The sequence below is a fragment of the Buttiauxella sp. S19-1 genome (assembly GCF_022134725.1).
Classification (GTDB): Bacteria; Pseudomonadota; Gammaproteobacteria; order Enterobacterales; family Enterobacteriaceae; genus Buttiauxella; species Buttiauxella ferragutiae.
In genome coordinates, this window is sequence record NZ_JAHWLU010000015.1 from 1 (window position 1) to 57671 (window position 57671).

Here is a 57671-nt window from a genome sequence, read left to right on the forward strand (position 1 = left end):
CTATTCAAGCGTATTCCTACGAGCCTGTACGCAAAAAACCGCCTTCTAAGACTTATCCATACAGTACTTCATATTTCCTCCATTTTTCCGCCACCCTCACTCACTACACTAGTATCATTAGGCCTATAGGCTCCAGGAAGAGAACACTTACAACTATGAAAGGCACTCGCACCGCACGTGGGTTATGGATTGCAGCCGCAGTCATTGTCGTTATCGCCGCCGTTTTTTACTGGCGCAGCACGAATTCCAGTAACGACACCTCGGGTTCGCAATCAGCACAACAACGCTCCGCTGGCAGTCGTCATGGGATGCGCGGTGCGGCGCTTGCTCCGGTTCAGGCAGCAATAGCGACCAGTGAATCGGTGCCGCGTTATCTCACTGGCCTCGGTACCATTACTGCGGCAAATACCGTGACGGTACGCAGCCGTGTCGACGGGCAATTACAGGCGATTCACTTCCAGGAAGGGCAACAAGTTAAAGCCGGTGATTTGCTGGCAGAAATCGACCCAAGCCAGTTCAAAATCGCTCTTGCCCAGGCTCAAGGCCAACTGGCAAAAGATCAGGCGACTCTCGCCAATGCTCGCCGGGATTTGGCGCGTTTTCAGCAACTGGTCAAAACCAACCTGGTATCCCGCCAGGAACTGGACGCCCAACAAGCGTTAGTCAATGAATCTGTCGGTACCATTAAGGCCGATGAAGCCGCCGTTGCCAGCGCGCAATTACAGCTCGACTGGAGCCGCATCACCGCACCGATTGATGGCCGCGTCGGCTTAAAACTAGTCGATGTCGGCAACCAGATTTCCAGCAGTGATACCACTGGCATTGTGGTGCTCACCCAAACGCACCCTATCGACCTGATTTTCACCTTGCCTGAAAATGATATTGCCACGGTGGTAAAAGCACAGAAAGCGGGTATGACACTGAGCGTCGAAGCGTGGGATCGTACCAACAAGCTGAAACTAAGCAGCGGTGCTTTACTGAGTCTCGACAACCAAATCGACGCCACCACCGGTACCATCAAACTCAAGGCGCGTTTCAATAACGAAGACGACGCGCTGTTCCCAAACCAGTTCGTTAACGCGCGCATGTTGGTGGACACCCAGCAAAATGCGGTCGTTATCCCGACTGCGGCGGTACAAATGGGTAACGAAGGCAACTTCGTTTGGGTGCTTAATAGCGAAGATAAAGTCAGCAAACATCTGGTAACCATCGGCATTCAGGATAGCCAGAAAGTCGTGATCACCGCCGGGGTTTCTGCCGGTGACCGCGTGATAACCGACGGTATTGACCGCCTGACCGAAGGCGCCAAAGTGGAAGTGGTTGAAGCACAATCCGCGACCTCAACCACGCCGGCAAAAAGCACTGACGCGCCAGCAAAACATCATCGTAACGGAGCGGCTTCCTGATGCAGGTATTACCCCCTGGCGCCACAGGAGGCCCATCGCGCCTGTTTATCCTGCGGCCTGTTGCCACCACCCTGCTAATGGTGGCTATCTTAATTGCCGGGATTATCGGTTACCGCTTCCTGCCAGTTTCAGCGCTACCAGAAGTCGATTACCCGACAATTCAGGTCGTCACACTCTATCCAGGTGCCAGCCCGGATGTGGTGACGTCGGCGATCACCGCCCCACTTGAACGCCAGTTTGGGCAGATGTCTGGCCTGAAACAAATGTCTTCGCAAAGTGCCGGTGGAGCTTCGGTGGTGACGCTGCAATTCCAGCTAACGCTGCCGCTTGATGTCGCCGAACAAGAAGTGCAAGCGGCGATTAACGCCGCCACTAACCTGTTGCCGACTGACCTGCCGAACCCGCCGGTTTACAGCAAAGTGAACCCGGCCGATCCGCCGATTATGACGCTCGCCGTCACCTCAACCGCCATGCCGATGACGCAAGTCGAAGATATGGTGGAAACGCGTGTGGCGCAGAAAATATCGCAGGTTTCCGGTGTCGGCCTGGTAACGCTTTCCGGCGGCCAGCGCCCTGCGGTGCGCGTGAAACTGAACGCGCCAGCGATTGCCGCACTAGGTTTAACCAGCGAAACCGTGCGCACCGCAATTACCAGCGCCAACGTCAATTCGGCAAAAGGCAGCCTTGATGGCCCGGACCGCTCCGTGACGCTATCTGCAAACGACCAAATGCAGTCTGCCGCTGAGTATCGCAATCTGATTATTGCTTACCAGAACGGTGCACCGATTCGCCTTGGCGATGTCGCCACCGTTGAGCAAGGGGCGGAAAACGCCTGGCTCGGTGCATGGGCCAACAAGCAGCCGGCGATTGTGATGAACGTGCAACGCCAGCCTGGCGCGAATATCATCGACACCGCCGACAGTATTCGTGCGATGTTGCCCGCATTAACCAAAAGTTTGCCTAAATCGGTCGAGGTGAAATTACTCAGCGACCGCACCACCAATATTCGTGCCTCGGTCAGCGACACCCAGCATGAGTTGATGCTCGCCATCGCCCTGGTGGTGATGATTATTTACCTGTTCCTGCGCAATGTCCCGGCGACCATTATCCCGGCGGTGGCGGTTCCGCTGTCGTTGATTGGTACCTTTGGCGTGATGGTGTTTCTTGATTTTTCGATCAACAACCTGACGCTAATGGCGCTCACTATCGCCACCGGTTTTGTGGTTGATGACGCGATAGTGGTGATTGAAAACATCTCGCGTTATATCGAAAAAGGCGAAAAGCCGCTGGCTGCCTCATTGAAAGGGGCCGGAGAAATTGGCTTCACGATTATCTCGCTGACCTTTTCGCTGATTGCGGTACTGATCCCCCTGCTGTTTATGGGCGATATTGTTGGCCGCCTGTTCCGCGAGTTTGCCGTCACGCTGGCGATCGCCATTTTAATCTCAGCGGTAGTGTCATTAACGCTAACGCCGATGATGTGCGCACGCATGTTAAGCCACGAATCGCTGCGCAAACAGAACCGTTTTTCACGCGCCAGTGAGCGTTTCTTCGACCGTGTGATTGCCGGATATGGCCGCCTGTTGACCCGCGTGTTGCACCACCCGTGGCTGACACTGGGCGTGGCGTTTGGCACCCTGGCGCTGACGGTGGTGCTGTGGATTTTCATTCCTAAAGGCTTCTTCCCGATTCAGGATAACGGGATTATTCAGGGCACCTTGCAGGCACCCCAATCGGTTTCGTTTTCCAGCATGGCGCAGCGCCAGCAGCAGGTTGCCGATGTCATCATGAAAGATCCGGCGGTCGAAAGCCTGACGTCGTTTATTGGCGTGGATGGCACCAACCCGTCGCTCAACAGTGCGCGTTTGCAAATCAACCTCAAGCCGCTGAACGACCGTGACGACCGTATTCCGGTGGTGATTCAGAGGCTGCAAAATAATGTGGCTAAAGTGCCGGGCGTCGAGCTTTACCTGCAACCGGTGCAGGATCTGACCATCGACACCACCGTCAGCCGCACGCAGTATCAGTTCACCTTACAGGCTACCTCGCTTGACGAACTCAGCACCTGGGTACCGCAACTAACCGAAAAACTGCGCGCGCTGCCGGAACTCGCGGATGTCAGCAGCGACTGGCAGGATCAGGGGCTGGTGGCATATATCAATGTTGACCGCGCCAGCGCCAGCCGCCTGGGTATTTCGATGTCAGATGTCGATAACGCACTGTATAACGCCTTTGGTCAGCGCCTGATTTCCACCATTTACACCCAGGCAAACCAGTATCGCGTGGTGCTCGAACACGACACCAGTACCACGCCAGGGCTAAGCGGGCTGGATAACATTCGCCTTGCCAGCACCGATGGCGGCAGCGTGCCGCTCAGCGCCATTGCCAAAATCGAGCAGCGTTTTGCACCGCTGACGGTCAACCATCTCGACCAGTTCCCGTCGTCCACGTTCTCCTTCAACGTCACCAGTGACCATTCGCTCGGCGAAGCGGTGCAGGCGATTACGGCGGCGGAAAAAGATCTGGCGATGCCAGCGGACATCAGCACCCAATTCCAGGGTAGCACCCTCGCCTTCCAGGCGGCGTTAGGCAACACCATCTGGTTGATTGTTGCCTCGGTAGTGGCGATGTACATCGTGCTCGGCGTGTTGTACGAAAGCTTTATTCACCCGATTACTATTTTGTCGACGTTGCCAACGGCAGGTGTCGGGGCGCTACTGGCGCTGATGCTGGCGGGAGCCGAACTGGATGTTATTGCCATCATTGGCATCATTTTGCTGATCGGTATCGTCAAGAAAAACGCCATCATGATGATCGACTTCGCGCTGGCAGCTGAACGTGAACAAGGGATGAAACCCTACGACGCGATTTATCAGGCCTGCTTACTGCGCTTCCGCCCGATACTGATGACCACCCTTGCCGCATTGCTGGGTGCATTACCGTTGATGCTGTCGATGGGCGTGGGTGCGGAACTGCGCCGCCCGCTGGGTATCGGCATGGTCGGCGGGTTGCTGGTCAGCCAGGTGCTAACGCTGTTTACTACGCCGGTTATCTATTTGCTGTTCGATAACCTGTCGCACGCGGTGCGTCGCCGTTTTGCTCGTCGTGATGAGGAAGTGCTGTGAAATTCTTCGCACTGTTCATCTATCGGCCAGTCGCCACCATTTTACTGACTGTCGCCATCACCTTGTGCGGCGTGCTGGGCTTCCGTCTGCTGCCGGTAGCCCCGCTGCCGCAGGTGGATTTCCCGGTGATTATGGTTAGTGCATCACTGCCGGGCGCTTCGCCAGAAACTATGGCTTCGTCGGTTGCCACACCGCTTGAGCGCGCACTCGGGCGCATTGCGGGCGTGAATGAGATGACCTCATCAAGTTCACTGGGCAGTACGCGCATCATTCTGGAATTTGCCTTCGACAGGGATATCAACGGCGCTGCACGCGATGTGCAGGCGGCAATCAACGCGGCGCAAAGTTTGTTACCGAGCGGAATGCCAAGCCGCCCGACCTACCGCAAAGCCAACCCGTCAGATGCGCCGATTATGATTCTGACGCTGACTTCCGACACCTTTTCCCAGGGGCAGTTATATGATTTTGCCTCCACGCAACTGGCGCAAACCGTGGCGCAAATTGATGGCGTGGGCGATGTGGATGTCGGCGGCAGCTCGCTCCCGGCGGTACGCGTAGCGCTCAACCCGCAAGCGCTGTTTAACCAGGGTGTTTCACTGGATGCCGTACGTACCACTATTGATAACGCCAACGTCCGTCGCCCGCAAGGTGCGGTGGAAGACAGCTCACGCCGCTGGCAATTGCAGACTAATGATGAACTGAAAACCGCAGCCGAATATCAGCCGTTGATCATCCATTACAACAACGGTGGGGCGGTGCATTTGAGCGATGTCGCCACCGTGAGCGACTCGGTGCAGGATGTGCGTAACGCCGGGATGGCAAACGCGAAACCGGCAATTTTGCTGATGATCCGTAAGTCACAGGAAGCCAACATCATCGAAACGGTGGACCGCATTCGGGCAAAAATCCCCGATCTGCGTGAAACCATTCCGGCTTCAATAGATTTGCAAATCGCTCAGGATCGCTCGCCAACCATTCGTGCCTCACTTGCGGAAGTCGAGCAATCGCTGGTGATTTCAGTCGCGCTGGTGATTCTGGTGGTGTTCCTGTTCCTGCGCTCTGGCCGCGCCACGCTTATTCCAGCGGTAGCGGTTCCGGTGTCGTTAATCGGCACGTTTATCGCCATGTATCTGTGCGGCTTTAGCCTGAACAACTTGTCGCTAATGGCGCTAACGATTGCCACCGGTTTTGTGGTGGATGACGCCATTGTGGTGCTGGAAAATATTTCACGTCATCTCGAAGCGGGAGTTAAACCGTTGCAGGCCGCACTTCAGGGGGTGCGCGAAGTCGGGTTTACCGTGCTGTCGATGAGCTTATCGCTGGTGGCGGTATTCCTGCCGCTGTTATTAATGGGCGGGTTGCCTGGCCGCTTGTTTAAAGAGTTTGCCGTCACGCTGTCGGTCGCCATCGGGATTTCGCTGGTGGTGTCGATTACCCTGACGCCGATGATGTGTGGCTGGTTATTAAAGAATAACCCGAAGCATTCTCCGACTCGTCAGCGTGGATTTGGTCGCCTGTTAGTGGCGATGCAGCAAGGCTATGGCCGCTCGCTGAAGTGGGTGTTGAATCATACCAAACTGGTTGGCGTAGTGCTGTTGGCGACCATGGCGCTCAACATTTGGTTGTATATCGCCATCCCGAAAACCTTTTTCCCGGAGCAAGATACCAGGCGTTTGATGGGCAATATTCAGGCCGACCAAAGCATTTCCTTCCAGGCGATGCGCGGTAAATTGCAGGATTTCATGAAGATTGTGCGTGATGATCCGGCCGTGGAGAACGTCACCGGCTTTACCGGTGGTTCGCGCGTTAACAGCGGCATGATGTTTATCTCGCTCAAGCCACTTTCCGAGCGCAAAGAAACCGCGCAACAAGTGATCGACCGCCTGCGCAAATCACTGGCAAAAGAGCCGGGTGCCAGCCTGTTCTTGATGGCGGTGCAGGATATTCGTGTCGGTGGTCGTCAGGCCAACGCCAGTTACCAGTACACGCTGCTTTCCGATAATTTGGCCGATCTGCGAACCTGGGAGCCAAAAATCCGCCAGGCGCTGAGCAAACTGCCACAACTTGCTGACGTTAACTCCGACAGCCAAAACAATGGCGCGGAAATGGATCTGCTTTATGACCGTGACTCGATGGCGCGTCTGGGAATTAGCGTACAAGACGCCAATGCCTTGTTGAACAACGCCTTCGGCCAGCGCCAGATTTCAACCATCTATCAGCCGCTTAACCAGTACAAAGTGGTGATGGAAGTGGATCCGCGCTATACGCAAGACATCAGCGCACTGGATCAAATGTTCGTCATTAATAAAGAAGGCAAAGCGATACCGCTGTCGTGGTTTGCAAAATGGCAGCCGGCAAATGCGCCGCTGTCGGTGAACCATCAGGGGCTTTCTGCCGCCTCGACGGTTTCCTTTAACCTGCCGACGGGTGTCTCGTTGTCACAAGCCAGTGAAGCTATCGACCGTACCATGACCGCGCTCGGCGTGCCTTCAACGGTGCGCGGCATGTACGCCGGTACCGCGCAAGTTTTCCAGGACACCATGAAATCGCAGGTGTTGTTAATCATCGCCGCCATCGCCACGGTCTATATCGTGTTGGGAATTTTGTACGAGAGCTACGTTCACCCGTTGACGATTCTCTCGACTTTGCCGTCTGCGGGGGTTGGCGCATTGCTGGCGCTGGAAATTTTTGGTGCGCCATTTAGCCTGATTGCGCTCATCGGTATCATGCTGTTAATCGGCATCGTGAAGAAGAACGCCATCATGATGGTGGACTTCGCCATCGACGCGCAGCGCAACGGCAATCTGCAACCTGAAGAGGCCATTTTCCAGGCCTGCTTGCTGCGTTTCCGCCCGATAATGATGACCACGCTGGCAGCGCTGTTTGGCGCATTACCTTTGGTGCTTACCAGCGGTGATGGCGCGGAACTACGCCAGCCGCTCGGGATTACCATTGTCGGCGGTCTGGTGGTCAGCCAATTGCTGACGCTGTACACCACGCCGGTGGTGTATCTGTTCTTTGACCGTTTACGGATGCGGTTTGCGCGTAAAACCACTTCAGCAATCGCTGGCGGGTGACGCTTTGCTTAACCGCCCTACAAAACCTTGCCGTTGTAGGGTGGATAAGCGCCAGCGTCATCCACCGTTTATGAAGGATAGTTAAATGACTGAACTGCCTGCTGCCGTGCGCTGGCAACTGTGGATTGTCGCCTTCGGCTTCTTCATGCAGTCGCTGGACACCACCATCGTCAATACCGCTCTGCCCTCCATGGCGGCGAGCCTCGGTGAAAGCCCGCTGCATATGCACTCGGTGATTGTGTCGTATGTCTTAACGGTGGCGGTAATGTTACCCGCCAGCGGCTGGCTGGCTGACCGTGTTGGCGTACGCAATATCTTTTTCACCGCCATCGTCTTGTTCACTATCGGTTCGCTGTTATGTGCCCATGCTGCAACCCTTGACGAGCTGGTGATGGCGCGCGTGGTGCAAGGGATCGGTGGCGCAATGATGGTGCCGGTTGGGCGTTTGACGGTGATGAAAATCGTCCCGCGCGAGCAGTATATGGCGGCGATGACCTTCGTCACCTTGCCTGGGCAAATTGGCCCGTTGCTTGGCCCGGCGCTCGGCGGCGTGCTGGTGGAATACGCCTCCTGGCACTGGATCTTCTTAATTAATCTTCCTGTAGGCATTATCGGTGCCATCGCCACACTGTGGCTAATGCCAAACTACACCATGCAGACGCGCAAATTCGACATGATGGGTTTTGTGCTGCTGGCCTTCGGTATGGCGGCGCTGACCATTGCGCTGGATGGTGCCAAAGGTTTGGGCATCACGCCATCAACGCTGTGGATGTTAGTCGGCGGTGGATCGGCGGCAATGGCGCTCTATTTGTGGCACGCCAAAGCCAATGACAACGCTTTGTTCAACCTGAATCTATTTAAGACGCAGACCTTTTCACTCGGTTTACTGGGCAGCTTCTGCGGACGCATCGGCAGCGGCATGATCCCATTTATGACGCCAGTGTTTCTGCAAATCGGCCTCGGGTTTTCGCCGTTCCACGCTGGGTTAATGATGGTCCCGATGGTGTTGGGCAGCATGGGCATGAAACGCATTGTGGTGCAGGTGGTAAACCGCTTTGGCTACCGCAACGTGTTAGTCACCTCCACGCTTGCTCTGGCGCTGGTCATCTTATTGTTTATGGCAACCGCGCTGATGGGCTGGTATTACGCGCTGCCGGTGGTGCTGTTCTTGCTCGGAATGGTGAACTCCACCCGCTTCTCATCCATGAACACCCTGACGCTAAAAGATCTGCCTGACGATCTGGCAAGCTCCGGCAACAGTTTGTTGTCGATGGTGATGCAGCTTTCGATGAGTATTGGCGTCACCATCGCCGGGTTGCTACTGGGCATGTATGGCCATCATCAACTGACGGCAGATAGCACCGTGGTTCACAGCGTCTTTATGTATACGTATCTCAGCATGGCAGTGGTTATCGCTCTGCCAGCGCTAATTTTTGCTCGCGTCCCGAAGGACACCACCAAAAATGTCGTGATTGCGCGGCGTAAAAGGAGTAGCTCATGAAGCTGTGGCGGCCTGGCATTACCGGCAAACTGTTTTTGGCGATTTTCTCCACCTGCCTGGTGGTACTCGCCACCATGCACTGGGGCGTGCGGCTCAGCTTCGAACATGGGTTTATTGACTACATCAAACGCGGCAATGAACAGCGTCTGGAGATGCTCAGCGAAGCGCTGGGTGAACAATATGCGCAGCACGGTAACTGGCAGTTCCTGCGCAACAACGACCGTTTTATGTTCAAGCTATTGCGCTCTTTTGAGCATAGCGATGATGAAAATCATAACCTGCCACCCCACGGCTGGCGCACCCAGTTTTGGGTTGTCGATGAAGATTACAAAGTACTGGTTGGCCCGCGCGGCCCGGTTCCCGGCGATGGTATGCGCCGGGCGATTAACGTGAATGGCCGTGACGCCGGTTGGGTGGTGGCTTCGCCCGTTGAACGGCTCACACGCAACACCGATATTAATTTCGACAGGCAGCAACGTCGCACCAGTTGGATTATCGTCGCTTTCTCCTCCCTGCTTGCGGCGGCGGCCACCTTCTTCCTCGCTCGCGGGTTACTGGCTCCGGTGAAACGGCTGGTTGAAGGCACTCATAAACTGGCCGCTGGGGATTTCACCACTCGCGTCGATCCCACCAGCCAGGATGAACTGGGCAAACTGGCGCAAGACTTTAACCAACTTGCCAGTACGCTTGAGAAAAACCACAACATGCGCCGCGCTTACATGGCGGATATTTCCCATGAATTACGCACCCCGCTAGCCATTTTGCGTGGCGAGCTGGAAGCGATTCAGGATGGCGTGCGCAAATTCACCCCTGAATCCGTTGTCTCGCTACAAATGGAAGTCGCGACGCTAACCAAACTGGTTGATGACTTGCACCAGTTGTCGATGTCCGACGAAGGGGCATTGGCCTATCAGAAGCAGTCGCTGGATATTATTAACTTACTGGAAATTGTTGCTGGCGCTTTCCGTGAGCGTTTTAATTCGCGCGGTTTAACCATTAGCCTGGCACTGCCGGACAGCGTGACCATTTTTGGTGATAGTGACCGTTTAATGCAATTATTCAATAATTTGCTGGAAAACAGCCTGCGTTATACTGATGCCGGTGGGCAATTGGTTATTTCCGGTGAAGTGGTGAATCAGCGTTTCGTGATGCACTTCGCCGACAGCGCGCCGGGCGTCAATGACGAACAGTTGACCATGTTGTTTGAGCGTTTTTACCGAACCGAAGGTTCACGCAACCGCGCCAGTGGCGGCTCAGGGCTTGGGTTGTCTATCTGCCAGAACATTGTCGACGCCCATAATGGCAAGCTTTCCGCGACCCATTCGCCTTTCGGCGGGGTTAGCATTACAGTAGAGTTACCGCTGGAGCCAGAATCGTTGAGACCTGTATGACCGAGTTACCGATTGACGAAAACACACCGCGCATCTTAATTGTTGAAGACGAGCCTAAGCTCGGCCAACTGTTAATTGATTACTTACGTGCTGCGGGATATGCACCAGAATTAATTACCCACGGCGATAAAGTGCTGGCTTTTGTGCGCCAGACACCACCGGATTTAATCCTGCTCGACTTAATGCTCCCCGGCACCGACGGCCTGACACTGTGCCGTGAAATCCGCCGCTTCTGCGAAATTCCCATCGTGATGGTGACCGCCAAAATCGAGGAAATCGACCGTCTGTTAGGGCTGGAAATTGGTGCCGATGATTACATCTGCAAACCTTACAGCCCGCGTGAAGTCGTGGCACGAGTCAAAACCATTTTGCGCCGCTGCAAACGCCAGCGCGACCCCATCGCTGCCGATGAAATTAGCCCGTTGATTATCGATGAAAGCCGCTTCCAGGCCAGCTGGCACGACAAACTGCTGGATTTAACTCCGGCTGAATTTCGTCTGTTAAAAACCCTGTCACATGAACCGGGTAAAGTCTTTTCACGCGAACAACTGTTAAACCAGCTTTATGACGATTACCGCGTCGTCACCGACCGCACCATCGACAGCCATATTAAAAACCTGCGCCGTAAGCTCGAAGCGCTGGATGAAGAACAGTCGTTTATCCGTGCCGTGTATGGCGTGGGTTACCGCTGGGAAGCCGATGCCAGCCGGATTGATTAACCTCATTTATACGGATGTGAGTGATAATGAAGATACGCAATTGTGCGTTATTGCTGCTGGTATCGGGCATGGCCCATGCAGAAATCACCGAACAACAAATGGCCGCCGACTGCGCCAAAATCCCTTCTTACGCAAGCCAGGGCGAACAATTCTACAAAGCCAAAGATTACCCTAAAGCACGCGAAGCCTTCGAAAATCAGGTGACCTGGAGCGAAGGTTGCCGACTCGATGACCAGGCTATCGCCACCGCGTACAACAATGTGGCACTCACCTGGATGCGCCAGAAAGAATGGCGTAAAGCTCGCGCCTGGCTGATGCTCAAACCTGACGATGCCAAGTCTGTTTACAACCTGGGGCTTATCAAAGAAAAGCTGGCGGCCTTGCCGAAGCCGACTTCCGCTGCGGGTGAATACTGGAATTACGCTGGGCTGGCATCCTGGGAGACATTCACCTTAAAAGACCTCGAAAAAGAATCCGCCTATTCTGTTGATTTTCAGGGTTACTATCTCGGCATGATGGCGCTTTATTACGGCCCCAATATGGGCGAGTTCTCAGAGAAGGTGACACTCAAACACAACAAAGGGGTTATCGCTCTGCGGGAAGGCGACTATATTCAATGTGACATCTCGCTCACCGTTTCGCCCGAAGCCATCGACGCCACCACAGGTGAACCCGCTGAATGCGGTTTTGGCATGAACGTCCGAGCCGATGGGCACTATCTGCGAGTAGACTGACGCTGACAAACCAGGCAAGGGAAAGCCATGTGTGACAATAACGCTCAAAAAACCTATCAACCGCGCAATGTCATCAACTCGACCGATGTCATGGCGACAATCGTCATGCGCAGTGAACAGCGCAGCGATAGCGAAGACATTCGCCGCTGGTTGGCCAACCATTTTTATCGCTGGGTGATTGGCAGTTTCCCTCACGTAAACCCGGTACGCAACGCAATTGATTACGCCACATGGTTCGGAATCGGCACTGACATGCCTGCATGGTTACCGCCGAAACTGGCCGACGGCGGCACGTTCTATTATCTCGACCCACAGCATCCGGACATCCACGCCACTGAGCGTAATGTGGTGGAATTTCTCTCCCGCCAAAACGACACCCGTCTGGCTGGAAAACTACAGCGCATCAACTGTTTTACCGTACTGGAGATGCGCGAGGCTGAGCATAAAAAAATGCAGCGCCGCCGTCAGCAAGGCTGGTGCCCCACCACCCAGGAGGTGCTGAAAAAAGTCATCAGCGTGGCCAGCGGGACGCTGTATGAGTTTGACGCCACGCATCCGGCGCTACGCAGTGAAATGGCCTATGAATCCTGGCATATGCAGCACTGTGTGGGGCACTTCCAGGATGCTAACGCCCTCACTGGCGGTTACGGCGATCACTATGCCAGCCGCCTTGAACAGGGGGCGATGCGCCTGTTCAGCCTGCGCGACGATAACAATATTCCCCACGTCACCATCAGCCTGCAGGTCACCCCGGATGGGCCTGAGATCGAGCAGATCAAAGGTAAGCAAAACCGCCATCCGGTAAAAAAATACGCCACCGACGTTCTGCATTTACTGCGCCATGTTGCCCCGCTACCGGTACGCCATGCCGACTGCGAAGGCATGGGTATCGTTTATGAAAAGACAGCGGAACATCAAGGCTGGAAATTCATTACCGATATCCAGGACGAGGGATTTCTGCTGAGCGTACTGCACAACAATTTCCATTTGCTGCAACACTTCGCCACGCCGCCCATCGCGTTCCAGTGGTTGCTGCTTCACAGCGCGCCAGGCGAACTGCACCATCTGCAAGCCATTGACCCGACGGTAGCAACCGCGGCTGAAATGCTGTATCCGCAAAAAAAATGGCACCCGACATTTGCCGGGAAAAACACCAGCAGCGAACCGTTTGAAATTGAAGGCCTCACGCTGCAAACCACCCGCTATCTCACCGCTGACGAGAGGAAGTAACGTTGCATCTCCTCCTTTCACTGCTAATCGCCATGCTGATTATTTTCTGGAGAGCCAGAAAAAAAGCAAAGCGAGCTAAAACCAGAACAGCGCAAGAACCAGGAAAAGAACATCTTGAGAAAAGACGCCACGATACCCGTCGACGCCAATGGGCACTGGCGCTGGCTGATATTCTCATGTTGCGTAACGGGCTGAAAACTAAAGACATCACGCTAACGTTCAAGATTGATAACGCTAAACGCCAGCAACTGGCGCAACAGGTAAAAAAAGAACTCGGGCTGAAAGAAAATCTTGATGGCGGCGCACTACGCGGACAAGTGGCTGATATTTTAAATCATTGGCCTGGCGGTGTGGGTCAAACACCCTACGGTTTTTATGACCAGTTAGCCGCCCGTGGGCAGGTACGCGACGCACTGGCTTTCGACTGCGCGCGCACCGCCTTTTTAACACGCTGCATCGCCGGGTTAGGCTGGTGCAGTGACGAACAAGCGTGGCTGGTTTTACTGCTCAACGCCCAGCGCGCCCAGGACTGTTTCAGCAGTTGGGAAGATTACGCCACCGCCTACGTGCGCGCTCGCCAGATCTGGCTGGAGCTCCACCGCACCCCAGCGACGGTTGCCGGGCGCGATCTCCAGATCGTCATGCAATATCTGGAGGATCCGTTCAGTCACTGGCGGGCATTGCCGTGGAATGAATTTAAAATTTTCGAACTGAATTGAGGGATGAACACATGGAACTGAACGATGCCGTTATTAACGCCACCGCGACAATGTGTAACAGCAAAATGGAGGAAAATAGCGGGCAACGAGAGTGGTTTATCGCCGATATTGCCAGCCAGCTGCAAGCGAAACACTACGACGAACTGGACGCCCTGTTTAACCATGCGCTGGCGGAAAGCTTCACCAGCCGCGAGGCGGAAAGACGCTACTTCCACGCCTGGACACAGATGTGTAACCCCCTCAATGATATGGAGCCACTGGTTGAAGCTGGCCCAGAAGGGTTGGCGCTGATCAAAGCCTGGCAAAATGCCCGCCCGCGTTCCACTCACGCCTGGCTTGCCGAAGCGCAATACTGGAACCATCGTGCCTGGCTATACCGCAGCTACGGCTGGGCGCGCGATACGACGGACGCAATGTGGGTTTGCGCCAGCGCCTGCAATGAACAGATGGTGATTGCTGCAATCAACGCTATTGACTGCGAACCGCGCCAGTGGATGGCGGCCTCACTCGCCAGCACCAACGCGCAGGTATTTGGCGAACCCGACTGGCTGGCTGATTTTCTGGAAGGTGCAGAGACTGCTGGCGCCGCTGGCGTACCGAAACTGGCTAAATTTCATCTGCGTTCACCGCAAGAAATGGACGCGCTGATGGCGTATTCCGGTTTATCACTGGACAAAGCCGTCTGCCCCTCCCTGCCACGCCCACAGGTGCTGCCAGCACCCGACAACGAATCCCCCCAAAAATACTGGATAACAGTATGTCTGGCCATTTTCCCGACGGCATACCACGCGCTGGACGAGTATCTTCCGTTTCGCATGCCACGCTGGCGCGGTTCCCATCAAGAAATTGAGGAGTTCCTCGCATCGCCATCCTGTGCGCATCTGTCTGATAGCGAGCGTGAGCACCTGGAACTGCTGATCTGGTGGGACGAATGCCGCGACCTGCGCATCAAAGATATTGACTCCCCAGCAACCCTTGAGAAAACCATCGCCAAAGCGGAAGCCATTGCCTGCCATGCCCGCAACCAGGAAGACCGCCACAATGCGCTGGAATGGCTGCTGGACTGCTATGACGACTCAAAGAATGAAGAAGCACTTTGGCGCTGTATCCAGCGAGTAGTCATGGAGAAAAAGAGCCTAAGTAACTATTTCACCTATCAGGCACTCAAATTTGCGCTCCGCGATTTCCCGGACAGCCACTGGATTTATAATTTTATTTGCCAAAACTCACAACAGGCAGAAGGCTGGGCGGCGTTGATTTATCGCGGTTATTTCCAGCACGCAGGGCTGTTTGGCTTTGAGAAAAATGAACAACAGGGTAACGCCTGGCTTGCGAAAGTTTCAGCCATAAAATACAGCGCGACCTGGAAATGGACCATCCGCTCCTTCGGTTGGCTCAACCGCCCGGAGTATTGCGTAGCGCTGGCAGAAGCTGGTGCGCAGCGTAATATCCCCGGCGCACTCCAATGGCTGGGTGATGAGTATAACAATCGTATCGATGGCACTCTTGTCCCTTATCAAACCGCGACTGCACTGGACTGTTATCAGCGCGCCGCACAAATTTTGCTCGAGCAAATCGCCCTTCGCGACAGCACGCGGAGCCTGATCGCCAATGGCGGTTATAGCGAATATGAAGCGGATTTACGGGATATTCAATTCAGCCTCGCTATCTGTAATCAGCGATTGTGTGAGGAAGAAAGCGACTGTGCTAAGTGGCCCGGCTACGAAAAAAATCTGCTGGATAACCTCTGGCAGGCGCACCAGTTGGGTCACGAACAGGCCTGGGCACTATTCATGCTCAATATTTTTGAAGTCACCGATTTGACGCTGGCACATGCGCATTTGGCGCTGGTGCAGGAAGAAGCTAACAAAGGCACGTTGCAGGCGATGGTGACGCTGTCGCGTTTGTATGGCAACAAGCAGGATAAGACGTTGTTTAATATCAAACAAAGTGCGAGATGGGCCCATTTTGCCGAAGCACTCTATCCGGATAGTGATGTGGTAAGAGATTGCCTGGCTGTGGTGCATTTTGACACGTTCTGGAAACGTTTACGTTACGCCTGGCACACCGCGCGTATCCCGGCCTCCGAACTGCCAGGCGAGGTCAACCCGATGGTGTAGCCGTTTACTCAGGCGCTCACTGGCGATACAATGCCCGCCCTAAAATTGTGCCTTAAAACCATCGCATCCTGTGCGGTGGTTCTGACCTGAAATCAGAACGAGAAAATCATGTTTAAACCAGAACTTCTTTCGCCAGCCGGAACGCTGAAAAATATGCGTTACGCCTTCGCCTATGGCGCCGATGCTGTGTATGCGGGCCAACCGCGTTACAGCCTGCGAGTGCGCAATAACGAATTCAATCACGAAAACCTGCAACTGGGCATCAACGAAGCCCATGAGCTGGGTAAAAAATTCTACGTGGTTGTCAACATTGCCCCGCACAACGCCAAGCTGAAAACCTTTATCCGTGACCTGAAACCGGTTATCGATATGGGCCCGGATGCGCTGATCATGTCCGATCCTGGTTTAATCATGATGGTGCGTGAAGCATTCCCGAAAATGGATGTTCACCTTTCGGTGCAAGCCAACGCCGTAAACTGGGCAACCGTGAAGTTCTGGAAACAAATGGGGCTGACCCGCGTGATCCTTTCCCGTGAACTGTCACTCGAAGAGATCGCCGAAGTGCGTGAACAAGTGCCGGATATGGAACTGGAAATTTTCGTTCACGGCGCATTGTGCATGGCTTATTCAGGCCGCTGCCTGCTTTCTGGTTACATCAACAAGCGCGACCCAAACCAGGGAACCTGCACCAACGCCTGCCGTTGGGAATACAAAGTTGAAGAAGGCAAAGAAGATGATGTCGGTAATATCGTGCATCTTCATGAGCCGATTCCGGTACAAAATATCGAGCCAACTTTGGGCGCAGGCGCACCGACTGACAAAGTGTTTATGATGGAAGAAGCCAAACGCCCAGGTGAATACATGACCGCGTTCGAAGACGAACACGGCACTTACATCATGAACTCGAAAGATCTGCGCGCCATTGAACACGTTGAACGCCTGACCAAAATGGGCGTGCACTCACTGAAAATCGAAGGCCGCACCAAATCCTATTACTACTGCGCGCGTACCGCTCAGGTTTATCGCCGCGCGATTGACGATGCCGCTGCCGGTAAGCCATTCGACCCAACGCTGCTGACCACACTTGAAGGTTTGGCACATCGCGGCTACACCGAAGGTTTCTTGCGCCGTCACAATCACGACTCGTATCAGAATTATGATTACGGCCATTCGGTTTCTGAAACCCAACAGTTTGTCGGCGAATTTACCGGTGAGCGTCGTGGCGAGCTGGCGGCGGTAAAAGTGAAGAATAAATTCCTGCTCGGCGACAGCCTGGAATTAATGACGCCGCAAGGTAACGTCACTTTTACGCTGGAAGTGCTGGAAAATACTAAAGCGCAGCCGATTGACGTGGCTCCGGGCGATGGTCACACCGTATGGATGCCTGTGCCGGAAGATGTCTCGCTGGATTATGCGCTGCTGATGCGCAATTTGGCAGGTCAGACCTCACGCGATCCTCACGCTAAATAGTTAATTTAGGGGATTTTTTAGCGCAAGAGGATTTCTTAGAAACCGATCACATACCGCTTCGTTAGATGCGGTTATTATCGCTGAGCTGAAAAACATAACCCATAAATTCAAGCTATACCCTAAATAATTCGAATTGTAGAAAGGCGGCAACGCAGTGAATCCCCAGTCAGTTATTCAAGTAAGTGACTGGGGTGAACGAGGAAAGCCAACGCATCTACAATTTGAAGTATGATGGGTATGTACCAGGAACCACCTCATTGGCCTGTGCAATCTCCCTTGCGCAGGCCTTCTTTTTTGTTTGTATTTAGTTGAAATAAAAGGATTTATTTCAGGTCACGTCCACACATTGACCACATCGATAAAAAGGCACCCCATTTGAGGTGCCTTTTTTTACATCCAGTGGATTTGTTGCTGGCCACCTTGCATCGGGTGAGGCAGTACCGGTGTTCTCTCGCCAGGCTTAACTATGTAGTGCTTTACGGTCTCCAGTGTCACAAAAGTCGCGCTGCAATTCACATTCTGGCACTGGTGATAACGCTCTTTTGTTTCGGTGGAATGATAGCGGCTTGTACGGGCGTGGGCTGCGGTCTGACACAATGGGCAATGGAACATTTCAACACCTCGACTGATTTCGTTTGATGTTGTTATTTTACCCATTAAACCATTACATAACAACGAGTTATAATTATTCATTCGCGCCCCCCTCCTCCTGATACTCTACATCAATAAGCCTCACCTCAAGCTCTAACGACGTCGTGAAGCCGCTATTACTGAGTGAGTGCATCACCTTAGTGATTGTCCATGCCTGCTCGTCGATGACGCGCTTAAAGCCTGAAACGGTGACCGGTGTTTCCGGGTAAAGATCTGCACGACCCATCGCCAGGCTAATCGAAAACTCCGCCACCCCGCGTTGCAGTTTGTCCCATTTGGCCTGAGCCGCACGCATCGCCTGTGCCTTGCTGGCGTAAATGGTGGTCAGGGCAAACACGTTATCCTCCTCACCGGCCATATACTCGCCCTCGCGAGCTTCCTTTTCCTTCGCGGCTTTCTTCGCTTTCACCGGTTTGGCCTTCGGGTGCTGGAGCGCGCGCAGGTTCTGCGGTTTGGCCTTGCGCTTGAGCTTCACCTGCTGCTTTTGCTCTTTCGGCTCTCTGGTGTGCAACCATTTGGCGGTCACGCCGGTGTAAGCCCCACGGTCGGCAATCGCAAACTGGTGACGGTCACCGTCGCGGCGCTCAAGGGTCATCTGCGCAATGGGCTTGCCGCTGGCGGTAACACCGGCACCCGCTTTGATGAACAGCAGTTTACCCGCCTTAACCGATACCTCCGCGCCGTTGCGTTCTGCCAGGCGGGTGAGAAATTTCGCGTCTGACTCCTGCGTCTGGTCGATATGCGGGACAGCAATCGCGGCAAACTGCGGCGCGACACTGGCCGTCAGTTTGTTACGGCTGGCGATAGTGTTGAGCACTTCCCCGAGCGTGGTGTCGTGATAGGAAGCCTCTCGACGTGAGTTGAGCGTGCCGCGAAAATCCGCACTCCTTGCCCGGATGGTCAGCGTATCCGGTGCGCCCCGGTGCTCAATTTCATCAACGGTGAACTGACCTTTCCCCAGCAGCGCCGACCCCTGCCAGCCGAGGAACAGTGACAAGACTGCGCCGCGCACCGGCAACTCAATCAGGCCATCAGTGTCATCGAGTTCGATATCGAGCTGGTCAGCCTCAAAGCCCCGGTTATCCGTCATGCTGAGGCTAATCAACCGGTCGCTGATATTGCGGGTGATGTCCTCCTGGTTGAGGGTGAGCATAAACGCCGGTGCCATGCTTGCCCCGGCATCGAGTGTCATTCCGGTCAGCATTAAAATAACCCTCCGATTTTACTCTGCACGTTCCCGACCAGGCTTTCGGCCTGCTTCTCAATATCACCAAACATCGCGGTGAGCGATTCATCCACGCGCGTCAGGCTGACGGTGAAATCAATTTTCATGGCTGAGCCGTTGGCAAAAAATTCGCTGTGGGTTTCGCTGACTGAATTAATCACAAACATGCCGTAAATGGTGCCGCAGCCATCAAGCAGCGACCAGGCGCGCCCCTCATCCGCCATCAGGTTGAGTGCCAGCAGTGACAGCCTGCCGCCGGTGATTTCCGGCAGCAGGCTTCCGCTCAGGACAATTTTTTCCTCATTCACGCCGAGGAACTGCATCGCCGGTCGCTGGCCGACGCGACTGTTGGATGGCCAGCGATAATCCACATCCCGTTGCAGGCTCTGATAAGGCAGTGTCTGTAACTGAAAAACAAACATGCCGAGGGCAAGCATCATGGTGAATCCTCCTTAGTCGTGCATCATGCTGGCGCGCTGTTTCGCACGTTTCTCGCGCTCGTATTTTTCCAGGCTGTCGCGCAGCTGGCGGTCAAGTTCACCGCCGTTCTGCACACCACCGCCAATGGCGATGTGATATTCGTTGCGGCTCTGGTCGGTGTAGGTTTTGCCACTGCTGGCCGTGACCGGCTGATAACCACCGGTACCGCTGGCATAAGCGTTGACCTTTTCGGCCTGCACACTGAGCTGACCGGACTCCTGGTTGATGAGGCCGAGCTTGTCGAGTACCCACTCGATACCGTCACGCAGGGCGGTAAATGGTGTCATGGCGAGCCGGAAAGCACCGGCCAGTGCCTGACCAAACGCCACACCAGATTCCTTGCAACTGTCGAGCGTGTCCTTGCTGGCTTTCACCGGGGCAATCAGCTCTTTGAACCACTGCCAGACCCCCTGAACTTTCTGCCCGATAGCCTCAAACACCGGAGCCAGTGGCGCGAACATCTCAGCCACCGGCGCAAAGGCGGCTTTTAGTCCTTCCACCACACCGCTGAAGAAGGCGCTCAGCGGCTCCCAGTATTGATAGATGAGCAGCGCACCCCCGGCGATAGCCGCACCGATGGCGACAATCGGCCAGGAGAGTGCGCCGAGCACCGTCATCATTGCACCACCGGCCACGGTAAATGCGGTGCCGAGCAGACTGGCCACCGCAATCAGGGCATTGACTCCGGCAATCACCGGCCACGCCACCAGACCAATCGCCCCGACCAGGCCAATGACCGCCAGCGCCACGCCCCCGACCTTGAGCAGGGTCTGCGCCAGACCTTTGTTCCGCACAATCCAGTGGTCGAGTTTGAGCACATATTTGGTGGTGGTCTGTGTCAGCTGGCGCAGGGAAGACTCCTGCTGGTCAAACAGGTCAGTACCGACCGCCTCATACGCCGACTGAAACTCTTTGAAGTCGCCGCCAAGGTTGTCCTGCATCACCTTCACCAGTTCGGCGGTTTTGCCGTCCGAGGCTTTAAAGGTGGCGGTGAGTTTGTCGAGCTTGCCGGTCATGGCATCGGTCATCAGCACCGCCGCTGCCGAGCTGGCTTCCTCGCCAAAGATGACCTTCATGTACTCCGCACGCTGCGCCGTACCGAGTTTGTTTTTCTCAAATTTGCCCTGCATTTCTTTCAGGATGGTAAACAGCGGGCGCATGTTGCCCTTGCTGTCGGCGGTGCTGACTTTCAGCTCAGTGAGTGCCGTTTTCGCCTGGCCGACCGGTGCCTGCAACCGGCTGATGACCGCGCGGCTTCCGGTGCCTGCCATCGAGCCGGTGATTTTCGCATCGTGCAGCGCACCGGCCATCGCGGCGGTTTCTTCGATACTGATACCAGCATTTTTCGCCACCGGCGCGATATAGGTCAGGGCATCACTCAGGCCGTTAAAGTCGGCGGCGGTTTTGTTCATCGTGGTCGAAAGCACATCGCCAATGTGCGCGACCTTGTCGTCGGAAAGCTGGAACGCCGAGCGCATCCCCATCAGCAGCGCGGCGTTTTCTTCCATGGTGCGCTGGTTGGCGAGCGCCATATTCAGCGTGACCGGCGTTGCCGCCTGAATAGCCGAAGCATCCCCGCCGGATTTGGCGATAATAATCTGCGCACCGGCGGCATCATCTGCCGATGCAGCGGTGTTATCGCCGAGCTGGCGCGCCTGTTTACGCAGGGCTTCCATTTCCGGTGAGGTTTTTTCCACCCCGAGTACGGCCTGCAACTCGGAATTTTTCTGCGCAAAGTCGTAGCCGGGTTTCAGGATACCCACACCTGCCGCCACACCGGCGGTTGCCATGCCGATACCGGCAGCACCCACGGCACCGGCTGTTCCGGCCAGCTGTTTACCGGCCTGATAACGGTTGTTGACGGCGTTGAGTCTGTCCTGCTGTCGGCTGACCCGCGCCAGGGCTTCCCGCTGGCGATGAAGCTGCGCGGTGGTTTCGCTGAGCGAATTTCTCAGACGGCGCTCGTCGGATGACAGGGTGCGAGTATTAATTCCCGCCTGTGCCAGCTCCTGCCGCTGGCGCTGTACCGACTGACGCAACCCGTTATATTTGGTCTGCAATTCCGAAGCCGAACGCTTTGCTGCTTCCAGCGCCTGCGCCTGTGCACGCGTCGGGCTGGCGGTATTCCGGAACTGCACCGCCAGTGCGGCGGCTTCCTGTTTTGCTTTTGCCAGTGACTGACCGGTGACCGCAAGCTGCGCGCTGGTTTTACGAAAACCGTCAATACGCGATGCCTGGCCGTTTAAATCCTTGAGGGTTTTCTGCGTGTTGCGGATGTCACCCGCCAGCGCCTTGCTCGCCGTCTGGATGTGTTTAAACGGGCGCGTTGCCTGGTCAACGGCTTTAAGCAGCACTTCGATTCTGACGTTATTACTCATGAGAATTTCCGCTACGTTTAAGCGCCATCTCGCGCCAGCTGATGAGGTCGCTCAGGCTCAGGGCGTAGAGCTCTGATGGCGGCCAGTGGAAGATCACCGCAATATCCGCCATCAGGTCGTCGACCGATAAACCCGACGGGAAGCTTAAGCCGCCGAAGCCGGAGCCAAAAAACCGATCACCTTCGCGGCCAGCGTCATCATGTCCGGCAACTCCAGTGCGGCAACATCCGACTCGGTCAGACTCGGGTAAGTCATGCGCGGCAGCACTTTAATCAGCGCGTTCACATCCGAGCTGGCGACATCAGCGAGACTCACCCCGCGCAGGGTGCCTGCGGTCGGCTTAATCAGGGTGACCGTTTCAATCACAATCTCACCGCGTTTAACCGGCTTCACCAGGGTCACAATGTTCGGGTTATCAGAAGTGTTCTTGTATTTTTTAGCGTTGCTCATGGTTTTTTCTCCGTGGAGTTAACTCGGGATAACCGGCCAGCCTGGCTGACCGGTCAATACTTTAAGCCAGACCGATATTGCGGCGGCGCTGCTCCAGACGGTCGACGCCGTTCACTTTCTCAATCATGTTGAGGGTGTCGATTTCAATCAGCTCTTTACCGTTCATCGTCAGCTTGTAGTAGGTGCATACCGTGGTGATTTTGGTTTCGGTGTCCTCACCCTGTTTGCTGTCGCCGCCGTCAAATTCTTTGTGACGTCCACGCACCACCACCTCGACGGCGGTTTCTTCTTCGGTGTCGTCGCGCTGGTAGGAGCCTGCAAAACGCAGCGGCACACTGGACGCTCCCGGCAGTGCGTACTGCGCCCAGAGTTCTTCATCCGGGAAACCGCCGAGCGTCCACTCAATCGTGAGTGCATCATCGTCGAGACCAAAATCCACCGGCGCGGCACCGTTCATCCCGCCGCCGCGATAATTCTCCAGCTTGCGGGTCAGTTTCGGCAGCGTCACAGAGGACACCACGCCCATGTAACTGAGGCCGTCGTTAAACAGGTTGAGTGATTTAAGCTTGCGGGGCATTGCCATGATTCAGCGCTCCTTATCCGTTGACCGAGGCGATCAGGTTCACCAGATATTTATCGGTGATGCGCTGACGCAGGGTGAGGTTTTCCAGTGGTGGCACCGGCGTGTAGTCGTAATCGAGATAGAGTTTCCCGGCTTTCAGGGATTCTTTATCGTTGGCGGTTTCATCAAACCAGCAATCTGCATCGACGATGTAACCGGCGGTTTTTAGCTCGCGGAATTTGGCCTTGATACCGTCAACAATGTCGCGGATGAGCACCGGTGTGATCGGCTTATCCACCGCCCACATATGCCCCTCAGCCATCGTGTCGGCGATGACCTGCGCGGTGCGGGTGTAGTTCTCAAACAGGAATAACGGGTCGTCAGAACAGGTGCGGTTACCCCAGAAGCGGAAACCATCTTTGCGGATAAGGGTCGTGACCCCTGCCTCATTGAGCAGGTCAGCATCGGTGCCGGAGGCCTGCAAATCCCAGAACACCGAAGCACTGATACCGGTGACACCCTGCACCCCGACGTTAGACAGGGTTTTGTGCCAGCCGACGGTCTGGTCAATAAAGGCACGCAAACCGAGTGCACGCGCCGTGGCATACGCCGGAGCACTGGCGTTCGTCTCCGTATCCCAGGCGACAAAGTCCGGCCAGATAACCATCAGCTCACGCTGGCTGAAATTGTCGCGGTACTTGATGGCGTCAGAAATCGTTTTGCAGTTCCACGCACTGACATAGCCAAAGGCGCGCAGGCTGACGCACACCGAGGCCAGCGCAACCGCCACTTCCTGCGAATCCAGCCCCGGCACGCCGAGAATGCGCGGTTTCACGCCGGTCACGGCTGAAGCGGTCAGCAGCGCTTTAATGCCGGTGTATTTACCGTTCACATCGGTGCCACCAATGATATTGCTGATGGTCTGCGCGCGGGCGGCGTCTTCATCCTCGCCATCACCTTCTTCGACGCGCACCACAATCGTGACCGGTTTGCACTGGTCAGCAATCGCCTGCAAAGACGCTGCCAGCGTGCCTTTGGTTCCGGCTTTGCCAATGGCCGTCTGCACATTAGTAATTAACACCGGCTCATTAAGGGGAAAGGTCTGCGCGTCGGCATCGCTGGCGGTACACACCATACCGATGACCGCCGTCGAGACCGTGGAAATAACACGCGTGCCGTCATTGATTTCAATAACCTGCACGCCGTGGTGATAGTCAGCCATCCGGGTCACTCCGTAGTTTTCAGAAGTGTCTATTTTCAGGTGTTGTGCCGTCAGCGTGCGAGCAATCAGCGCTCGCTCACATAAGGCACAACAAACCAGAAAACAGAGCAAAATCAACGGGAAAAATGTGACGGCGATTGATCGGTGAGAGCGATCAATTAGCGAGAATTGATCGTTTATATCCATTATCTATAAAGGCGTATTGCCGTTATCGTTTCCGGCATTAAGGGAGGCGACGCATGCAATACGTGTTATGGGGAGTGGCGGCACTGGTCGTCTGGTTACTGGCAGGGTATTTTTGGTGTCTGTGGTTTGTCGATGATGAAGAAGATGATTATCAGGAATGTCCGTATGACTAGCCCGCTTTGCGCGGGCTTTTTTGTGCCTGTTACTTTGTATCTGGCGCGACCGGCCATTCAATGGCAGGTGCAAGCGTGGTGTCCACACGACTGACCATCACCCGGAAGCGTTTCCACTCGGTCAGCAGTTCGGTTTCTTCCCCGGTTGCGATACCCACATCAACCGCGTCCTGAAGTGGCGCGATCGCTTTAGTGGCCTGAATCAGCAGTTCGTTTTGGGTGATGCCCGCCAGTTCCTGCGGGGGTAACGTAAATGCTGAAATTTTCCCGTCTTTGAAAACATAGGGCTTGCTCCCGATATCAGCCTGGTAGTCAGCCGCGTTAATTTCGTAAACGCTCAGACCTTCATGAAGCGTCAGGAAATTGGGATTCAGTGCACCGGTAGTGATAAAACCATCTGGTGCAACCGCGATAAATGCCGTTTTACCTGTCCAGGTTTTATCACGCAGTGTGTACCAGTCTCGCCCCTTGTCATCTTCAAAATAGATAAAGGGTAAGGCCATGCCTTTCTCAATCACCCGCTTTGAAATACGGATATTTTTAAACTGGATCATTACGCAATACTCCCGACCTGCCGCCAGCTGCCGCTATAAGTACGCACTACAAGAGCGCGATAATATTTACCCATGTTTCGGCAATCCCCCAGGTCACTACGCATGGATAGTCCAGTCATAAAGCACCCATCCGGGGTTTCCCAGACCTGTTCCTGACCGTGACCGGGATTTGACATCGCCTGCCCGCCGCGTGCCACGTCCATGATGTAACGACCATCGGACTGATTGACCACATCATTGACACGTCCATTGACCCAGTTTTGCACTTCACCTACACGCCCGTTGACCCAGTCCTGAAAAGCGACACTTCTGCCACCCGCCTGGTTGAAATAAGAAATCCCACCTGATGCGAAATCAAACATCCATCGTGCCCACTGACCATTATCCCCAATAGCCGTAATAACCGGGCAGCCGAACCCATTGCCAGCCGGAATGTATTGACCAAACGAGGTAAAGGTAGGGAAACCGGTATTTTTTTGCACTCCTCCCGTCATCATCGGGCACCACGTATCACCATCGCCGACATTTAAATACGAGGCATTAAAGGGTGAGTGGGTCTGGTTGCCATATTCCGTATTCCAGGCACCCGCAGCAGCCAGTCCGATATACTTCCCCTGGTTATTCAGGATTGCTCTGCCGCTTCTGCTTTGCAGCAGTAACTGATTATCGGCATCGTTGTAGAGTCTGACGTTAAAATCATCGGAGTCGTTTCTCAGGTGGAAGTCGACAATCGCATTACCCCCTGTCAGCTCAATTGCCGGCGTCTGCAATCCGGCATTAGCCAGAAAATATCTGTCGAGTACAAATTTGCTGCTGTTCCACCAACCAATATTGGCATTGTCAGCACGAATAAACGTGCGCCCGTCACCATTTGCCAGGAAGCCGGTGTCACTGTCGCCGATGTTAATCGCGCGCGTAGCGGTGAAGTCGCCATTAGCACTGAACCGGAAACTGGCATCCCCCACCAACATTTGAACCTGATTAGCGCCAATGGAGAATGTGCCTCCGTTGACGAGCACGCGCCCGGGAGTGACATCCGCGCTTGAGGTCTGAGCGTCACACAAGGCGGCGGATTTCAGCCCGAGGTTTTCCCGCGCCTGTTCCTTGTTTTCCACATCAGAAAGGTTTTTGTCTTTCTGCAGGGCGTTAACAATACGCGCATCGTCTCCCGCCGCCACCGTTCCCGCCGTGGTGCCGGTATCCATCACCGCCGCACCTTTCAGCCCGAGATGCTGGCGAGCCTGACCAGCATCAGGTAAATCCGACAGGTTGTTTTCTTTGAGCAGGCGGCTGTCGGCATTTTTGTTCGCCTTATCGCCCATATCAAATGCGGCTTTCACCGCTTTCGGCGTGGCGGCCAGCACCTCGCTGTCACTGTCGGTCGCGCTGCTCAGTTGGGTAAAACCCTTAGCCTCCAGCGTGGCATCAGGATGTCGGCGCGAGCGTTCATGTTCCGCGAGTTGATTATCAACGTAGTCCTGGGTCGCCATCACCGTGGTGGTGTCGATGGTCAGGTCAACCGACTCAATGGCACTGACCATAATCACCATACGCACGGTTTGCGCGCGGCCTGAACCCTCAGCCAGTTTCGGCTTGTAGCTTTCGGCCATATTGGCAATGGCGATGAGTGTACCATCAGCATCAAACAAGCCCATTTCCCGCATCCAGAATCCGCCCCGTTCCGGCGGAATAACCAGCTCGGCCACCACGTAATTATCGTGATTGACATCGATGCTGATTTTATTCAGCTCTGCACGCCATTTTTCACGGATGAGGGCTGTCTGGCTGACATCCGGCTCCGGCAGCGAGCCGCCTCCATCCCCGACAGCCATGTGCGTCAGGCTAATCAGTGTGCCGCCTGCGGTGGCAGCAGCAAGCTTTGCCGCCCCGGCGGTGGTAACGAGTGTTTTATATTTCACGGTCATCATGGTCTCTTTATCCGGGGTACACGGTAATAATGTCGCCGTCATAGCTCAGGCCACCGACGTAAAATTCGCCCCTGACATCCTGGGTAATGTTCAGGCCAGTCAGGTGACGGCTGGCGGCTTTTGCATCAGCAATCAGGCGCTCCATTTCGAGGTACATTTCCTCGGTAATGCCGCTTTCCAGCACGCCAATATCAAGACGAAACGTGCCAGGTATATCGTTGCTCTGCCACCACTCGGTGACATTAATCAGATAGCCGAGCGGCTCCACCACACGGCGGATAGCGCCGATGGTGCCTTTGTGTTTGTGAATGTATTTGGCGGTCTGGATCACGTTGCGTTTGGCTTCTTCCGTCCAGTTCTCATCCCAGCGGTCAACCGAAAACGCCCACGCCAGATACGGCAGCAGCGGTGCGGGACATTCCAGCGGGTTCCAGAGCTGGCGCAGCGGCACCGGGACGCGCGTCAGTTCGGCACAGGCTTTTGCGGCGGCCAGCTCAAGCTCAGAGGAGCCAACCGGCAGCAGCCGGACGTTATTCATCAGCACCCCCGATAACGATTTGGTAATCCGTACAGTACGAGGCCTGAGTGTCATCGAGCACGATGTCGGCCTGCGGTTTTGCCAGCTCGACACGCTGCACACCTTCCACATGCAGGGCGGCGTAAATGGCTGATTTGCGAATATCGCGCCCGAGGCGGTGCTGCGCGCTGATATAGGCTTTCAGTTTGGCCTCGGCAGCCTGCCTCACCGGCTCCAGTTCGGGTCCAGGGTAAAGGTAAAGTGTCGCGTCAATTTCATAGTCGACAATGACCGCCGACTGCACCGTCACACGGTCAGCCACCGGGCGCACGTTCTCATCATTCAGGGCAAGGCTGACAATGTTCACCAGCTCATCACTGGCGGTGCCGTTCCCTTCACGCGAGAGCACGGAAATCGTCACGCAGGCCGGTGACGGGCTGATCACCGACACATCCGCGACCTGCCCGTCGGCACTGCGGCCATGAAACTGATACGCCCCGACCGGCCCCGCCACGCTTAACCCTTCAAAGGACTGCTGAATACGCAGACGGAAATCACTGTCCGATTCCATCACCGCCGCCACCGGTGGGATGGCCGTGTCATCGGCGGGTGTAATGACCAGGCGCGTGACGTTATTGTTTGCGCCGAGCACATCGAGGTCGTTTGCCCTGGAAAATGCCAGCATCACCGCCAGCGCCGACTCGTTAACCCGCTGGCGTAACAACAGCTCACGATACGCGTTCTCCTCCAGCAGCTTGACGATGGGGTCGGATTCCAGCGCCAGCACCCGCGCAACGGCTTCCTGCTCCTCTTCCGGATACAGGGAAATCAGTGTCGCTTTGCGCTCGGCTAACAGGGTTTCATAGTCCAGTACCTCGACCACATCCGGGGGCGGTAACTGGCTCAGGTCAATGGTTGCCATAATCTCAGCTCAGGGGAATGGTTAAAGAAAAAGGCGCGCCGCCGGTGCCGGTACGCGTGCCGGTGATATCGACAAATAACGCGCCTGCGGTTGTGCTCTCAAAGGTGATGGCCGTCAGCCGGATACGCGGCTCCCATTTCAGGATGGCCATGTAGCAGGCCGACATAATTTGCAGGCGTAATGCGGGGTTATCAGGCTGGTCAATCAGTGCCGAGAGCAGCGAGCCGTAATCGCGGCGCATGACACGCGAGCCGATGGGGGTGATCAGAATGTCGCGCACGCTCTGACTGATATGTCCGGAATCGGACAAACTCAGACCGGTGGCACGATCCATGCCGAGATAACGAGCCGTCATTGTGTGCCCTCCGTCAGACTTCCGCCGCGCTCAACGCCGCCATGCTTATGCTTATCCACCTGCACGCCGTTGGATTTAAACGTACCGTCGCTGTGCTCGATGTTGCCGCTCATCTTGCCGCCTTTTTTGACTTCAAGCGTGCCGGTGGTCAGTTTGTTGGTGCAGACCACTTCCGGCGTATCGAGGGTGATTTTCTGGCTGGCTTTAACCGTCACAACCGGCACCGTCACGACAACAGATTCGGACGCAGTGACTGAGGCGGTTTTAATACCGCTCACGGTCAGTGCGCCGGTCTGCGGTTCGTACTCAATCACGGCACCATCAGGGAAAGAAATATGCAGCGCATCGGCAGAGGCTGACGGTGCGGGATTGTCATCGGAATAAATGCCAGGCAGCACGAAAGCGGTATCCAGTTCGCCGCCAATCGCCAGCAACAGAACCTGCTCACCGACAGACGGTGCCCACCAGGTGCGCGAGCGACCGGCGCGGGACGTCAGCCAGTGCAGCCAGTCGGTTGTGATACCGCCAGTTTCCACACGGCATAATGCCCGCGCAGTGTCGACGTCAGTCACGATGCCGATGCGGATAAGGTTGCGCAGCAGGCGCGCGAGATCCTGAAGTGATGGGAGTGTGTTCATGAGGAAAGGATGCCGTCGTGAGCTGCTGGCAACAATGAAGTTCAATTTGTTCAGCGATGGAACAACGATTTACATAATGAGACCTTGTCTATGAAACATCATGTTTGAACTTGACCAAGTGAAATATAACTCACAAAATATGATTGATTTATTAATGTATTAAATTGAGGGAGTTATGGAAGAGTCCAAAAGAATCAAGAAGTTGATGGCAGCCCTAATTAAAGAGTTACCATTTTTTCCAGATGAAAAAACCACTATTCTTGAGCTTGAAAGCCAAGGGCTGAATGGTGTTCTGATTGCGTATATGCACTGGAAAACAAGAATTGTACCTGCTCGTCGTAGAAAAGTGCAGATTGCACCAGAAGTAACAAACGATCCTCGCTGGAAAACATTGAAGCATGGCATAAATGCATTATTGGAAAAAGTCAGAAAGGGGGAAAACATATACCCTTATCACTCTAAACGTGCACATAAAAAAGGTTATACACCATCAGTGCGAGTTACTAATGGTGAGGTTGACTCATGGGAAGATAAAGATCAATTATTGAATACAAAGGGTTTTCATCACTTTCATTTAAATATGAATGTTCAAAGCAGCGGATTATCTGAAAGAACAGATGACGTATTATTTGCCTTTGTCTCTCGTGATAAATTTCACGCAGTAGGTATATTTGATCATAGTGTATTTGATAAAACAGACGCTTCAGGGGTTATGACTACTGAGCGAGAAAGAATGTGGATGTTACATGAAAAACATATCACTTTAGGTATGAAGCCGGGAACGGTATACATGAACAATCCCATAACTACCTCCGGTCACCCTGTGCAACTAATTAGAATGGGTCAACATTACTCTTCAATCATTAGACAAATCGATCCTCAACTCGATGACAGGTCTTATGTAAACTCGCTCTTTGAAAACGCAAAACTCCCCTCCCCGGAGAGATATAATTTCGAATGGAAAATGGAGAGCCTTGACTTAATTGCCTTTGATAAAAAAAACAATGTCAATTTCATATTCAATAAAGGGTATATGTAATTTCAATATATTGAATAGACATTCAGCATTTAGCTCACCATAAATATCTAAATTTTATAGTGAGCGCCCAAGAGATTAAATTGAAAGATGGTTGAGAATATTGTTTTCAATGATAGTTTTATCGCCTTGATTTAATCCCAATAACTTGCGTGCCTCATACTGCACGCCCTCGCTGTAACGGTTGGGTTTATCCCGTAAACCCTCCTGATGCACCCGCGCCATACGCTGCACACGCCCTGTAAACTCCACGATCGCAGCGTCATTGGTGCCTTTCGCTTTCATATAGCGGTTGGTGCGCAGTTTGGTAAACATCGCACGTTTAACCCGACCTTTTTTGCCTTTCACCGGCTGACGTTTTCGTGCGGCATACGGCGTGCCGTCCGGTGCCTGCTGGCGCTTGATGCGTTGCTGCTGTGAGGCTCTCAGCGCCTTCGCAATCTCAGCCGTCATTCTGCGGCGCGCTGCCGGTGATAGGGCTGCAATCAGCCCGGCGAGCTTATCCTCAAAGGGTTTGAACTCATTCATGCCACTGACTCACCAGCTCTCCGTGAGCGTAGAGTTCCGTTGGCCGCGTGACATCCTCCGGCAGGGGCGGCTCAGGGACGTGCTTCACGTGCAGCGCTTCACCTTCCTGTTTAACCAGCGTGCGCTCGGTCAGCATCAGGCTGATACTCACGTCGACACTTTCGTCGTCGTTAATATCGGCGATATACGTGAAGCCTCTTTTTTTCCCCTCATCGGTGGTCATGATGTCGGGCTGATTTTCCCGCAGCCAGGCGTTGACCGGCACGATGAGGTAATCCAGATCCCCGTGATAATCGGTGACCACGACATTCAGCGTGTACTGATTTTCAAACGACAGCGAGGTCGCAAGGGTTGAGGCGATTTTCCCGCTGTCGATAAAAATACGCAGCATGTCTGGGTTATTTCGCAGCACCGGTGCCGCATCACAAAGGGCTTTGCGTAAACTGGCGGGCTTGAGCATCGAGTGTCTCCTGGCAATGTTTTGTGGTTTCAGTCTGGGCGGCGCAACTGACCAGTGCCGCCTCAAGCTGGCGAATGTCCGCGCTTAAATCACCGTTAGTGTGCGGGCTGCTTGCCGGTATCTTGCACAGCGCCACTTTCGGACAGCCACTGTAAATAATCAGCGGTGGTGGTGAAGGCAGGGCGGGTGTGCAGCCGGATAATGTCATCAGGCAAATCAGACTCATACCACTCACGCAGCGCTTTATTTTCATTGAGTAACCTCGTCACGGTATTGCCACGGTTCGCCGCCAGGGTGTTTGCGGTGGCAAGCTGGTTGCGTAAATCGACCTGCGCCTGTTCATTCCGCTGCCTGAGTTTTGCAGCAACATCAAGCTGATTGCGCAGCATGATGATCTGGGTTTGCTGCTCACCGGCGACACGGTTTGCCTTTTCAAACGAGCGGGTCAGCGTGTTGTTTTCGCGCTTCATCCACATCAGACCGGCGACGGCCAGCAACAGCAAAATCATCAGTGTTTTCATTCCATCCCCCTGAGACAGTAAGCGCGCTCACGTGCGCGGCGGTTTTCCAGCCCGGTATTTCTGACGCCATTCACAAACACCCAGCGCGGGAACTGGTCACACACCTGCCACCACTGGTAACGCTTGATGTAGCTCACCATCGTTGAGCGACAGGCCGCACCGGTGCCGACGTTAAAAGCAAAGCTCACCACCGCGTCATACACCGGCTGTGGCATATCGACCGGCACGCAAACAGCAAGACGGCGCTCAACATTGAGCACGTCGCTGACCAGGTTCTGCGCGGCCTGACGCTCGGTAATATCGCCTTTTGGCGTAACGCCTGCGGTGTGACCAATGCCTGATGTCCAGACACCGGCGCTGCACTGGTACGGTTTCAGGCGACACCCTTCGAGGTCGGCAATCAGTGCCAGCCCGTCGGGTGAGGTTTTCAGTAATGAGAAATCCGGCAGCAGAACGGCAAGCGCCAGCACTACCGCGACACTGCAACGTTTAACGATTGATGCCACGCACCACCTCCTCATTCAGCCCCATTGCGCGCAGATAGCGGAAGGTCTGGCGGCGATACCAGAAATTCACCAGCGCGGTGAAAATCGCACAGCCCCCGCCGACATACAGCGCCAGTTTTTCCGGCGTCTGCGTACCGAAATACGCCAGCGCCACCGACAGCCAGTAAGTGACAAACGTGGTGATTTTTTCCATTGTCAGTCCCATAAATTCAGGGTCTCCGTGACCGGTGAGGAATCGACATCCGGCAGTTCAACCGCGGTGCCGTGAGGCAGCTCCTCACCGAGTTCTGCAAGACCTGGATTGGCGAGTAACACTGCTTCGACCACACCCTCGGTGCGCCGGTAATGGCGTGCACACAGTGCGTCGAGGGTGTCGCCCTGGAGCGCAAAAACCTTCATCAGATTTGCCCGATGATGCAGCGGGATTTGTCCTGGAGGCGCGACACCGCCCAGCGCATATCCCGCCACATTTCATCAATGGTGCTCTCGATGCTGTCGGCTTTTTTATCCCCTTTGGCGCTCGCATCCACGCCACGATAGTTCTCATAAAGCTTGGCGGTGGTCATCGCGGTCACGGCTTGCAGGTAGTAAAAACACCGCACACTTTCACCATCAATCGCGTCAGCCGGTACAGCAGCCAGGCTCTCATACCCGAGTGCCATCTGCTCACGGCGGTAGTCGCGTAACTCGGCGTTGGTTTCCGCCATGCCGTCAATAATCGCCGCACGCAGCCGCACCGGCGTCACGGTGTGCTCAAGGCGCAACAGCTCGCGAATGCGCAGCGGATCAACGTCGGGGAAAAATGCCGTATTGGTGATGGCCGCTTCCGCGACCGGGCGCGGGGGAATCACCACCCCAGCCTGCGGGGTTTCAGGCTTGCTGATAATCACTGTCGTCATGACAACCTCAAAATAGGTGGACGGTGGACGCCGGTATCGATGAGGAATAAATCCAGTCTCAACCAGCGTGCCGTCCGGCGCGGGGCGCATTCTTAAGCGGTGGTGTTAGCCACTTTGCGGGGGCGACCGCGTTTGCCTGGTGTGGTCTCAGGTTTACGCGCTCGCGGTTTTGTCTTTGGTTTTTTCACGGTGACGGGCTTAGGTTTGAGCGCGCTTTCGAGGCGCTCAATGTCCTTTTTCACACCCGCCTGTGCATCGAGCTGCATGGCTCGCTTAAGCTGTTCCAGGGCATCCGCCAGCATCCCTTTGTCACGGAGCACCAGACCAGTGATTTTGTGCAGGCGTCCACGCACTTTGTCGGGCATATCAGCGGTGCTGGTCAGGGTCTGGGTTGCCAGCAGCAAAGCGACATCCACTGACTCACCAGCGGCATGGGCACGCATGGCCGCCAGTGCCACATCCTCGGCGAGCACATACGGTGTGGTGCGTTTGTGCAGCGCGGGCATGGTCAACCCGTACTGCATGGCATAGCGGCCAATCTCCAGCGCACCGGCAATATCACCGGCATCGAGCTTCCACAGCATGACGGTCATCACGATGTCATCCTGCGCGCCTTTGCCTTCGGCCAGCACACCGGCGACCCACGGCGCATAGGATGGCAACAGCGCGCGCTTTTTGTCGGCCTTGCGCTCAATGGAATGAATGTTTTTTAAAATGCGCTGGTCGGCGGCCAGTTTGACCAGCATCTGCTCGTAAGCATTTGCATGGCGCAGCGGGTTATCGTCCCGCTGCGCGGTCACAATGGCCGAGACCCGCATCATGTGTCGTGCAGCGGGACTCGTCATGGTTTATGCCTCCGCTGCCGGTTCATCTTTCGGCGGCGCAGGGAACTCACCGAGCTGGATGTTTTCAACCAGGCAACCAGCGGCGTAATCCTCGATCACGTAATCAATGTTCATGGATTCGTAGTTTTCGATACGGTCGAGCTTGCCGTTCTCATCAATGATGCGGCGATGGCTGTCATCCATGTAGTAAATGGACAGGTTTTCCAGCGTGGTCACCATCAGTCCATTCGCCGGGAAGAACGGCACGCGTACCGCTGGCAGGTTACCGATGCGTTTCTGGCTGACAATCACGTCCGCCGCCATCGCTTCGGTGTTGGTCTGCTCCTGGTTCACTATCGGGAAATATTTGTCGGCCAGTAACTGACGGCCACAGATGACCACCAAATCCGGGTCTTCCTGATACCACGGCGCAATCATGGTATTGGTGGCATCCATCACCAGCGCATCGAGGTTGGCGTAATCGCCGTGTTTACCCACGCGGATCACATCCGAAACAGTGCCATCTTCAGCGGTATGTTTGTTCATCACGCGCGCAGGCGCTTCGTTGCGGTATTTCTGCAACCAGCCGACCGCCACGTCCTGCAACAGCGGATTTTTGCTGCGGTCAGAGGTCGGCGCACGCTTAATGCCGTTGAAACCGGCCATCATTAAATCAAGCGACTGACGTTTGATAATGGCGTTACGAATACGCAGCTGGAAGTCCTGGAAACGCGCCCATAAATCGAGGGTACGAAAACGAATATGGAAATCGAAATTGACCTGATCACATTCGTATTTATTGGACTCCAGCGCGGTGAAATCTTCGGTCTGACGCTCATGACCACTGGCGGTATCGGCGGTGCTGGCAATTGAGCCGGAGACACCGACACCGATTTTTTCACCCTTCATTTCAGCGACCGGCACCATGTTGATGCGGGTCAGAAAGTCAGATGACTCCTGCATGGTGTTCATCAGTGTTTGCGTGACGGACGGGTCAACGCTGAATTTTTTGGTCATGTCACCGGCGTCGACGTTGTTGAGCTTCGCCACCTGGGTGAGGTAGGCGTTAAATTTAAAGCGGGTTTGTGGGCGCATTGTTTTTCCTGATTAATGAGGTTGTTCGGGGTTAACAGTTGGTCAGCACGGAGTCGCCATTGCCGCCGCTTGCCGGTTCGCGACGGCGCTGCGTAAAGCTCTCCGTGTTGTCGAGTGAGGTTTCCAGCGTGGAGAGTTCGCCTTTCAGGGTGTTGAATGACAGCTCCATCGCATTCAGGCGCTGCTCAGTGGCGTCGTGGTTGGCCTGCACCTGCTCAGTAACTACCGTCACCGCTTCGTGCACATCGTTAAAACGCGCATCGTCATCAGCCTGTTTACGGCTGAAAATGCCTTTCACGGTGTCGGTCAGTTTGTTCAGCAGGGTGTCGGGCTGGTCTTCAAATTCCAGCTCGGCCAGTGTGGCAACCGAGAACAAATCCTCCGGACGTTCCTTGCGACCAGAAAGCGGATTGGTTTTGGCACGCGAGCAGAATTCCAGATATTCAGTGCCGAGGCTTGCCGGGTCGTCGGTGACAGCCAGGCCAATCAGATAGCACTTGCCGGAGTTGGAGAAATTCGGGCGGATCTCCATCGAGGTGTAAACCTTCTGGCCTTTGCCGACCATTTCCACCAGATTCGCCAGCGGGGTGATGCGGGCGAACAGCGCGAGCTTGCCGTTGAGCGCGGAATCATCGTCGATGGTCTCGGCTTTCAGCTCGGTGACATCGCCGTAACGGCAAAACGGGCTGTCAGGTAACACACTGGTGATGTGCTCGAGATTGATGCGTGCGCCGTAGACACGCGGGTCGAATGAATCGGCCATTTCCTGAATATCGGTGCCGCTGATCACGCGACCGTCGCAGGTGTCACCTTCGACGCCGATGCGGAACCATTTAGAAACTTTCTTTGCCATGTTCAGGAGTCCTGAGTGTGGGGTGATTGGGTCAGGCTTAGTTTCCTGACTCTGCACCCGGCCTGCCATTCATCCCGGATGGCTTACCCCTGACACAACAGCACCTTAGCGCGCATCGCACCCCGCTTCAGTAGCCTTGCCTCTGTCGAATAACGCGAGGCAAACATGACCATCACCACCGATACCTCCATTCTTAAAGATCCACGACGACAGGCGTCACTGCTCTACTGGCAGGGGTTTTCCGTGCCACAGATTGCCGAAATGCTCGGACAGAAACGCCCGACAGTGCAGAGCTGGAAACAGCGCGACGGCTGGGACGGCATCGCGCCGATCACCCGAGTCGAAAACAGCCTCGAAGCACGATTAATTCAGCTGATTACCAAGCCGAAAAAAGACGGCGGCGACTTCAAAGAAATCGACCTGTTAGGCCGACAGATTGAGCGGCTGGCGCGGGTGAATCGCTATAACCAGACCGGCAGTGAGGCCGATTTAAATCCCAACGTGGCGAACCGCAATAAAGGCGTGCGTAAGAAGCCGAAAAAGAACTATTTCAGCGACGAGGCTATCGAAAAGCTTGAGGAGATTTTCTTTGCCGAATCCTTTGAGTATCAGCTCGGCTGGCATCAGGCGGGACTGCAACACCGTATCCGCAATATCCTCAAATCCCGCCAGATTGGCGCAACATTTTATTTCTCGCGTGAATCGCTGTTACGCGCCCTGAAAACCGGCCATAACCAGATTTTCCTCTCAGCGTCCAAGACGCAGGCGTATGTGTTCCGCGAGTACATCATCCAGTTTGCGCGCCTGGTCGATGTCGACCTGACCGGTGACCCGATTGTCATTGGCAACAACGGGGCAAAACTGATTTTCCTCGGCACCAATTCCAACACCGCACAGAGCCATAACGGTGACCTGCTGGTCGATGAGATTTTCTGGATACCCAACTTTCAGAAGCTGCGCAAAGTGGCATCGGGAATGGCATCACAACAGCACCTGCGCTCGACCTATTTCTCGACCCCGTCGACGCTGGCGCATGGTGCGTACCCGTTCTGGTCAGGCGAGCTGTTTAACAAAGGCCGGTCGGATAAAAGCGAGTGTGTTGACCTTGATATCAGCCACACGGCGTTAAAAAACGGCATGGCCTGCGCCGATGGTCAGTGGCGGCAGATTGTCACCATCGAGGATGCGCTCGCCGGTGGCTGCGACCTGTTTAACCTCGACACGCTAAAGCGCGAAAACAGCGCCGAGGATTTCCGCAATTTGTTCATGTGTGAATTTGTCGACGACAAAGCGTCGGTGTTTCCGTTCGAGGAGCTGCAACGCTGCATGGTCGACAGTATGGAAGCCTGGGCGGATGACTGGCAGCCGTTCGCCACACGCCCGTTTGGTTATCGCCCGGTGTGGATTGGTTACGACCCGTCACACACCGGCGACAGTGCCGGATGCGTGGTGCTGGCTCCGCCAGTGGTTGCCGGGGGGAAATTCCGCATTCTGGAGCGTCACCAGTGGAAGGGGATGGACTTTGCCACCCAGGCCGAATCCATCAAAAAGCTGACAGAAAAATACCACGTCGAATATATCGGCATCGATGCGACCGGCATCGGTCAAGGTGTTTACCAGCTCGTCAGAGCCTTCTACCCGGCAGCGCGTGAAATCCGCTACAGCCCCGAGGTGAAAACCGCGATGGTGCTCAAAGCCAAAGACACGATTGCGCGCGGATGCCTGGAGTACGACGTGAGTTACACCGATATCACCGCCTCGTTTATGGCTATCCGTAAAACCATGACCAGCAGCGGACGCAGTGCCACCTATGACGCCAGCCGCAGCGAAGAAGCCAGCCACGCCGATGTCGCGTGGGCAACCATGCACGCCCTGTTAAATGAGCCATTAACTGCCGGTAGCGGCAACGCATCAACCTCAATTCTGGAGTTCAACTAATGGCGAAGAAACGCAAACATCACGCAGCAAAAAATACCATCACACCACCGGCTGCGGCACCGCAAAAAATGGAAGCCTTCACCTTTGGTGAGCCGTCGCCGGTGCTCGATCGCCGTGACATTCTGGATTACACCGAGTGCGTCGGGAACGGCAAATGGTTTGAGCCGCCGGTGAGTTTTACCGGGCTGGCTAAAACGCTGCGCGCCGCCGTGCACCACAGCTCACCGATTTATGTGAAACGCAATATTCTGGCCTCGACCTTTATCCCGCACCCGCTGTTATCGCAGCAGGATTTCAGCCGCTTCGCGCTGGATTTTCTGGTGTTCGGCAATGCGTTTCTGGAAAAGCGCATGAGTGTCACCGGCAAGTTGTTACGGCTGGAAACCTCACCGGCCAAATACACCCGCAAGGGGACGAACGAGGACGCTTACTGGTTTGTGCAGTCGTTTGTCACCCCGCATGAGTTCGCGCCTGGCTCCGTATTCCACCTGCTGGAACCGGATATCAACCAGGAGCTTTACGGCCTGCCGGAATACCTCAGCGCCCTTAATTCAGCCTGGCTGAATGAATCGGCAACGCTTTTCCGTCGCAAGTATTACCAGAACGGCGCGCACGCCGGTTACATCATGTATGTGACGGACGCCGCACAAAGCAGCACCGACGTGGAAGCCCTGCGCGAAGCGATGCGCAGTTCAAAGGGACTGGGGAACTTCAAGAACCTGTTTTTCTATGCACCTAATGGCAAACCGGACGGGATTAAAATCGTGCCGCTCAGCGAAGTGGCGACCAAAGACGATTTCTTTAACATCAAGAAAGCCAGTGCCGAGGACTTAATGAGCGCACACCGCGTACCACCGCAGATGATGGGGGTTATCCCTAACAATACCGGTGGTTTCGGTGACGTAGTGAAGGCCGCACAGGTGTTTGTGCGTAACGAGCTGACGCCGCTGCAGGAGAGAATTAAAGAGGTAAACGAATGGATTGGTGCCGAGGTGATCCGCTTTAAACCTTACGAGCTGACACCCGCCGAATAACTTCCGATTGCAGCCGCTGATATAGCGGCTTTTTTACACCCTCGCCTCACGTCCTCAGACGCGCTACACGGTGCGTACACCGCCAACCACACCCAAGCGAAACGGCATACCCAAAAACACCATCACGATGTGCTCAGGCGCAAATTAAATAAAATAAATACCACGCCAGCGCGCAATGCTATCCCCGCCACGCCTGCCCGCTTCATGGGTCGGTTTTAATGCAGGTGTCTTTATGAGAATTCATACCATCAGGTCTGGTCATTCATTTCAAAATCAGGAAAAAAATCCCATGCGTTTTCATGCACTGAAATGCATTATTTTTTGGAAACATAACTGGCTCAATGAGTGACTGGGTGTAGGCAGTCGCCATGTAAGAAGTTATACTCTCCGCATTATTTGGGGAGAGAACATGCCTAAAGCAGTATCACTATTCTCGGGCTGCGGTGGTTCAGACGCAGGCCTGGTTAAAGCAGGATTTGATGTCGTTATGGCTAACGATATTTTGCCATATGCCAAAGAGGTTTATCTTGCGAATCAACCAGAAACAGAATATCTAGTCCAAGACATTAGAAAGATAGAAACTTTCCCGGAGGCTGATTTACTGGTGGGTTGTTACCCTTGCCAGGGCTTTAGCCAAGGCGGTGTACGGAAAGCAGACAGAACAATTAATTATTTATATAAAGAGTTCGCAAGAGCCTTAACATATATTAAGCCTAAAGCATTCATTGTAGAGAATGTTTCTGGTATGCGTAATAGTACTTTCCAGCATTTACTTGATGACCAGTTGTCTCGTTTTTCAAATGCCACTGGCATCGGTTACAACGTTGTGTGGAAAATACTTAAAGCTCATCACTACGGAGTACCACAGGAAAGAAAAAGACTAATTATCGTTGGTATCCGTAACGATTTTAATATTGAGTATAATTTCCCCTCACCAACACATGGTGAAGATACAAACTCACCTTTAATCACAATTCAAGAAGCATTGAAAGATCTTCCCACTTGGCCAACAGGTGAATTTTGTGATGATATTTTCCATTGGTATTATCTTTCTCGTAATCGCCGTCGTGACTGGAGTGAAGTAAGCAAAACAATTGTTAGCAATATGCGGCACATTCCATTACATCCCATTAGTCCAGAACTTCGTAAAGTTGACACTGATAAATGGGAGTTTGTTTCTGACTTACCAGCACGTCGTTTCTCGTACAGAGAAGCTGCTATTCTTCAGGGCTTTAGCCGAGAATATACTAAACATGGTAAAGATTTATTGTTCCCAGAAGCCCCCCATCTAAGTCAAGCTAGCTTAATGAAAGAGCGTTATAAGGTTGTGGGAAATGCAGTGCCACCACCTCTCTTTGAGGCGGTGGTTAGAAACATACCTGATATTTGGTAAAATATGAGCCCAAAAGGGCTCATTTGCTATTCTTACATAAATCAATTAATCCGTTCAAATCATGAGGCATATCTAAAAATTCGCTTTTAAATTTTTCATAAGCAATTGTCAGACGAACCCGATCAAACACCACTCCTGCCTCAGAACTAGCCTCTCTCATCATTTCATTTACAAGTATATAAGGCGTTGAAAAAACTTTTATACATTTTGTAAATGTCAAAGGATGAAACCAAGGATTAAGCTTTGCAATCTTAATATCATTAAATTTTGTTGGCCAATCATTACCGCACGCGCATTGCCCTAGTGCAAAAAGACGACCATCTCTCTCATCAAGAAAATCAACCCACGAAACAAAATCTACTCCGCAATCCTTGATGCGAATAGCATCTTCATCTTTAAGACCATGTTGCACCTTCCATGACCACTCGATGGTATTACTTGAAATTGATTTATTAAGTTTCTCGGCTAATTCTTTATAACTTTTTGGATTGCCATCAGAACGTGGCCACCCAGTATGTAAGTGTTTAGCATGAGAACTGAAAAACTTAGTGAATAATTTTCCAGCCATTAATTCAAAGTAGCGCGGTAATTTTACATTATCACCACTAGTTAAATTATTTGCCAACGACACACATAGACAAAAAAGATAAACAGGAGAAGGGTTTTCTTTTAAAGTGAGATGATTTCCTTGATACTCAAAAGGATAGAAATCTTTTAAAATATCTTGCCGCCACTGGATATGTTCAGCAACCTGACCAACTAATTCATCTTTTCCTTGGTCCTCGCGCATCCATTCTTCATCTGAAAAATTCTCGAGCTCATCCATCTCGTCATAAATAGTTCCTGCTATTTTATCATCTTCAATAGCTGAATCTATTGCAGCATTCATATCAAGTAAAGCATTAAACTCCGCTTGATCTGCATCACTCGAAAATCGCTGTAATTTAGAACGCAATCCATAGCTCACAGTTAGAATCCTTCTTCATTGTCACCGTTAATTGCATTTGTCACAGCAGTTTTGAAAGTTCTAAATTGTTTACCTATTTGGTCGACATAATTCAATAAATCTACAGCACCATCTCTAGATAAATCTTCTCGACCTAAACGGCTAATACACTCGTCTAATCTACTTCTAATCTCAAGCATAAGACCTGTTAAGCGCTCTTCGATTGGCTGAGTTAAATCAGATATTTCTGCTACATCCTTACCTTGTTTGAGTAACGATACTTTTTCAGGAGAAGCAACCACTTCGGCAAGAATACCTAGATTTCGCGAATCACGTACCTGAGAATTTTGGCCTTTATTTTTATTACCGAACATGGCCGTCATTAATAACTTCGCATTGTCCAGCTTCTGTACATCTATAGGGTCAGGTATGGTTGGATCATCTGCTAATCCTACAAAATCCTGTACTGATTTGTAGCCTAACAGGGTATAAACCCAAGAGAAAGGATAACTAGTATTGCTTCCCCGGCCCTTTTTTACACTATCTTCTTTATTATACTTACCAGTGGACTCCATTTGCTTTATAAAATGATAACCAGCGAGAAGGCGCTTTATCGTACTATTTCTATCGCCAATCATTGTCGATATGTCATTAACACTCATATCGCCATCTTTAATGGTCCTTGCTATCCACGCAGCTTTCGCATAAGAGTCCCAATCCTTGGTTGAAACAATGTGTCGAACACCTAGATAGGATATTAATGATTTTTTATCAACTTCATCCCCATCCTCAAAAATAATGGCAGGAATTGGATCTATTTTCGGGGAGCCATGCTGTTTATATTTATCAATATATTGTTGATGTAAGCTTGATTGATCTCTAGCCCTATCATCCCCTTTTAAGATTAAACATGCAGCCAGACGGCGGTTGCCCTCCATAACAGTATATTTATCTTTTCCTATTTTTTTGACAACCATTGGCTCGGCGGAAAAATAACCATTAACAGCAATAGAGCTTATTACATCTGTAACACCATAGTTTTTTACAATATTATTAAGCACGTCGATTTGAGTATCAGACGAAGAGGACTCCTCACCAAATCGTGGGTTTTCCACATCAAGTAACAAGTGTTCTAGTTCGAGTTCGGTTACAGCCTTACGACCAAGCTTTTCTTCAATTACTGAGGTTTTATTGCTTGCCATTATCTCCTACTCCTTCCCTTGACTTGCTTCATACGAGACCGGCGGTTATCCGGGGATTAATTATGATGATCTTTTTTACCATAAAAATTACTTTTCTCAAAGAGATGCCCGGAGCTAATTATCACTACAATTATCAATAATTTCCTTATAAATCAATGCAATGAGAAGAGGTTATTTTAAAACTATCGCTTGTAGAAAATTCATAATGAGTGCCATCGTAGCTCATTAGAACAAGTCAAAACTTTACGTTTAGGATAGAACTTCATTCCTACTTCTTCCTCCTTCGTACCGAAACAGCCTAACCATGTACTTTCATCGGATCGCAACAACTTTGTGATTGCTTCACTTTCGAAGTTTGCTCTCGAGGCACCGCTTTAACGTCGGCATCGCTCCCACTAACCTCACCACTATCAAGAAGATTTAACAGCGATGCGGCCTGCTCAAATGCTTTGGGTAGCACATCAGCCTCACTATTCAAACCACCCAACCCACAGTTATTGACAGGACTCCGAGTCGCGGCAGAGCCGCTCTTTAAGGTCAAAAGATTAAGGTCAACGTCAACGGCTTTAGCAACGATACGCCATTGAGTTGTACGCGTGACATGAACATTGTCAGAGCCAAGATGCGGGGCGAAGATGCCCACAACCTTCTGCACCTCCTCGTCATACGCATTAAGCTCGTCAGCCACCTTACGGGCGACACGGACGGTTTGTGCGTCACGTGGGACGTTTGCCCCACCCTGTGCGGCAATGTACAAATCAAAATCACCGCCGTCGGCTGCGGCTCTGACATCTTCGACTCGCTCATCAAGCTCACTGGCGATACTCACGCCACGTGGTAATTTACGCAGCTCGCGATAAGCGCCCATTGTCGGCACACCAATCGGTTTAAATTGAGGGATGCGCCATGTGGACGCCCAGGCATTAACTGCGGCTGCGGTATCTTTTAACGGTTTGCCTGTGTCTTTATCCAGTTCGCCATCCAGCGCGTAACCGTCGATATTCTTCGCAATGTATTTTGCGATATAACCCGCCGCCCCACCTTTGTTGAGGTGCTTACATTCAAAGCGATTTTTGGCCGCCCCGCGCTCATCACCATCTTCTTTTAAAGAGTAACGACTCATGATCCCGATAACCTGCTGACGCTGGTCGGGCTGGCAGAAAAGCATCATGTGCCAGTGCGGTGTGCCGTCATGGTGAGGCTCGACGACGCGCATGCCATACACATTAAGGCCATTGTCTTTGAATGCGGTGCGCATCTTGCTCCAGATGTCACACAGATAGCGCTGACCCTCTTTTGGGCTGTAGGCTTCATCGTTCCATTTATGGTTAAGCTGGACGGTTTTATCCGCACCAGTGACGCGTGTAGGATGATATTTGGATGGAGTAGTGATGGTAATAAACATTCCGACATCACCTTTGCTGGAGGCGTAACGCTCAATTCCCGCAATGGTGTTCATTAATTCCATGCGGCGGATTTCAGGGTTAGAAATGCTTTTAAGCACCTTATCAATCAGGTCGATCCGCTCGCCGGTTTCCACGTTCTCCAGTTCGCGGCTTTTCAGATATTCCAGATTAGCCAGGCGACGCGCATGTACATCACGAATGGCTTGTTTACTGGCGTAAGGTGAACGTTTCTTACTGACCTCACCGACTGCAATTAACAGCGCTTCATTCCAGCGGGTGCGCTGTGCTTTAAACTGCCCCACCCACCAGTCATCGGTAATCAGACGGAACACCGCTGAAAATGCTTCACGTACTGTGAGTTTTCCTTTGCGATACTTTTTCCAGTGCAGTGGCGTAACGTTGAATGCGCGGGCTGCCCCCGCAATTTCACCGTAGAGCCAGGATTGCGCCTCATCAGTAAACAGCACTTCCTTTTTATCGCCCTCATGTTCACTGGCGTAGCTGTCGCTGAGTTCTTCGTATGCACTGAATAACTGAGCCGCTATCCGACCCGCGAACTTCTCCAGCGCTTTATCGTTCATACCCGGCAGCTGTGAATAAGCATCCTGTTCGGACAGAAAACGCATCGAGGCGGCAGTGTTCATCCGGTGATTGAGATTGACGCGTTCAATGCGCGGCCATAAGCGCCGTTTAAAGGTGGAGGTCAGGAATCGCAGAGCATCAAGCTGGCTTGAGTGGCGTTTAAGCCAGTAATAACGGTTACTGAATTTGGTACCGAGGGTATGAGGAAGCGTATTAATATCAGCTAAAACCGCTTGCACCTGACGGTGTTCGTCACGTGTAAGAGGTCTGTCATAGGGATCTCGCGAGATAGCCTCGCGCGGAGCGTTCCAAGGATAGGCACCGACGAATGACTTGCCGGTGCTTTGAATCAGAGGTGTTGCAGAAGGAGCTGTATGCCCCTGCTCATTACTGTGCATTGGCTTTAAAAGCGTTTTCACATACTTGTTCAATGCGCGCAATTTCTGCGGTCATTGCTTCAATCGAATCGACAGCAGAGGTCTGGATATGATGGTGGATCAGGCCGGATACGAGCTGGTTAATTTTCGGGTAATAACCGATAGTATCTAACCATTCTTTGCCTGCCATTTTCCCTGTTTTCGCTATCTTTTTTTCCTGCAAAATAAACTGATACTGATCGCTGGTAATGACCCATTTATCGCCAACCTGAATATGGACAGACATATTTAACCCTCAACATTATTGATTTTATTCATGGCGGTCTGACACAGCTCGCCACAGTGATTTATCTCTTTTAAAAGTTCGTTGGTGTTATTGACTCGTTTCAGAAAAATAGCCCGTTTGACCATCAGGTTAATCAGGTCGGAAATCAGCTTTAACTCACTGGAATAAATGGCGACCGTTGGATAAGAAACCGCACCGGTATCCTTATCGTGTTTAACATCAGCCAGAACAAATGAGCCATTCAGCTTAGTGACCGAATACCAGTTTTTGACGATGACCCGACGGTTACTCACAGGCCAGCCCCTCGCTGATAACTCAGACCTGATTCATGCAACTTCCGCGATTCCTGGTGAAGTAGTTCCACAATCTCAACACCAGACAGTTCGTTGTTTGTGATATGACGGATTAGCCCGTCAATGTGTGACGAGTACTTAACAGCCGCATCAGCCTTGCCTTCCGCTCGAGCCTGAGTGAGAAGTGAATTTAATTGTTCGGTGTTACGTTGGTGATTAATTCTTACGGCCACAATCCCTGACTCCAGATAATAAAAAGCCACACACAGTGAAGTGCGTTAATTTTTTCCGTACATTAATTAATGGAGATATTGTTCAGGTTTAACTGCTGTCAATATTACTGGCGTGTATTCAAATAAATTAAACAGCTCGCGCATTGCCCGTATGAGAGCATCCCGCCAATGACATTGTTCGTTTTCGATATACCAGTACGGTTGATTAAATTCATCTTCTGTCAGCCCGGCATGCAAAAACAACGTGCGTCGCTGGCTCACGGTCAGGCGACCAATGAATCCTGCTTTGCTCACGCCTAAAGCTCGCTGTTTTGTGAATGCGCCGCGCAGTTCATCAATGGCGCAGACAATACGCTCACGATCACAATCGTTCATTTCTTCCAGACGCATGACAGAATGGCGTTGTTTTAACTGAGCGTGAAAGCAAACTGTGAGGCGTTCACGTTCCAGCATGTCATTGTAGAAATTACAGGATTCAACCCAGCGAGGTTTTGCCAGGTGTTTAGCGACCAGACCACGCAGGCCAGAAGGTTGATTTTTCACTACTGCAAATGTCATGACTGTCATTTAAATAGTCTCCCTGCCACTTTCAGGCAACGCTGAAAAGCACCGGCAACGTTATAACGACGCGGCTGACGAATGATTACGCCTTTACGTCCTTTGCCGTGGGTAATAGTGAAATCCATCGGGCGCATTGCCTGATGGTTGTGCAGGAGTTGAGCAATACATCGTGGTTCCGTCATCACATTCCCCTCAGCTCATCGGCTCGCCTAAACCCAGCCACATTAACCACCCTTCCCTGATTTCTTTTGGGCGGCTCTCATACGCCATTTTCATCCCATTATTCCAGGCTGGTAGGTAGATCCAATACTCACCAGCACGACCAGTGCAAGATTGCGGATCTGTCATTTCAACTACTGGAAGCTTTCCTCTCTCTATCATTTTCTTTACTGCTGATACCGGCTTCCCAATAAGCCGAGCGAACTCTTGATAAGGTACGGCATCCGAGGCGCTTACAACCTGTTTGCTCATCTGCTACGATTCTCCGTTTACGTTATTAGTCGTCTAAAATCGCTAATAGTCACCATGAGTAGTTGCTTAATCGACTCACTAAGCACCCGATTTCGCAAAGATTACTCCGTTATCGTTTTATTATCAACAATGGACTTAAATCTATGACACTACCTATCCATGAAAAGCTTGCTATCTTGCGTGAGTCAGAAAGACTTAATCGAAGACAATTCAGTGAGTTAACAGGAATTCCCTATAGTTCAATGTCTAGCTATGAGAAAGGGGTTAAAGATATGGGAATACAGGCAGTAATGAAGATATTGCAACACCCGCAGTTTAATAAATATACGATGTGGTTCATTACCGACCAAATAAATCCAGAATCCGGGCAGATTGCACCGGCACTCGCACACTTTGGGCAAGGAATAACAACCTCACCCCACTCAGAGCAAAAAACTGGATAACCATTTATCATCGATACATACATTCGAAATGTATGTTATTGGCAGATAAATACCCTAAGTACAGACGTAAAGAATTACGAGCAAAAAGCAAACATACCACTCGGAGGGTTTTCTGATGACAATCAAGAAACTCGATGATGGTCGATGGGAAGTGGACATAAGACCTGCTGGTCGCGACGGAAAGCGTATCCGCAGGAAGTTTGAAAAGAAAAGTGAGGCAGTTGCATTTGAAAAACACACTCAATACAACCACCACAATAAAGAATGGCTGTCGAAGCCAACAGACAAACGACGTCTGTCACAACTAACCCAAGTGTGGTGGAAGTTAAAAGGACAGCATGAGGATTATGGTAAATCGTATCTTAGTAAGATTGAACTCTTTACCAAGATAACCGAAGACCCATGTGCGTTTCAGATTACTAAATCGTTAATCAGCCAGTACAGCACTGTGCGTAGGAGCTTGGGTATTAAACCTGCAAGTATTAATCGCGACCTGACTTGTTTGAGCGGAATGTTTACAGCGCTCATTGATGCTGAATTATTCAATGGTGAACATCCGTTCAGAGGCATGAAGCGGCTCAAAGAGCAGCAACCGGAAACTGGGTATCTGACGCAGGATGAAATCGTGCTTTTGTTATCAAGGTTGCAAGGTGATAACAAGAAGATCGCAGTACTCTGCCTGAGCACTGGAGCAAGATGGGGTGAGGCTGCGAAATTAAAAGCCGAGCACATCATCCAGAATCGTGTGACGTTCGTTAAGACGAAAACAAACAGGCCGCGCACAGTTCCGGTATCAAAAGAAGTAGCCGAACTGATTAGCTGTAACAAGCGAGGGTTCCTGTTTTTGGATGCGTCTTATACACAGTTCAGAAGAACCCTTAAAGAAGTGAAACCCGATTTACCATCTGGTCAAGCAACCCACGCACTTCGGCACAGCTTTGCAACTCACTTTATGATCAACGGGGGAAGTATTATTACGTTGCAACGAATACTAGGGCATTCGCGAATAGAGCAAACCATGACCTATGCTCACTTTGCACCCGAGTACCTGCAAGATGCAGTGATGCGAAATCCATTACACGGTGGAACTGACGTGAAAAACGTCCACGCAGTGTCCACAGAAGAGTAGCTTTACGGGGCTTTCAGGGGGCTTGAGTATCTCGCAAACCCGCATTCTACCGCTGAAAGCCCGTATTAGCGGCAAAGAAAAAGGCCCTTGCGCAGGCCTTCTTTTTTGTACTTATCCCGTTTGAGGTGCTTTTTACATCCAGTAGATTGGTTGCTCGTGACGCAGTGTGCCATCGCAAAAGCAACGGCACTCTTCAATGCTGTTCCCCCAGGCGTCAGGGCTAATGAAGACTATTGCACTGAAGTCCTCGGCGCATGACATATTCTGTATCCGGGGTCGGCTTACAAAACACTTCCACTGCATTGCTGCCACTCTTTTTGGCACGGTACATGGCTTCGTCACCAGAATGCAGTAAATCGCGAGCGTTATCTGCCAGGTCTGGGTACATCACCACACCGATACTTGATGAAATATCCAGCTCCACACCATCGTCCATGATGAAAGGTTTTTCAAGAAAGGCACGGATTTTCTCAGCCACCAAAACAGCATCTTCTGTGTTGCTAACATCAGGCAGGAGGATAACGAATTCATCGCCGCCGATGCGCGTGGCAATATCAGACGCTCGTAGAACAGCCTGTATCCGGCTCGCAACCTGCATCAGTAACCAATCGCCGGCATTGTGCCCATACTGATCGTTGACCACCTTGAACTTATCCAAATCAATAAACAGCAGTGACAACTTGCGCTTTTCCCGCTGGGCGAGCGCAAGCATTTGCCCAAGCCGCTCTTCCATCATCCGCCGATTGGGCAAACCGGTCAGCGGATCGACAAACGCCATGTTGCGGATGGCTTCCTCCGCAGCTTTACGCTCTGTGATATCCATCATGACGCCCACTACACCCGCCACTTCGCTGTTGCTGTCGTGGAATACTGCCTTGCTAAACACCCCGTCCCGACATGATCCATCGCGATGCACTATCCTCGCTTCATAGGCCATAGAACCTGGATGATCTAACAGAGCGATGTCTGCCTCGACAAAGACCTGAGCCACTTCCTGAGGCCAGAGATCGAAAGCGTTTTTGCCCAGGACTTCTTCGGGTGATTTTCCTTTGAGTTCTTCGAACGCCCTGTTACACATCAGATAGCGTCCGGCACAGTCTTTAGCGAATACCGGGTTAGGGATTGCGTTGATGAGGGTTTGCGCAAACAGTAATTGGTTGGCGAGTTCTTCACGAACCTGAGCCAGTGCTTTCTCCGCCGTCTTACGCTTGGTGATGTTCCGCGAGCTGCCCACTGCGTGGGTCGGTTTTCCTGCGTAGTCCAGCATGATAGTCGCCGCTGCCTCGATAGGGACACAATGCCCTTCCCTGTGCAAGACCTCTGTCTCAATATGGATGAAACGGCCCGTCATATCACCGTCATTAACGCGCTGAAAATGCTCCGCCAGTACATCTCGACACTGCCTGAATGAGTCCGGTGACATCGAGGCAGCCAGACAGTGACTGGACAATTCTTCCTGCTTCCAGCCACGCAATCTCTCCACTGAAGGGCTGATATAGCTGTACTGCATCGAGGGGTATTGCATCACCCAGACCACATCGTTACTGTTTTCTGCTATCAGGCGATAGAGTACCTGGCTTTCATGCAATGCCTCGGCCAGACGCGAACGCTCGATGACCATTTGCGCGAGCCGGGCGTAGTCTTCTAGCAGGGCAAGGTCATGGATATCCGGTACTGCTGGCGCTCGTTTATACAGGGTGAAGACTCCGAGGATTTCCCCTTCATTGTTTTTGATAGGCTGAGCCCAGGATGCACGCATTCCGAGGTCGAGCGCTTTTTCACGCTTTTCGGCCCAGCATGGATGTGTTGCCACATCCTCCGCAATGACTGTTTCTCCACGAAGAACGGCTGTCACAGCAGACCCGAATCCTTCCAATATTGGGAGACACTTTGTCGCGCTTAACCACGCCTCAGACAAATCAGGTGCGGAACATCCTCTCAGCTCTCGGCCATCGTCAGAAACTAACAATACAGCTCCCTGCATGCCGGGACGATACTCATTGATAATACTCACCATGGTGTCCAGTACTCTGGACAGTGGAGCATTCTGACTCAGTTGCTCCAGCACCTGATTGTTCAGCCACAGAATATGGTTACGTGCAGACAATTCACGGGTGCGTTCCCTGGCCAGTTCCTCGAGCTTGCGGTTTTGCTCTCGCATTGCAATCAATGGGTAAATTTCGTCTTGCTGACCTGAACTGTACGGAATAGAGATACCGCTATGCGCAATTTTCCAGTCATCATTTTCTAGTCGGAAAATCAATACCAGCCGGGCCGTTTCGTTCGACAAAATTTGATCAACAATGGGCAAATGAATATGGAAGAAGGCTGTGACCACCACCACATCGTCACTGACATCCTGGAAAGAAAGATCCAGCGTTTCGATGCGCAGACGTTCGGGTATTTGTGCGAAATCCTGGCGGGTTATTTCCACCCACTCATCCGAGTTTTTGACCAGAAAATCACCGCTGCCGGTGTAGCCACTGAAATTGTTACTGAACCGCGTGGTTAGGCGTTCATCGCGTGCTGCGTACATCTCGATGTACTCGTTGTACAACGATCGGATAAGTTCCTGGCGGTCTTGCTGCATTTGCGGCCCATCATAATTATTATTGTATGGGTCAGAACCCTACCTCAATGAGATAGGGTGAGCTTTGATCTTATACAACATCAGTTATAATTCAGACCTGTTATCATTCACCCAAATTATCAATACCATCACTCAGAAGAAGATGAAGCACCACTTTGGCATGTTCAGATGCAGTAGGTGTAATAGTGCGGGCTCCCACAAAGCCGCAGATACTGCGACAGCATCTGCAGCTTGCAGGGTATTAACATTACCAGTGGTAGGAATAACTCAACCCAACCTGCATACCGTCGTTCTGATAATCAGTCGTCTGGTAGCCGACATTCCCGCGCAGGGTTGAATTAGGGGTGATGTAATAATTTACGCCGACTTGTGCATAAGGCTTAACGCTTTGGCTATCGCCACGGTCGTAAATAGAATCCGCATCGTTGACATACTGAATCAAGCCGGTGAACGCATCACGTTTATGATGAAGCTTAATATCAGCACCGACACCCGCATCTAATTCGACAGACTCAGTGAGCTGATGATTCATATCAACACCTAACTGAAGATCGAAGTTTTCATTGCCCATGCGCCCATAAGTAGCAGGGAAATCAATATTATCTTGTTCAGTGTAACCGGCACGAGAAACCTTATGATATTTCAGCGCAGCCAGTGGGGTTACGCGTGTTTGTTCGTTGAGAACAATACCGTAACTGGCGGTTAAGCTGGCGTAATAACCTTTAATTTTAGAATTCCCTTTGCCCGCTTCTGTCCCATATTGAGCGGCACGGCTAATTTCCAGTCCTTGTTGTAAGAAGGCCGCTGAAATTTCCGAACTGAAGCCGACGTTATCTTTATTTTCCTGGTAACGTAACCACGTCCCCACGCCAGGTTGGTTATTCCCGCTGGTTTTATAACCTTCGACCAGATTAGTATGATTGGCTAAATTCAGTGACCCACCCATCGTCCAGTTTTCTGCCGGGAAACGGAATGAACCAAACAGACCTGTCGCAATACGGTTATTTTGGTGAACGTCATCATACTGGGTAAATAAACCTACGCAGTGGTCACTATCGCCCATCTGGCAACGGCTTTCAGCCAGGTTATATAACGCGGTCTGATAGAGATCGAGAATCTTATAGCCGTTTTCTGCCATTTTGTTGATTGACTGGCGTGTTTTATTGATATCAATTGGGTCTGATACCAAGGGCACTGTCGGCTCACGCGGATCAATCGGTACAATCGGGTCAACTGGTTTTGATGGTTGAGTGCGATCACCCGTGTCCGGCGGAACAATTGGGTCAACTGGCTTCTGCGGGTCAACCGGATCAACTGGTTTCGGTGGATCAACTGGGTCTACCGGTTTTGGTGGGTCAATCGGGTCAACGGGCTTCTGTGGTTCAACGGGTTTAGACGGCTCAAGTGGCGTCATACCTGTGGAATAGTGTAATTTCCACAGCACTGCGCTCGTTTCATTGTTGTTCGTTTCTACATATCCGGCAACCACTTTGCCATCATCAGAAATCGCCTCGGCGCTGGACTCGCCACCATTCAGGCTTTTATCCAGAGGGCTTAGCTCGAACATTTTGTTCGCGCTTGAGACATAGACAAATCCGCGCTGATTATCATCTTCATTCCATGAAGAACCGACAATAAATTCGCCATCATGTGAAACCGCAGATGCAGATGAAAAACCGGTATTGTCTTTTTTCAGGGTACCCAGATCTTTCATGCCTTCGGCATCAGTATGACGAAATGCATGCATCTCATCATTGTCATCATCTGAATAACCCACCGTCACCAGGCCATTTGAAGAAACGGCATTGGCAGCGGATGAACCATCATTATTTTTACGCAAAGAACCTAATGAAACAGCACCTTTAGCATCAGTATATTTAAATGCCTGAGCTTCATTGTTGATTAACGCTCGGCCGACAATAACACTGCCATCGTAGTTGATGCCGTTGGCACTAGAAGGACCGGAATTGCTGTTAGTTAAAAATGAAAGCCCTTCAACTTCTGAAAAACGGTAGGCGTGTTGGTCTGCCAAACCAACAATGGTTTTACCATCACCAGATACCGCAAGAGCAGAAACTTCCTTAAGGCTTTTATCTTTACCTACAATGGTGACGTTACCCGTGACCAGGTTATATACATAGGCTTCTGACTCAGTGGCTTGAGCATCATTAAAGTAACCCGTCGCAACTTCACCGTTATCGGAAATCCCGGTGATATAAACATCACGACCATCGTTATTCAATACTGAGATATCAATATCCTGACCATTTTTTTTGATAAATGAACGGTAAACCTGGTCAGATATTTCATAGGTACCACCGATCACACTACCATCAGAAGATATTGCCGTACCTTGCCCGACATTTTTTAAAACCTCGAGTTCATAATCCATTGTTGAAGCAGCATAAGAAATCGAGATATTAGAAACGATTAAAGATGCCAGCAATGACAATTTAAAATTGTTAGGTTTATTTAATTTCATAATTAAATTTATTACTTCCAGTAATTATAATATCCATGAAGTACAGGATACTTCTTAAGAAGAAGTACCAGTAGCGAGGTCACTTGTCATGACACGTATCTATATTGGGGGCGAAATATAATGCAACATAAGTTAAATTGACAAGATAATTGTGATAATTTTCGTCGAAAAATAAGAGCGCGCGACTCTTAAAAATCATTAAAAATTGATTACTGGAAATATTAAAACAATTCAAACACTGACATTATGTTACTGAAAAACATGACATAGATCACATTTTTTAGGCTCATTTTCAGCCTCATTCACGCTCGTTTTTCCCTGCCGAAGCGTTTGCCTGCGTGGTTACCGATCTAAGAAAAATTCTTAGTGAATTATAGCAATTTAAAACCATTTAAAAGATAAAAAAACCAACTCAAATGCAATTCAGTCGCATTTACATCCAAAAATCAACATAACACCAACTTCATCAACTGGTCTGATAACCCTGTTTTTAGTGTTGATGTTAGCTCGATACACCAGGGTTTTACACGCATTCAACGCAGATGAACCACCGTTATGCAGGCACGACTTTATCTGCCCATTAATTAATAGTGATATTGTTCAGGTTTAATTACGGGAAATATTGTTGACGTAATTCAAATAAATTAACTCGTGAAAAGTACAACATCCTATTAAAAATAAAATCTCTGCCAAGGAACTTCTTTTTTGCTTAACTCCACAGACTCAGCCTGTTCTTACTCGTCATTGCCACAGATAAGATACACTCTGAACTCAACCACATTTCCAGAGGTGTACCATGGAGCAGTTTCCAGTCACGCTTATTATCCTGAACGGCAAAGGTGCGGAAAACGACATCTTGCGTAGCGCCGTGAAGGTCATGCGCGAAGAAGGATATACGTTACATATTCGCGTCACCTGGGAAAAAGGGGATGCGATTCGTTATGTGGAAGAAGCATCGCGCATAGGCGCGGATACCGTGGTTGCGGGCGGTGGCGATGGCACGATAAACGAAGTGGCGACGGCGCTGGCACAACTTGCTCCGGAACATCGTCCGGTGCTAGGCATTCTCCCGCTAGGCACCGCCAATGATTTTGCCACCAGCGTCGGCATTCCTCAGGAACTCGACAAAGCTTTGCAGTTGGCGATTGTCGGTAAAGGTGTCGATATCGACCTGGTGCAGGTTAACGAGTCTTACTTCTTTATTAATATGGCGACCGGTGGTTTTGGCACGCGTATCACCACTGAAACACCAGAAAAACTAAAAGCCGCCCTGGGTGGTATCGCCTATTTTGTTCATGGTTTGATTCGCCTGGACACGCTCAAACCTGACCGCTGCGAAATTCGTGGGGAAGGTTTTGAATGGCAAGGTGATGCGCTGGTGATCGGTATCGGCAATGGCCGCCAGGCGGGCGGTGGGCAGGAACTTTGCCCGCAGGCATTGATTAATGATGGTTTGTTAGAGTTGCGGATTTTCACTGGCGAAGAGTTGCTGCCAGCAATTTTTAAAACTCTCACGCAATCAGACGACAACCCCAATATTATTGATGGGCGTTCATCCTGGTTTGAGATAACCGCCCCGCACGACATTACCTTTAACCTTGATGGCGAGCCGTTGACCAGCCAGAAATTCCGCATTGATATCCATCCCAATGCGCTCAGTTGCCGCCTGCCACCAAACTGCCCGCTGCTGGGTTAACTCCCGGATGAGTGCCCTCACCCTAATCCTCTCCCACAGGCGCTGGAGCTAGCCTTCAGGGAGAGGGGCAATAAATCAGGCGATAGTCACTTTGCCATCCAGATAAACATCCTGAACCGCATTAATTAACTTCACGCCCTCAGACATAGATTTCTTAAAAGCTTTGCGCCCCAGAATCAGCCCCATGCCGCCTGCGCGTTTGTTAATTACCGCAGTGCGCACCGCGTCAGAAAGATCGGTTTCACCACCCGCGGCACCGCCGGAGTTTATCAGCCCGGCGCGGCCCATATAGCAGTTCGCCAGTTGATAACGCACCAGATCGATCGGGTTATCGCTAGTCAGTTTGGTGTAAACACGGTCGTCGGTATAACCAAAGTTCACCGCCTTGTAGCCGCCGTTATTTTCCGCCATCTTCTGTTTCACAATATCCGCGCCAATTGTGGCCGCCAGATGGTTCGCCTGTCCGGTGAGATCAGCACTAACGTGGTAATCCACGCCATCTTTTTTAAAATCTGGGTTACGCAGATACGCCCACAGCACAGTAACCAGCCCCAGTTCATGCGCACGTTCAAACGCCACCGAGATCTCTTCAATCTGGCGGCGTGATTCCGGCGAACCAAAGTAAATAGTCGCACCGACCGCCACCGCGCCCATATTGAACGCCTGCTCGACGCTGGCGTACAACGTCTGGTCAAAGGTATTCGGGTAACTCAGCGTTTCGTTGTGGTTCAGCTTGACGAGGAAAGGAATGCGGTGCGCGTAGCGGCGCGACACAGAGGCCAGCACGCCATAGGTTGAGGCAACACAATTACAGCCCGCTTCAATCGCCAGCTCAACAATGTTTTTGGGATCAAAATAGAGTGGATTGGCCGCAAACGATGCCCCAGCAGAGTGTTCCACACCCTGATCGACAGGTAAAATAGACAGGTAACCGGTGCCTGCCAGCCGCCCGGTGTTATACAGCGTCTGCATATTACGGAGCACCGCAGGCGGGCGGTTGTTATCCACCATCACGCGGTCTACATAATCCGAGCCAGGCAGAGACAACTGGTCTGCCGGAATAGTCATACAACGATGCTGTAACAAGCCGTCGGCATCTTTGCCAAGCAACTGCGCAATATCAGTCATAATACGCTCCCGTTATTTCAGCGAGCGCCCTGCCCGCTGTTGATGAATAGTCCTGCTAAAAAACAAGCAGACCTAATCCTGGTCGTGAGTGGCGTTCTTCGCCACTCCAGGAGCACTTTTGGTTGGTTTTGGGTTGTATAGTCTGGTAAACACGGATGCGTTTTTTTGCCACACCGATCATATAATCAACACAAAGGTATTTAAAAGGTATTATTGATTGGTATGGTTATGGTGTACCCAACACAATCATGAAGGTTCAACGTATGAAACGTACAACAATTAGCCTTTCATTCATGATGTTTATTGAATGGTTTATCTGGGGCGCCTGGTTCGTCCCGCTTTGGCTGTTCCTCAACAAAAGTGGCTTTAGCCCAACTGAAATCGGTTGGTCTTACGCCTGTACCGCTATCGCCGCTATTCTGTCGCCGATTCTGGTCGGCTCGCTGACCGACCGTTTCTTTGCCGCGCAAAAGGTGCTGGCACTGTTGATGTTTGTCGGTGCGGTGCTGATGTATCTGGCGGCGCAACAAACCGAGTTTGTCTATTTCTTCCCGCTGCTGCTGGCCTATTCCCTGACCTACATGCCAACCATCGCGCTGACTAACAGCATCGCATTTTCCAATGTCGACGATGTGGAGCGGGACTTCCCGCGCATTCGTGTAATGGGCACTATCGGCTGGATTGCCTCGGGTTTAGTGTGCGGTTTCTTGCCGCAAATGCTCGGTTTTAGCGATATATCGCCCACCAACGTTCCGTTACTGATAACCGCCGGTAGCTCATTGCTGCTGGGTATTTTTGCGCTGGCCTTGCCCAACACACCACCAAAAAGCACCGGCAAAATGAGCCTGAAAGTGATGCTCGGTCTTGATGCAATTGTGTTGCTCAAAGACAAAAACTTCCTGGTCTTTTTCTTCTGCTCATTCCTGTTTGCTATGCCGCTGGCGTTCTATTACATCTTCGCCAACGGGTATCTGACCGAAGTCGGTATGCATAACGCCACTGGATGGATGACGCTCGGCCAGTTCT

At 52.1% G+C, this 57671-nt stretch carries 56 protein-coding genes (1 of these 56 running past the window's edge); 19 read left to right on the plus strand and 37 right to left on the minus strand.

The window, feature by feature from the left end; translation table 11 throughout:
• The first annotated feature begins 155 nt into the window (after positions 1-155).
• The 11 genes from MES37_RS05660 to trhP all read left to right on the plus strand — a co-directional run bounded on the left by MES37_RS05660 (position 156) and on the right by trhP (position 17492).
• Positions 156-1406 carry an MdtA/MuxA family multidrug efflux RND transporter periplasmic adaptor subunit gene (locus MES37_RS05660; protein ID WP_232886677.1) on the plus strand — a complete coding sequence of 417 codons (1251 nt, stop codon included), beginning with the start codon at positions 156-158 and terminating at the stop codon, positions 1404-1406.
• Positions 1406-4531 carry an MdtB/MuxB family multidrug efflux RND transporter permease subunit gene (locus MES37_RS05665; protein ID WP_237930347.1) on the plus strand — a complete coding sequence of 1042 codons (3126 nt, stop codon included), beginning with the start codon at positions 1406-1408 and terminating at the stop codon, positions 4529-4531. The genes MES37_RS05660 and MES37_RS05665 overlap by 1 nt, the downstream gene beginning before the upstream one ends.
• Positions 4528-7608 (plus strand): multidrug efflux RND transporter permease subunit MdtC, encoded by a 3081-nt coding sequence (gene mdtC, locus MES37_RS05670; RefSeq protein ID WP_237930349.1) that lies wholly within the window; start codon positions 4528-4530, stop codon positions 7606-7608. Before MES37_RS05665 ends, mdtC begins: the two co-directional genes overlap by 4 nt.
• 85 nt (positions 7609-7693) lie before the next feature.
• The gene (locus tag MES37_RS05675; RefSeq protein WP_121815288.1) at positions 7694-9109 is read left to right on the plus strand and encodes an MFS transporter; all 1416 of its coding nucleotides are present in this window, start codon (positions 7694-7696) and stop codon (positions 9107-9109) included.
• On the plus strand, positions 9106-10500 hold the full coding sequence (baeS, locus tag MES37_RS05680) for a two-component system sensor histidine kinase BaeS (RefSeq protein WP_064545167.1): 1395 nt from the start codon (positions 9106-9108) through the stop codon (positions 10498-10500). The genes MES37_RS05675 and baeS overlap by 4 nt, the downstream gene beginning before the upstream one ends.
• The gene (gene baeR, locus MES37_RS05685; RefSeq protein ID WP_064545165.1) at positions 10497-11219 is read left to right on the plus strand and encodes a two-component system response regulator BaeR; all 723 of its coding nucleotides are present in this window, start codon (positions 10497-10499) and stop codon (positions 11217-11219) included. The genes baeS and baeR overlap by 4 nt, the downstream gene beginning before the upstream one ends.
• Before the next feature lie 26 nt (positions 11220-11245).
• Positions 11246-11953, plus strand: a complete 708-nt coding sequence (locus MES37_RS05690) for a tetratricopeptide repeat protein (RefSeq protein ID WP_273693572.1) — start codon at positions 11246-11248, stop codon at positions 11951-11953.
• A gap of 27 nt (positions 11954-11980) precedes the next feature.
• Positions 11981-13183, plus strand: a complete 1203-nt coding sequence (locus MES37_RS05695; protein ID WP_237930353.1) for a PcfJ domain-containing protein — start codon at positions 11981-11983, stop codon at positions 13181-13183.
• Between the two features lie 32 nt (positions 13184-13215).
• Entirely contained in the window at positions 13216-13902 is a 687-nt protein-coding gene (locus MES37_RS05700; protein ID WP_237930558.1) for a DUF1266 domain-containing protein, read from the plus strand.
• Positions 13903-13913: 11 nt separating this feature from the next.
• Entirely contained in the window at positions 13914-16022 is a 2109-nt protein-coding gene (locus MES37_RS05705) for a DUF4034 domain-containing protein (protein ID WP_237930363.1), read from the plus strand.
• 108 nt (positions 16023-16130) lie between these two features.
• A complete protein-coding gene (gene trhP, locus MES37_RS05710; protein WP_133521898.1) occupies positions 16131-17492 on the plus strand; it encodes a prephenate-dependent tRNA uridine(34) hydroxylase TrhP in 1362 nt (453 codons plus the stop codon).
• Positions 17493-17882: 390 nt separating this feature from the next.
• On the opposite strand, the gene MES37_RS05715 is transcribed toward trhP, so the two are convergent.
• From MES37_RS05715 to MES37_RS05780, 14 genes are all read right to left on the minus strand, one after another.
• Entirely contained in the window at positions 17883-18104 is a 222-nt protein-coding gene (locus MES37_RS05715; RefSeq protein WP_162303074.1) for a DNA-binding transcriptional regulator, read from the minus strand.
• Positions 18105-18177: 73 nt separating this feature from the next.
• A complete protein-coding gene (locus tag MES37_RS05720) occupies positions 18178-19347 on the minus strand; it encodes a phage late control D family protein (protein ID WP_237930372.1) in 1170 nt (389 codons plus the stop codon).
• Positions 19347-19808: a phage tail protein gene (locus MES37_RS05725; protein ID WP_237930374.1), complete on the minus strand. Its 462-nt coding sequence runs from the start codon at positions 19806-19808 to the stop codon at positions 19347-19349. Before MES37_RS05725 ends, MES37_RS05720 begins: the two co-directional genes overlap by 1 nt.
• Positions 19809-19820: 12 nt before the next feature.
• The gene (locus tag MES37_RS05730) at positions 19821-22226 is read right to left on the minus strand and encodes a phage tail tape measure protein (protein ID WP_237930376.1); all 2406 of its coding nucleotides are present in this window, start codon (positions 22224-22226) and stop codon (positions 19821-19823) included.
• Positions 22219-22338 carry a GpE family phage tail protein gene (locus MES37_RS05735; RefSeq protein WP_121814353.1) on the minus strand — a complete coding sequence of 40 codons (120 nt, stop codon included), beginning with the start codon at positions 22336-22338 and terminating at the stop codon, positions 22219-22221. The genes MES37_RS05730 and MES37_RS05735 overlap by 8 nt, the downstream gene beginning before the upstream one ends.
• Positions 22339-22370: 32 nt before the next feature.
• A complete protein-coding gene (locus MES37_RS05740) occupies positions 22371-22676 on the minus strand; it encodes a phage tail assembly protein (protein WP_121814354.1) in 306 nt (101 codons plus the stop codon).
• A gap of 61 nt (positions 22677-22737) precedes the next feature.
• Positions 22738-23259: a phage major tail tube protein gene (locus MES37_RS05745; RefSeq protein WP_237930378.1), complete on the minus strand. Its 522-nt coding sequence runs from the start codon at positions 23257-23259 to the stop codon at positions 22738-22740.
• Positions 23260-23272: 13 nt separating this feature from the next.
• On the minus strand, positions 23273-24460 hold the full coding sequence (locus MES37_RS05750; protein WP_237930396.1) for a phage tail sheath protein: 1188 nt from the start codon (positions 24458-24460) through the stop codon (positions 23273-23275).
• 388 nt (positions 24461-24848) lie between these two features.
• Positions 24849-25373: a tail fiber assembly protein gene (locus MES37_RS05755; RefSeq protein WP_237930398.1), complete on the minus strand. Its 525-nt coding sequence runs from the start codon at positions 25371-25373 to the stop codon at positions 24849-24851.
• Complete coding sequence (locus tag MES37_RS05760; RefSeq protein ID WP_237930560.1) at positions 25373-27298, minus strand: phage tail protein; 1926 nt, start codon at positions 27296-27298, stop codon at positions 25373-25375. The genes MES37_RS05755 and MES37_RS05760 overlap by 1 nt, the downstream gene beginning before the upstream one ends.
• 10 nt (positions 27299-27308) lie before the next feature.
• On the minus strand, positions 27309-27839 hold the full coding sequence (locus MES37_RS05765; RefSeq protein ID WP_237930400.1) for a phage tail protein I: 531 nt from the start codon (positions 27837-27839) through the stop codon (positions 27309-27311).
• On the minus strand, positions 27832-28740 hold the full coding sequence (locus MES37_RS05770; RefSeq protein ID WP_237930409.1) for a baseplate assembly protein: 909 nt from the start codon (positions 28738-28740) through the stop codon (positions 27832-27834). The genes MES37_RS05765 and MES37_RS05770 overlap by 8 nt, the downstream gene beginning before the upstream one ends.
• Positions 28741-28744: 4 nt before the next feature.
• Positions 28745-29095 (minus strand): GPW/gp25 family protein, encoded by a 351-nt coding sequence (locus MES37_RS05775; protein WP_121815272.1) that lies wholly within the window; start codon positions 29093-29095, stop codon positions 28745-28747.
• Positions 29092-29733 carry a phage baseplate assembly protein V gene (locus tag MES37_RS05780; protein WP_237930418.1) on the minus strand — a complete coding sequence of 214 codons (642 nt, stop codon included), beginning with the start codon at positions 29731-29733 and terminating at the stop codon, positions 29092-29094. Before MES37_RS05780 ends, MES37_RS05775 begins: the two co-directional genes overlap by 4 nt.
• 175 nt (positions 29734-29908) lie before the next feature.
• Between MES37_RS05780 and MES37_RS05785 the strand changes: the two genes are divergently transcribed.
• Positions 29909-30772, plus strand: a complete 864-nt coding sequence (locus MES37_RS05785; RefSeq protein ID WP_237930420.1) for a hypothetical protein — start codon at positions 29909-29911, stop codon at positions 30770-30772.
• 75 nt (positions 30773-30847) lie between these two features.
• Here MES37_RS05785 and MES37_RS05790 read toward each other — a convergent pair whose 3' ends face one another.
• From MES37_RS05790 to MES37_RS05840, 11 genes are all read right to left on the minus strand, one after another.
• Complete coding sequence (locus MES37_RS05790; protein ID WP_237930439.1) at positions 30848-31297, minus strand: phage virion morphogenesis protein; 450 nt, start codon at positions 31295-31297, stop codon at positions 30848-30850.
• Positions 31290-31757, minus strand: coding sequence for a phage tail protein (locus MES37_RS05795; RefSeq protein ID WP_237930441.1), 468 nt, complete (start codon positions 31755-31757; stop codon positions 31290-31292). The genes MES37_RS05790 and MES37_RS05795 overlap by 8 nt, the downstream gene beginning before the upstream one ends.
• A complete protein-coding gene (lysC, locus tag MES37_RS05800) occupies positions 31720-31965 on the minus strand; it encodes an Rz1-like lysis system protein LysC (protein WP_237930450.1) in 246 nt (81 codons plus the stop codon). Before lysC ends, MES37_RS05795 begins: the two co-directional genes overlap by 38 nt.
• Complete coding sequence (gene lysB / locus MES37_RS05805; RefSeq protein WP_237930452.1) at positions 31853-32278, minus strand: Rz-like lysis system protein LysB; 426 nt, start codon at positions 32276-32278, stop codon at positions 31853-31855. The genes lysC and lysB overlap by 113 nt, the downstream gene beginning before the upstream one ends.
• Entirely contained in the window at positions 32275-32784 is a 510-nt protein-coding gene (locus MES37_RS05810; RefSeq protein WP_121815266.1) for a lysozyme, read from the minus strand. Before MES37_RS05810 ends, lysB begins: the two co-directional genes overlap by 4 nt.
• Positions 32768-32989, minus strand: coding sequence for a primosomal protein (locus tag MES37_RS05815; protein WP_115631019.1), 222 nt, complete (start codon positions 32987-32989; stop codon positions 32768-32770). The genes MES37_RS05810 and MES37_RS05815 overlap by 17 nt, the downstream gene beginning before the upstream one ends.
• Positions 32980-33183 (minus strand): tail protein X, encoded by a 204-nt coding sequence (locus tag MES37_RS05820; protein WP_121814369.1) that lies wholly within the window; start codon positions 33181-33183, stop codon positions 32980-32982. Before MES37_RS05820 ends, MES37_RS05815 begins: the two co-directional genes overlap by 10 nt.
• Complete coding sequence (locus MES37_RS05825) at positions 33183-33683, minus strand: head completion/stabilization protein (protein WP_237930454.1); 501 nt, start codon at positions 33681-33683, stop codon at positions 33183-33185. The genes MES37_RS05820 and MES37_RS05825 overlap by 1 nt, the downstream gene beginning before the upstream one ends.
• A 92-nt stretch (positions 33684-33775) precedes the next feature.
• Entirely contained in the window at positions 33776-34528 is a 753-nt protein-coding gene (locus MES37_RS05830) for a phage terminase small subunit (RefSeq protein WP_237930456.1), read from the minus strand.
• A 3-nt stretch (positions 34529-34531) separates the two neighbouring features.
• Positions 34532-35602, minus strand: coding sequence for a phage major capsid protein, P2 family (locus MES37_RS05835; RefSeq protein WP_237930459.1), 1071 nt, complete (start codon positions 35600-35602; stop codon positions 34532-34534).
• A 31-nt stretch (positions 35603-35633) separates the two neighbouring features.
• Entirely contained in the window at positions 35634-36455 is an 822-nt protein-coding gene (locus tag MES37_RS05840; RefSeq protein ID WP_237930461.1) for a GPO family capsid scaffolding protein, read from the minus strand.
• Between the two features lie 165 nt (positions 36456-36620).
• On the opposite strand from MES37_RS05840, the gene MES37_RS05845 reads away from it, so the two are divergent.
• From MES37_RS05845 to MES37_RS05855, 3 genes are all read left to right on the plus strand, one after another.
• On the plus strand, positions 36621-38393 hold the full coding sequence (locus MES37_RS05845) for a terminase ATPase subunit family protein (protein WP_237930463.1): 1773 nt from the start codon (positions 36621-36623) through the stop codon (positions 38391-38393).
• Positions 38393-39427, plus strand: coding sequence for a phage portal protein (locus tag MES37_RS05850; RefSeq protein ID WP_237930466.1), 1035 nt, complete (start codon positions 38393-38395; stop codon positions 39425-39427). The genes MES37_RS05845 and MES37_RS05850 overlap by 1 nt, the downstream gene beginning before the upstream one ends.
• A 409-nt stretch (positions 39428-39836) precedes the next feature.
• On the plus strand, positions 39837-40820 hold the full coding sequence (locus MES37_RS05855; protein ID WP_237930468.1) for a DNA cytosine methyltransferase: 984 nt from the start codon (positions 39837-39839) through the stop codon (positions 40818-40820).
• A gap of 19 nt (positions 40821-40839) precedes the next feature.
• Here the strand turns inward: MES37_RS05855 and MES37_RS05860 are convergent, their stop codons facing one another.
• The 9 genes from MES37_RS05860 to MES37_RS05900 all read right to left on the minus strand — a co-directional run bounded on the left by MES37_RS05860 (position 40840) and on the right by MES37_RS05900 (position 47177).
• A complete protein-coding gene (locus MES37_RS05860) occupies positions 40840-41787 on the minus strand; it encodes a hypothetical protein (protein ID WP_237930470.1) in 948 nt (315 codons plus the stop codon).
• 2 nt (positions 41788-41789) lie between these two features.
• Positions 41790-42968, minus strand: coding sequence for a hypothetical protein (locus MES37_RS05865; protein WP_237930479.1), 1179 nt, complete (start codon positions 42966-42968; stop codon positions 41790-41792).
• 298 nt (positions 42969-43266) lie between these two features.
• Positions 43267-45354: a replication endonuclease gene (locus MES37_RS05870; RefSeq protein WP_237930562.1), complete on the minus strand. Its 2088-nt coding sequence runs from the start codon at positions 45352-45354 to the stop codon at positions 43267-43269.
• Positions 45344-45619, minus strand: coding sequence for a DUF5405 family protein (locus tag MES37_RS05875; protein WP_237930488.1), 276 nt, complete (start codon positions 45617-45619; stop codon positions 45344-45346). The genes MES37_RS05870 and MES37_RS05875 overlap by 11 nt, the downstream gene beginning before the upstream one ends.
• Positions 45620-45621: 2 nt before the next feature.
• Entirely contained in the window at positions 45622-45912 is a 291-nt protein-coding gene (locus MES37_RS05880; protein WP_121815256.1) for a DUF5405 family protein, read from the minus strand.
• Complete coding sequence (locus MES37_RS05885) at positions 45909-46145, minus strand: DUF2732 family protein (protein WP_237930497.1); 237 nt, start codon at positions 46143-46145, stop codon at positions 45909-45911. The genes MES37_RS05880 and MES37_RS05885 overlap by 4 nt, the downstream gene beginning before the upstream one ends.
• Before the next feature lie 66 nt (positions 46146-46211).
• Positions 46212-46712 (minus strand): replication protein B, encoded by a 501-nt coding sequence (locus MES37_RS05890; RefSeq protein ID WP_237930499.1) that lies wholly within the window; start codon positions 46710-46712, stop codon positions 46212-46214.
• Positions 46709-46888 (minus strand): hypothetical protein, encoded by a 180-nt coding sequence (locus MES37_RS05895; protein ID WP_237930501.1) that lies wholly within the window; start codon positions 46886-46888, stop codon positions 46709-46711. The genes MES37_RS05890 and MES37_RS05895 overlap by 4 nt, the downstream gene beginning before the upstream one ends.
• Before the next feature lie 10 nt (positions 46889-46898).
• On the minus strand, positions 46899-47177 hold the full coding sequence (locus MES37_RS05900) for a regulatory phage cox family protein (RefSeq protein ID WP_121815252.1): 279 nt from the start codon (positions 47175-47177) through the stop codon (positions 46899-46901).
• Between the two features lie 143 nt (positions 47178-47320).
• Between MES37_RS05900 and MES37_RS05905 the strand changes: the two genes are divergently transcribed.
• Both MES37_RS05905 and MES37_RS05910 read left to right on the plus strand, forming a co-directional pair.
• Positions 47321-47620, plus strand: a complete 300-nt coding sequence (locus MES37_RS05905) for a helix-turn-helix domain-containing protein (RefSeq protein ID WP_237930503.1) — start codon at positions 47321-47323, stop codon at positions 47618-47620.
• Positions 47621-47735: 115 nt separating this feature from the next.
• On the plus strand, positions 47736-48749 hold the full coding sequence (locus MES37_RS05910) for a phage integrase (protein ID WP_237930513.1): 1014 nt from the start codon (positions 47736-47738) through the stop codon (positions 48747-48749).
• A gap of 220 nt (positions 48750-48969) precedes the next feature.
• Here MES37_RS05910 and MES37_RS05915 read toward each other — a convergent pair whose 3' ends face one another.
• Together MES37_RS05915 and MES37_RS05920 are read right to left on the minus strand one after the other, a co-directional pair.
• On the minus strand, positions 48970-51339 hold the full coding sequence (locus MES37_RS05915; RefSeq protein ID WP_133521899.1) for a diguanylate cyclase: 2370 nt from the start codon (positions 51337-51339) through the stop codon (positions 48970-48972).
• A 247-nt stretch (positions 51340-51586) separates the two neighbouring features.
• Positions 51587-53731, minus strand: a complete 2145-nt coding sequence (locus tag MES37_RS05920) for an autotransporter domain-containing protein (protein ID WP_237930532.1) — start codon at positions 53729-53731, stop codon at positions 51587-51589.
• 886 nt (positions 53732-54617) lie between these two features.
• Here MES37_RS05920 and yegS point away from each other — a divergent pair.
• Positions 54618-55517 (plus strand): lipid kinase YegS, encoded by a 900-nt coding sequence (gene yegS, locus MES37_RS05925; RefSeq protein WP_064545154.1) that lies wholly within the window; start codon positions 54618-54620, stop codon positions 55515-55517.
• A 75-nt stretch (positions 55518-55592) separates the two neighbouring features.
• On the opposite strand, the gene fbaB is transcribed toward yegS, so the two are convergent.
• Positions 55593-56645: a class I fructose-bisphosphate aldolase gene (gene fbaB / locus MES37_RS05930; RefSeq protein WP_237930542.1), complete on the minus strand. Its 1053-nt coding sequence runs from the start codon at positions 56643-56645 to the stop codon at positions 55593-55595.
• 263 nt (positions 56646-56908) lie between these two features.
• Between fbaB and MES37_RS05935 the strand changes: the two genes are divergently transcribed.
• A protein-coding gene (locus MES37_RS05935) for a nucleoside permease (protein ID WP_133521901.1) crosses the window boundary here: on the plus strand, positions 56909-57671 show its 5' portion. 515 nt of this gene lie beyond the right edge of the window; 763 of the gene's 1278 nt are visible here — the first part of the coding sequence; its start codon is at positions 56909-56911; its stop codon lies beyond the right edge, outside the window.

Excerpts from the sequence above, each read along its gene's own strand:
- MES37_RS05755 (WP_237930398.1), bottom strand. The coding sequence starts at position 25,373 with ATGATCCAGTTTAAAAATATCCGTATTTCAAAGCGGGTGATTGAGAAA.
- MES37_RS05875 (WP_237930488.1), bottom strand. The coding sequence starts at position 45,619 with ATGTCTGTCCATATTCAGGTTGGCGATAAATGGGTCATTACCAGCGAT.
- MES37_RS05675 (WP_121815288.1), top strand. The coding sequence starts at position 7,694 with ATGACTGAACTGCCTGCTGCCGTGCGCTGGCAACTGTGGATTGTCGCC.
- MES37_RS05775 (WP_121815272.1), bottom strand. The coding sequence starts at position 29,095 with ATGACGGCTCGTTATCTCGGCATGGATCGTGCCACCGGTCTGAGTTTG.
- MES37_RS05700 (WP_237930558.1), top strand. The coding sequence starts at position 13,216 with ATGCTGATTATTTTCTGGAGAGCCAGAAAAAAAGCAAAGCGAGCTAAA.
- trhP (WP_133521898.1), top strand. The coding sequence starts at position 16,131 with ATGTTTAAACCAGAACTTCTTTCGCCAGCCGGAACGCTGAAAAATATG.
- baeR (WP_064545165.1), top strand. The coding sequence starts at position 10,497 with ATGACCGAGTTACCGATTGACGAAAACACACCGCGCATCTTAATTGTT.
- MES37_RS05870 (WP_237930562.1), bottom strand. The coding sequence starts at position 45,354 with ATGCACAGTAATGAGCAGGGGCATACAGCTCCTTCTGCAACACCTCTG.
- MES37_RS05910 (WP_237930513.1), top strand. The coding sequence starts at position 47,736 with ATGACAATCAAGAAACTCGATGATGGTCGATGGGAAGTGGACATAAGA.
- MES37_RS05840 (WP_237930461.1), bottom strand. The coding sequence starts at position 36,455 with ATGGCAAAGAAAGTTTCTAAATGGTTCCGCATCGGCGTCGAAGGTGAC.
- MES37_RS05905 (WP_237930503.1), top strand. The coding sequence starts at position 47,321 with ATGACACTACCTATCCATGAAAAGCTTGCTATCTTGCGTGAGTCAGAA.
- MES37_RS05695 (WP_237930353.1), top strand. The coding sequence starts at position 11,981 with ATGTGTGACAATAACGCTCAAAAAACCTATCAACCGCGCAATGTCATC.
- MES37_RS05920 (WP_237930532.1), bottom strand. The coding sequence starts at position 53,731 with ATGGATTATGAACTCGAGGTTTTAAAAAATGTCGGGCAAGGTACGGCA.
- MES37_RS05720 (WP_237930372.1), bottom strand. The coding sequence starts at position 19,347 with ATGCTGACCGGAATGACACTCGATGCCGGGGCAAGCATGGCACCGGCG.
- MES37_RS05740 (WP_121814354.1), bottom strand. The coding sequence starts at position 22,676 with ATGAGCAACGCTAAAAAATACAAGAACACTTCTGATAACCCGAACATT.
- MES37_RS05660 (WP_232886677.1), top strand. The coding sequence starts at position 156 with ATGAAAGGCACTCGCACCGCACGTGGGTTATGGATTGCAGCCGCAGTC.
- MES37_RS05745 (WP_237930378.1), bottom strand. The coding sequence starts at position 23,259 with ATGGCAATGCCCCGCAAGCTTAAATCACTCAACCTGTTTAACGACGGC.
- MES37_RS05690 (WP_273693572.1), top strand. The coding sequence starts at position 11,246 with ATGAAGATACGCAATTGTGCGTTATTGCTGCTGGTATCGGGCATGGCC.
- yegS (WP_064545154.1), top strand. The coding sequence starts at position 54,618 with ATGGAGCAGTTTCCAGTCACGCTTATTATCCTGAACGGCAAAGGTGCG.
- MES37_RS05915 (WP_133521899.1), bottom strand. The coding sequence starts at position 51,339 with ATGCAGCAAGACCGCCAGGAACTTATCCGATCGTTGTACAACGAGTAC.
- MES37_RS05825 (WP_237930454.1), bottom strand. The coding sequence starts at position 33,683 with ATGACGACAGTGATTATCAGCAAGCCTGAAACCCCGCAGGCTGGGGTG.
- MES37_RS05815 (WP_115631019.1), bottom strand. The coding sequence starts at position 32,989 with ATGGGACTGACAATGGAAAAAATCACCACGTTTGTCACTTACTGGCTG.
- MES37_RS05830 (WP_237930456.1), bottom strand. The coding sequence starts at position 34,528 with ATGACGAGTCCCGCTGCACGACACATGATGCGGGTCTCGGCCATTGTG.
- MES37_RS05705 (WP_237930363.1), top strand. The coding sequence starts at position 13,914 with ATGGAACTGAACGATGCCGTTATTAACGCCACCGCGACAATGTGTAAC.
- MES37_RS05795 (WP_237930441.1), bottom strand. The coding sequence starts at position 31,757 with ATGCTCAAGCCCGCCAGTTTACGCAAAGCCCTTTGTGATGCGGCACCG.
- MES37_RS05785 (WP_237930420.1), top strand. The coding sequence starts at position 29,909 with ATGGAAGAGTCCAAAAGAATCAAGAAGTTGATGGCAGCCCTAATTAAA.
- MES37_RS05715 (WP_162303074.1), bottom strand. The coding sequence starts at position 18,104 with ATGTTCCATTGCCCATTGTGTCAGACCGCAGCCCACGCCCGTACAAGC.
- MES37_RS05865 (WP_237930479.1), bottom strand. The coding sequence starts at position 42,968 with ATGGCAAGCAATAAAACCTCAGTAATTGAAGAAAAGCTTGGTCGTAAG.
- MES37_RS05760 (WP_237930560.1), bottom strand. The coding sequence starts at position 27,298 with ATGACCGTGAAATATAAAACACTCGTTACCACCGCCGGGGCGGCAAAG.
- MES37_RS05835 (WP_237930459.1), bottom strand. The coding sequence starts at position 35,602 with ATGCGCCCACAAACCCGCTTTAAATTTAACGCCTACCTCACCCAGGTG.
- lysB (WP_237930452.1), bottom strand. The coding sequence starts at position 32,278 with ATGAAAACACTGATGATTTTGCTGTTGCTGGCCGTCGCCGGTCTGATG.
- MES37_RS05890 (WP_237930499.1), bottom strand. The coding sequence starts at position 46,712 with ATGACAGTCATGACATTTGCAGTAGTGAAAAATCAACCTTCTGGCCTG.
- MES37_RS05735 (WP_121814353.1), bottom strand. The coding sequence starts at position 22,338 with ATGGCGGATATTGCGGTGATCTTCCACTGGCCGCCATCAGAGCTCTAC.
- MES37_RS05845 (WP_237930463.1), top strand. The coding sequence starts at position 36,621 with ATGACCATCACCACCGATACCTCCATTCTTAAAGATCCACGACGACAG.
- MES37_RS05750 (WP_237930396.1), bottom strand. The coding sequence starts at position 24,460 with ATGGCTGACTATCACCACGGCGTGCAGGTTATTGAAATCAATGACGGC.
- fbaB (WP_237930542.1), bottom strand. The coding sequence starts at position 56,645 with ATGACTGATATTGCGCAGTTGCTTGGCAAAGATGCCGACGGCTTGTTA.
- MES37_RS05770 (WP_237930409.1), bottom strand. The coding sequence starts at position 28,740 with ATGGCAACCATTGACCTGAGCCAGTTACCGCCCCCGGATGTGGTCGAG.
- MES37_RS05850 (WP_237930466.1), top strand. The coding sequence starts at position 38,393 with ATGGCGAAGAAACGCAAACATCACGCAGCAAAAAATACCATCACACCA.
- MES37_RS05900 (WP_121815252.1), bottom strand. The coding sequence starts at position 47,177 with ATGAGCAAACAGGTTGTAAGCGCCTCGGATGCCGTACCTTATCAAGAG.
- baeS (WP_064545167.1), top strand. The coding sequence starts at position 9,106 with ATGAAGCTGTGGCGGCCTGGCATTACCGGCAAACTGTTTTTGGCGATT.
- MES37_RS05725 (WP_237930374.1), bottom strand. The coding sequence starts at position 19,808 with ATGATGCTTGCCCTCGGCATGTTTGTTTTTCAGTTACAGACACTGCCT.
- MES37_RS05780 (WP_237930418.1), bottom strand. The coding sequence starts at position 29,733 with ATGAACACACTCCCATCACTTCAGGATCTCGCGCGCCTGCTGCGCAAC.
- MES37_RS05790 (WP_237930439.1), bottom strand. The coding sequence starts at position 31,297 with ATGAATGAGTTCAAACCCTTTGAGGATAAGCTCGCCGGGCTGATTGCA.
- lysC (WP_237930450.1), bottom strand. The coding sequence starts at position 31,965 with ATGACATTATCCGGCTGCACACCCGCCCTGCCTTCACCACCACCGCTG.
- MES37_RS05730 (WP_237930376.1), bottom strand. The coding sequence starts at position 22,226 with ATGAGTAATAACGTCAGAATCGAAGTGCTGCTTAAAGCCGTTGACCAG.
- MES37_RS05855 (WP_237930468.1), top strand. The coding sequence starts at position 39,837 with ATGCCTAAAGCAGTATCACTATTCTCGGGCTGCGGTGGTTCAGACGCA.
- MES37_RS05895 (WP_237930501.1), bottom strand. The coding sequence starts at position 46,888 with ATGACGGAACCACGATGTATTGCTCAACTCCTGCACAACCATCAGGCA.
- MES37_RS05665 (WP_237930347.1), top strand. The coding sequence starts at position 1,406 with ATGCAGGTATTACCCCCTGGCGCCACAGGAGGCCCATCGCGCCTGTTT.
- MES37_RS05820 (WP_121814369.1), bottom strand. The coding sequence starts at position 33,183 with ATGAAGGTTTTTGCGCTCCAGGGCGACACCCTCGACGCACTGTGTGCA.
- MES37_RS05765 (WP_237930400.1), bottom strand. The coding sequence starts at position 27,839 with ATGAATAACGTCCGGCTGCTGCCGGTTGGCTCCTCTGAGCTTGAGCTG.